This window comes from Pseudomonas sp. SED1 (genome assembly GCF_034044025.1).
Classification (GTDB): domain Bacteria; phylum Pseudomonadota; class Gammaproteobacteria; order Pseudomonadales; family Pseudomonadaceae; genus Aquipseudomonas.
Genome location: NZ_JAXCIS010000139.1, coordinates 1 through 49,757 on the forward strand (window position 1 = coordinate 1; position 49,757 = coordinate 49,757).

At 55.9% G+C, this 49,757-nt stretch carries 35 protein-coding genes and 5 pseudogenes; 13 read left to right on the forward strand and 27 right to left on the reverse strand.

The features are described 5' to 3' along the window. From SNL23_RS17360 to SNL23_RS17380, 5 genes are all read right to left on the reverse strand, one after another. A partial coding sequence (locus SNL23_RS17360; RefSeq protein WP_318302917.1) for an Ig-like domain-containing protein occupies positions 1 to 1,829 on the reverse strand: 1,829 nt, incomplete at its 3' end. A 250-nt stretch (positions 1,830 to 2,079) separates the two neighbouring features. Continuing rightward, entirely contained in the window at positions 2,080 to 2,775 is a 696-nt protein-coding gene (aqpZ, locus tag SNL23_RS17365; protein WP_318302919.1) for an aquaporin Z, read from the reverse strand. Between the two features lie 163 nt (positions 2,776 to 2,938). After that, a complete protein-coding gene (locus SNL23_RS17370) occupies positions 2,939 to 3,436 on the reverse strand; it encodes a hypothetical protein (protein WP_318302920.1) in 498 nt (165 codons plus the stop codon). Positions 3,437 to 3,553: 117 nt separating this feature from the next. Next, on the reverse strand, positions 3,554 to 4,609 hold the full coding sequence (locus tag SNL23_RS17375) for a hypothetical protein (RefSeq protein WP_318302921.1): 1,056 nt from the start codon (positions 4,607 to 4,609) through the stop codon (positions 3,554 to 3,556). Positions 4,610 to 4,751: 142 nt separating this feature from the next. Further along, complete coding sequence (locus SNL23_RS17380) at positions 4,752 to 6,194, reverse strand: catalase (protein WP_318302922.1); 1,443 nt, start codon at positions 6,192 to 6,194, stop codon at positions 4,752 to 4,754. Between the two features lie 224 nt (positions 6,195 to 6,418). Here SNL23_RS17380 and SNL23_RS17385 point away from each other — a divergent pair, with 224 nt between their 5' ends. Beyond that, positions 6,419 to 6,823: a cell wall hydrolase gene (locus SNL23_RS17385; RefSeq protein WP_318302924.1), complete on the forward strand. Its 405-nt coding sequence runs from the start codon at positions 6,419 to 6,421 to the stop codon at positions 6,821 to 6,823. On the opposite strand, the gene SNL23_RS17390 is transcribed toward SNL23_RS17385, so the two are convergent. Both SNL23_RS17390 and SNL23_RS17395 read right to left on the reverse strand, forming a co-directional pair. After that, positions 6,820 to 9,216, reverse strand: a complete 2,397-nt coding sequence (locus SNL23_RS17390; RefSeq protein WP_318302925.1) for an ATP-binding protein — start codon at positions 9,214 to 9,216, stop codon at positions 6,820 to 6,822. The two genes, SNL23_RS17385 and SNL23_RS17390, sit on opposite strands and share 4 nt — an antisense overlap. Beyond that, the gene (locus SNL23_RS17395) at positions 9,213 to 9,908 is read right to left on the reverse strand and encodes a response regulator transcription factor (RefSeq protein WP_318302926.1); all 696 of its coding nucleotides are present in this window, start codon (positions 9,906 to 9,908) and stop codon (positions 9,213 to 9,215) included. Before SNL23_RS17395 ends, SNL23_RS17390 begins: the two co-directional genes overlap by 4 nt. A gap of 502 nt (positions 9,909 to 10,410) precedes the next feature. Here SNL23_RS17395 and SNL23_RS17400 point away from each other — a divergent pair. Both SNL23_RS17400 and SNL23_RS17405 read left to right on the forward strand, forming a co-directional pair. After that, on the forward strand, positions 10,411 to 10,809 hold the full coding sequence (locus SNL23_RS17400; RefSeq protein ID WP_318302959.1) for a GlcG/HbpS family heme-binding protein: 399 nt from the start codon (positions 10,411 to 10,413) through the stop codon (positions 10,807 to 10,809). 227 nt (positions 10,810 to 11,036) lie between these two features. Beyond that, positions 11,037 to 11,986 (forward strand): annotated as a pseudogene (locus tag SNL23_RS17405) (TerC/Alx family metal homeostasis membrane protein). Between the two features lie 338 nt (positions 11,987 to 12,324). Here the strand turns inward: SNL23_RS17405 and SNL23_RS17410 are convergent. Beyond that, a complete protein-coding gene (locus SNL23_RS17410; RefSeq protein WP_318302928.1) occupies positions 12,325 to 12,822 on the reverse strand; it encodes a hypothetical protein in 498 nt (165 codons plus the stop codon). Positions 12,823 to 12,884: 62 nt separating this feature from the next. Beyond that, positions 12,885 to 13,208, reverse strand: coding sequence for a hypothetical protein (locus tag SNL23_RS17415; RefSeq protein WP_318302929.1), 324 nt, complete (start codon positions 13,206 to 13,208; stop codon positions 12,885 to 12,887). 84 nt (positions 13,209 to 13,292) lie between these two features. On the opposite strand from SNL23_RS17415, the gene SNL23_RS17420 reads away from it, so the two are divergent. Both SNL23_RS17420 and SNL23_RS17425 read left to right on the forward strand, forming a co-directional pair. After that, the gene (locus SNL23_RS17420; protein WP_318302931.1) at positions 13,293 to 13,478 is read left to right on the forward strand and encodes a hypothetical protein; all 186 of its coding nucleotides are present in this window, start codon (positions 13,293 to 13,295) and stop codon (positions 13,476 to 13,478) included. Positions 13,479 to 13,529: 51 nt separating this feature from the next. Then, a pseudogene (locus SNL23_RS17425) lies at positions 13,530 to 14,691 on the forward strand (IS3 family transposase). A gap of 3 nt (positions 14,692 to 14,694) precedes the next feature. Here SNL23_RS17425 and SNL23_RS17430 read toward each other — a convergent pair. After that, complete coding sequence (locus tag SNL23_RS17430) at positions 14,695 to 14,877, reverse strand: hypothetical protein (protein ID WP_318302932.1); 183 nt, start codon at positions 14,875 to 14,877, stop codon at positions 14,695 to 14,697. A 451-nt stretch (positions 14,878 to 15,328) separates the two neighbouring features. Between SNL23_RS17430 and SNL23_RS17435 the strand changes: the two genes are divergently transcribed. Both SNL23_RS17435 and SNL23_RS17440 read left to right on the forward strand, forming a co-directional pair. Further along, positions 15,329 to 16,015, forward strand: coding sequence for a GlcG/HbpS family heme-binding protein (locus tag SNL23_RS17435; protein ID WP_318302933.1), 687 nt, complete (start codon positions 15,329 to 15,331; stop codon positions 16,013 to 16,015). Between the two features lie 142 nt (positions 16,016 to 16,157). Beyond that, positions 16,158 to 17,192, forward strand: coding sequence for a TerC/Alx family metal homeostasis membrane protein (locus SNL23_RS17440; RefSeq protein ID WP_318302934.1), 1,035 nt, complete (start codon positions 16,158 to 16,160; stop codon positions 17,190 to 17,192). A 1,286-nt stretch (positions 17,193 to 18,478) separates the two neighbouring features. On the opposite strand, the gene SNL23_RS17450 is transcribed toward SNL23_RS17440, so the two are convergent. Beyond that, complete coding sequence (locus SNL23_RS17450; RefSeq protein ID WP_318302936.1) at positions 18,479 to 18,730, reverse strand: MbcA/ParS/Xre antitoxin family protein; 252 nt, start codon at positions 18,728 to 18,730, stop codon at positions 18,479 to 18,481. A gap of 1,283 nt (positions 18,731 to 20,013) precedes the next feature. On the opposite strand from SNL23_RS17450, the pseudogene SNL23_RS17455 reads away from it, so the two are divergent. Beyond that, positions 20,014 to 20,404, forward strand: a pseudogene (locus SNL23_RS17455) (IS66 family transposase); the annotation flags it as partial. 650 nt (positions 20,405 to 21,054) lie between these two features. Here SNL23_RS17455 and SNL23_RS17460 read toward each other — a convergent pair. Beyond that, positions 21,055 to 21,228, reverse strand: coding sequence for a cold-shock protein (locus SNL23_RS17460; RefSeq protein ID WP_412104232.1), 174 nt, complete (start codon positions 21,226 to 21,228; stop codon positions 21,055 to 21,057). Between the two features lie 200 nt (positions 21,229 to 21,428). On the opposite strand from SNL23_RS17460, the gene SNL23_RS17465 reads away from it, so the two are divergent. Beyond that, entirely contained in the window at positions 21,429 to 24,098 is a 2,670-nt protein-coding gene (locus SNL23_RS17465; protein ID WP_318302938.1) for an autotransporter family protein, read from the forward strand. Between the two features lie 319 nt (positions 24,099 to 24,417). After that, a pseudogene (locus SNL23_RS17470) lies at positions 24,418 to 24,570 on the forward strand (transposase domain-containing protein); the annotation flags it as partial. A 520-nt stretch (positions 24,571 to 25,090) separates the two neighbouring features. Here the strand turns inward: SNL23_RS17470 and SNL23_RS31590 are convergent. From SNL23_RS31590 to SNL23_RS17480, 3 genes are all read right to left on the reverse strand, one after another. Further along, entirely contained in the window at positions 25,091 to 25,402 is a 312-nt protein-coding gene (locus tag SNL23_RS31590; protein WP_412104233.1) for a carbonic anhydrase family protein, read from the reverse strand. After that, the gene (locus SNL23_RS17475) at positions 25,341 to 25,841 is read right to left on the reverse strand and encodes a carbonic anhydrase family protein (protein ID WP_318302940.1); all 501 of its coding nucleotides are present in this window, start codon (positions 25,839 to 25,841) and stop codon (positions 25,341 to 25,343) included. Before SNL23_RS17475 ends, SNL23_RS31590 begins: the two co-directional genes overlap by 62 nt. A gap of 1,325 nt (positions 25,842 to 27,166) precedes the next feature. Further along, a complete protein-coding gene (locus SNL23_RS17480; RefSeq protein WP_318302942.1) occupies positions 27,167 to 27,655 on the reverse strand; it encodes a hypothetical protein in 489 nt (162 codons plus the stop codon). Between the two features lie 233 nt (positions 27,656 to 27,888). Here SNL23_RS17480 and SNL23_RS17485 point away from each other — a divergent pair, with 233 nt between their 5' ends. Beyond that, positions 27,889 to 28,350, forward strand: coding sequence for a helix-turn-helix domain-containing protein (locus tag SNL23_RS17485; protein ID WP_318302943.1), 462 nt, complete (start codon positions 27,889 to 27,891; stop codon positions 28,348 to 28,350). Positions 28,351 to 28,577: 227 nt separating this feature from the next. On the opposite strand, the gene SNL23_RS17490 is transcribed toward SNL23_RS17485, so the two are convergent. From SNL23_RS17490 to SNL23_RS17505, 4 genes are read right to left on the reverse strand one after another with little or no spacing between them, the layout of a single operon-like run. Beyond that, positions 28,578 to 29,036: a hypothetical protein gene (locus tag SNL23_RS17490; protein WP_318302945.1), complete on the reverse strand. Its 459-nt coding sequence runs from the start codon at positions 29,034 to 29,036 to the stop codon at positions 28,578 to 28,580. Further along, positions 29,029 to 31,050 carry a hypothetical protein gene (locus SNL23_RS17495; protein WP_318302947.1) on the reverse strand — a complete coding sequence of 674 codons (2,022 nt, stop codon included), beginning with the start codon at positions 31,048 to 31,050 and terminating at the stop codon, positions 29,029 to 29,031. Before SNL23_RS17495 ends, SNL23_RS17490 begins: the two co-directional genes overlap by 8 nt. Next, positions 31,047 to 32,717, reverse strand: a complete 1,671-nt coding sequence (locus SNL23_RS17500) for a hypothetical protein (RefSeq protein ID WP_318302948.1) — start codon at positions 32,715 to 32,717, stop codon at positions 31,047 to 31,049. The genes SNL23_RS17495 and SNL23_RS17500 overlap by 4 nt, the downstream gene beginning before the upstream one ends. Positions 32,718 to 32,728: 11 nt before the next feature. Continuing rightward, positions 32,729 to 34,015 carry a site-specific integrase gene (locus tag SNL23_RS17505; RefSeq protein WP_318302950.1) on the reverse strand — a complete coding sequence of 429 codons (1,287 nt, stop codon included), beginning with the start codon at positions 34,013 to 34,015 and terminating at the stop codon, positions 32,729 to 32,731. Positions 34,016 to 34,087: 72 nt separating this feature from the next. On the opposite strand from SNL23_RS17505, the pseudogene SNL23_RS17510 reads away from it, so the two are divergent. Beyond that, positions 34,088 to 34,231, forward strand: a pseudogene (locus SNL23_RS17510) (cupin domain-containing protein); the annotation flags it as partial. A gap of 135 nt (positions 34,232 to 34,366) precedes the next feature. Here SNL23_RS17510 and mmsB read toward each other — a convergent pair. Both mmsB and SNL23_RS17520 read right to left on the reverse strand, forming a co-directional pair. Next, positions 34,367 to 35,254 carry a 3-hydroxyisobutyrate dehydrogenase gene (gene mmsB, locus SNL23_RS17515; protein WP_318302951.1) on the reverse strand — a complete coding sequence of 296 codons (888 nt, stop codon included), beginning with the start codon at positions 35,252 to 35,254 and terminating at the stop codon, positions 34,367 to 34,369. A gap of 14 nt (positions 35,255 to 35,268) precedes the next feature. Next, positions 35,269 to 36,786 (reverse strand): CoA-acylating methylmalonate-semialdehyde dehydrogenase, encoded by a 1,518-nt coding sequence (locus SNL23_RS17520; protein WP_088423592.1) that lies wholly within the window; start codon positions 36,784 to 36,786, stop codon positions 35,269 to 35,271. A gap of 131 nt (positions 36,787 to 36,917) precedes the next feature. On the opposite strand from SNL23_RS17520, the gene SNL23_RS17525 reads away from it, so the two are divergent. Next, entirely contained in the window at positions 36,918 to 37,865 is a 948-nt protein-coding gene (locus tag SNL23_RS17525; protein ID WP_076013825.1) for a LysR family transcriptional regulator, read from the forward strand. Between the two features lie 135 nt (positions 37,866 to 38,000). On the opposite strand, the gene SNL23_RS17530 is transcribed toward SNL23_RS17525, so the two are convergent. From SNL23_RS17530 to recC, 6 genes are all read right to left on the reverse strand, one after another. Beyond that, complete coding sequence (locus SNL23_RS17530; protein ID WP_076013826.1) at positions 38,001 to 38,492, reverse strand: OmpA family protein; 492 nt, start codon at positions 38,490 to 38,492, stop codon at positions 38,001 to 38,003. A 4-nt stretch (positions 38,493 to 38,496) separates the two neighbouring features. Then, positions 38,497 to 39,765, reverse strand: a complete 1,269-nt coding sequence (locus tag SNL23_RS17535) for a diguanylate cyclase domain-containing protein (protein ID WP_076013827.1) — start codon at positions 39,763 to 39,765, stop codon at positions 38,497 to 38,499. Next, positions 39,762 to 40,331: a YfiR family protein gene (locus SNL23_RS17540; RefSeq protein WP_167665277.1), complete on the reverse strand. Its 570-nt coding sequence runs from the start codon at positions 40,329 to 40,331 to the stop codon at positions 39,762 to 39,764. Before SNL23_RS17540 ends, SNL23_RS17535 begins: the two co-directional genes overlap by 4 nt. Before the next feature lie 161 nt (positions 40,332 to 40,492). Continuing rightward, positions 40,493 to 42,544, reverse strand: coding sequence for an exodeoxyribonuclease V subunit alpha (gene recD / locus SNL23_RS17545; RefSeq protein WP_318302953.1), 2,052 nt, complete (start codon positions 42,542 to 42,544; stop codon positions 40,493 to 40,495). Then, a complete protein-coding gene (gene recB, locus SNL23_RS17550) occupies positions 42,541 to 46,218 on the reverse strand; it encodes an exodeoxyribonuclease V subunit beta (RefSeq protein WP_318302955.1) in 3,678 nt (1,225 codons plus the stop codon). The genes recD and recB overlap by 4 nt, the downstream gene beginning before the upstream one ends. Next, on the reverse strand, positions 46,215 to 49,664 hold the full coding sequence (recC, locus tag SNL23_RS17555; RefSeq protein WP_318302957.1) for an exodeoxyribonuclease V subunit gamma: 3,450 nt from the start codon (positions 49,662 to 49,664) through the stop codon (positions 46,215 to 46,217). The genes recB and recC overlap by 4 nt, the downstream gene beginning before the upstream one ends. Positions 49,665 to 49,757: the final 93 nt, after the last annotated feature.

The window sequence follows — 49,757 nt, forward strand, 5'->3', positions numbered from 1 at the left end:
GCTGGAACACCGGGTACGCCACCGGCAATCAGATTGAAGTCAAATGGCGGAGCGGAGGCCGGGCTGAGGTTGCCAGCACTGTCGACAGCCTTGACGGTCAGCTCATGCGGACCATTAAGCAATGGCAGGCTTGGCTCAAACGTCCAGGTACCGTCGGGCAGTACATCGGCGCGGCCAATTTCCACACCGAAGTCATAAATGATCACTTCGCTCAACGGTTCAGCCGTACCGCTCAGGGTTGGGCGGGCGTCGTCAGTGGTGTCGCCTGGGTTGAGGAATTGTTGGTCAACACCCTGGTCGTCATAAACGCCACCGAGGATCGGTGCTTCCGGCGCGATAGTGTCGACGATAACGATCCAGGGATCAGAAGGCAGGCCAGAGTTGCCGGCCGGGTTGGTGATAACCACCACTGCTTCGTGGGAACCTTCCGGCAACGGAGTCGAGGGGGTCAGCGACCATTTGCCGTCCTCGTCAACGATGGTCTCGCCTTCTTCGTTTCCATCAATAATGATGACAACACGGTCGCCCGGCGTACCTACACCGGTGAACTCTGGAAGGGTGTCATCGGTGGTGCCGCCATTTCCAATCGCACCAGTCACACCACCCTGATCATCCAATACTTCGCCGATGACAGCTTGTTCCGGTGTGGTGGTGATGATGGTGATGGTGTGCGGCAGAGACGGCAGACCGGCGTTACCGGCAAGGTCAACCGCCACCGTGGTGAACACATAGGTGCCATCAACCAGCGGGGTGGACGGCGTGTAGGTCCACTCGCCGTTCGGGCCGGCAGTGGTTTCGTCGATTTTTACACCGTCGACCAGGATGTCAACGCGTGCACCGGCTTCAGCCGTGCCATTCAAGGTTGGCGTGGCATCGTCGGTGAAACCGTTATCGATGATATTGCCAACGGTATCGCCAAAGTCGTCGACGACGGAGCCGATGACCGGACGGCCCGGGGCAGTAATGTCTACTTCAAAATCAAACGGGTCGGTCGGCTCGCTGGTGTTGCCGTCAGGGTCTTTCTCGACGATGACGATGCTGTGATCACCTTCGGTCAACGGAGTACCTGGGATGAATTCCCAGTTGCCATCGCCGTCCACCGGCACTTCGCCGATGATGACGCCCTTGTCAATGATGACAATGGAGTTACCTGGCTCACCCGTACCTTTGAAGGTTGGTGTGCTGTCGTCAGTAACACCGCCGGATTCAATTTCGCCCTGGACAGCACCTGTGTCGTCATAGACGCCTTCCATGATCGGCTGTGCCGGGTCTGTAGCGCCTGGGCCAACGATACCGCCGGCGCCATTATTACCACCACCGTCTTTGTTGACGAGATGGGCAATGCCGACCGCCGCTGCTGCCAGTGCGGCAACCCCCAGCAATGCCGGCCACAGGCCGATACCCGCTGCGGCTACTAGGCCGCTACCGAAACCAGCCAGTGGGGCAGCGCCCAGCACCAGAGCCGACGAGTTGCCATCCAGCAGGAAAGCCGCCTCGTGGTCATTTTCGGCGTCGGAAGAAATGTAGTCGTAGTATTCGCCATCCTCAGCCATGCCGACCAGTTGGCTATCGCTACCGTAGAAATCGTCAATGATCAGCTGTGGCTGATCCAGATCGGAACCTTCTAGGCTAAGGTGCAGGTCCTTGCCAACCCGCTTGATGGTGACGTTCTCGGGCGCTACGCCCTTCTCGCCTTCAGCGAGCAGATAGTGCCCGCCCTTGACTGCTTTGATTCGTACCGGACTGCCGTCTTTTTCGGTGCGAAACTCGACCGTCTTGGTAATGATTTTGCCGTCGATTACGGCGATATTCACTGCACTAGGGTTCACGTTGATTACCTTCGTTTTTCAGGTTATTCGTCACACCGGCAACCGGCACGTCCGTTGAGTTTGCCAAGCCCGAACACTCAGAAGAGGCGGCCTTTGACATGAGGTAATCTTCTAATGGCAAGGCTCGGGTCGATATGAGACCTGTCCCAAATGGCAGAAGCGGATTACTCGTTGAGGTGTAAACGCAAGTAAAAAAACGCCCGACGGGAGATCCCCGGGGCGTTCATTTTTCGACGGTGAGGAGGCGTGATCAGTCCTGAGCAGGCTTTTCACCGATGCAACGTGCAACGACTGCACCCAGCACACCACCGACAATCGGCGCCAGCCAGAACAGCCAAAGCTGGGACAGGTACGCATCACCGGCAAAAAATGCCGGGCCGGTGCTGCGCGCCGGGTTGACCGAGGTGTTGGTTACGGGGATCAGTACCAGGTGAATCAACGTCAGCGCTAGGCCGATGGCAATCGGTGCAAACCCGGCGGCTGCGCCAGGTGCGGTGACCCGCATGATGATGAAGACGAAGAAGAACGTCGCAATCACTTCAGCCGCCAATGCCGCCTGCAGGCTGAATTGACCGGGGCTCAACTCGCCATAGCCGTTGGACGCGAACCCGCCCGGCTGATAATCGGGTTGGCCGCTGGCAATCAGGTACAACGCCGCCGCGGCGACAATGGCACCAATCACCTGGGCCATGATGTAGGGAATGACATCAGCGCCCCGAACGCGCCGACCGGCCCACAAACCGACTGTTACAGCTGGGTTGAAGTGACCGCCGCTGATGCCGCCGACGGCGTAGGCCATGGTCAGCACGGTCAAGCCAAACGCCAGCGCCACACCGGCAAAACCGATCCCCAGCTCAGGGAACGCTGCTGCCAAGATCGCACTGCCGCAACCGCCAAAGGTTAGCCAAAAGGTACCGAGAAACTCTGCTGCCAATTTCTTTTGCAAGGGAAATTCCGCCTGTTGTTTTTCGTACTCGTGCACGCCTGATTACCCAGGCCCGCAACGACTTTATCGGGCTCGCCACCGCGTGGGTGGCAGCCTCGAAGGCACGGTATCAACAACTGCGGAACGCTCGTATGAGACTTGTCTTGATTAGAATGGCGACGTGTCAGCGCGCTGTTTGACAGGCTACGACGACCGAGGCGCGCGACAGCATATGAAGCTGCTCGTTGGTGGAGGCGAGCTCGCGCTCGGCAACCGTGCGGGCCACCGGCTGCGGAATATTGTGTTCGCTGACCCGCAAAAAGTAGGTTTTACCAGCCTGCAAATCGGCCTGAAACACCTCGGAATGCTTGCCATTGTAAGCTGGCGCGTCATTGAGATAAGCGCCCAGGGAGTGGACGCCGGGTGTCAGGCAAAAAATTGAGTAGCCGCCCGGGAGCAAGGCCGTATGAAACTTGCGGTCGACATATAGAAGCGCCGAGCCATTGGCGAGCCCGGCACTGTCGGTGCGGTAATACACCACGCGGGACTGATCGGCCGCCGCCGCAGGCACTGGCTCGTACGCCCTCCCGAAGGTATTGTCCAGCAGAGCGTGTGCAGGCGGCAGCCAAAACAGCAGGGCACTGCCGAGCAGCGCAGCCGTATTCTTGGTCAAGATAGACATGGATAACTCCTATCGTGGCAGAGGCAGGCTCAACCAGGTTTTCGGTACATCAGACCTATCGTGGCAGGAGGTTTACTCGCCCCCAAAAAAGACCTTAAGTGTTTCGCAAAGAGCGCTTTATTCGAGGCCGTAGAACAGCGCGTCATCTACCGATGTGGACGGCTGGGCCAGCTCGTACACCGCACCGCTCGAACTGACATCACTCTGGATCGACCAGTTCTCGATCTCTTCATCGCTGATCAACGCTTGAGGATCAACCTCTTGGGCCCGGCAGGTCGACTGTGACGTCGCGTCGGCAGTCGTGTCAGTGACGAACAACTCACCGACTCCGTAGCTTAATACGTCCCCCAGGGACAGCGCGATAGCCCAGGGTTGGTCGGCGTTGCTTTGGGAATGGCTCAACTGAACGACAGCACTGTAGTCGAACATCGGCGTCCCCTCTGCGGACATCTGTACCGAGGCCTGGCCTTGATCTACCACGGCTTGATTTTCACCGGGTTGATCAGCGACCTCATTGCTTTTGCCATTCGGTGGCTGTCGGATGCCCTCTTCAGGCTCGATAGGTGCTTGCTTTTCAGGCACTTCACCCTGAGTGGGTATAGTCTCTGGCTGTGTCTGGGGTTCCAGAGCAGGCTCGGGCCGAGGCTGTGTTTCTGGAGCCACCTGACCACCACCACCACCACCACCACCACCAATGGCGGCAATCGCTCCTGCGACCCCAAGCGCACCCAGCCCCATTAGGGTCGGCGTCCAGAAGCTACCGCCCTCGCCGCCTGCACCGAAACCGGTCAACGGCGTTGCTCCCAACGCGAGCGCCGAAACGCCGCCCTCAGCCATGTCCTGCTCGGTAATGGCATCGGAGGCAACGTATTCATGGAAGGAGCCATCTTCGGCAAGCCCGACCAACTGGCCGTTGGTGCCGTAAAAATCTTCGATGATCAACTGCGGCTGCTCCAGCTCACCGCACTCAAGGCTCAGGTGCAGGTCGGTGCCAACTCGCTTGACGGTGACGTTTTGCGGCGCCAGCTTGTCCGCGCCCTCAGCCAACAGGTAGGCACCGCCCTTGATAGCTCGAATGCTCACGGTACCGCCGCGACCGACACTGCCCAACTCAACGGTTTTTGAAATGGTTTTGCCGTCTACTACGGCGACACTCACTGCATTGGGGTTCACGCACTGTTCCTCGGTGATGAGCAAGTTTCGCCAGGCAGACATGACGCTGCACGAGCGTCATCGCGCAGCGTGATCCTCAACGAGCGGCCATTCTGGTGAGCCCTTCCCGCCCCCTCTATAAGACCTGTCTCAAATACACCGATCAGCGCCCAGCCATCGCGCGTCGCACACCCGCCGCGTACTCCGTATCGACGCGCCGGAACAGCTCCAACTGAAGCGCACAAATAGGCTCGGGAACACCGTTCAACGATTCAGCAATGGCCTGGAACAAGCGATTTTTTTGCGCCTCATCAAACAGTTTGAACAGCGCGGCAGGCTGGCTGTAGTAGTCGTCATCCAGCCGATGGTCGAAGCGGTCGGCCATCTCCCCGGTACTCAGCGGCGGCTCATCGGCACGTAACCAATCCTGGGGATAGCGACCGTGAACATTCGGCTCATAGTTGGGCTCTGAACCACCATTTCGGTCGACCCGCATAGCGCCATCGCGGTGCAGGCTGTTGACCACCGCGCAGCGCGGCATGTTGACCGGAATTTGGTGATGATTGATCCCTAACCGGTAGCGCTGCGCATCACCATAGGAAAACAAGCGACCCTGTAAAAGGCGATCAGGAGAAAAGCCGATACCTGGAACGATGTTGGCCGGGCTCATAGCCACCTGCTCTACTTCGGCGAAGTAATTAGCGGGGTTGCGGTTAAGCTCTAACACCCCGACCTCCATCAGCGGATAGTCCTCATGGGGCCACACTTTGGTGACATCAAACGGGTTCAAATAGTCATTATGTGCATCGTATTCCGGCATGATTTGCACCATCAGTGTCCAGCTCGGGTAGTGACCACGCTCGATGCTGGAGACCAGATCGCGCTGTGCGCTCTCGCGGTCGTGGGCGATCACTTGAGCCGCTTCCGCGTTGGTCCAATGGGCCACGCCTTGACGCGACTTGAAATGAAACTTGACCCAGAAACGCTCACCCGCGCGGTTGTTGAACGAGAAGGTGTGAGAGCCGTAGCCGTGCATCTGCCGGTAATTCTTCGGCAGCCCCCGGTCGCTCATCAAAATAGTTATCTGGTGCAAGCTTTCGGGATGCCTGGACCAAAAATCCCAGGCCGCCGTGCTGTCGCGCAAGTTGGTAGCCGGGTGGCGTTTTTGGGTATGGATAAAATCAGGAAACTTCAGCGGGTCGCGGATAAAAAATACTGGAGTGTTGTTGCCTACGACGTCCCAATTACCTTCGTCAGTGTAGAACTTTACGGCAAACCCACGTACGTCGCGCTCGGCATCGGCCGCGCCGCGCTCCCCCGCCACCGTGGAAAAACGCAGGAACACCGGGGTTACTTTGCCGACTTCGGAAAACACTGCGGCCTTGGTGTAGTAACTGATATCGCGCGTTACGGTGAACGTCCCGTAAGCCGCCGACCCCTTGGCGTGCACCCGGCGCTCAGGGATTACTTCACGATCAAAATGCGCGAGTTTTTCCAGCAACCAAACGTCTTGCAGCAGTATGGGTCCGACTGTTCCGGCGGTTAAAGAATCCTGGTTGTCGGAAACTGGCGCGCCGGCCGCGGTGGTTAAATAGGGGTCGCTCATCCGATCTGTCCTCGATATCGCTTTTCGGTGCCTGGTCCGGCAAGATTTTGCCAAGACCGGGATACCCGTCCTTGAAATATAAGATGCCTGGCAACACCGCCAACGTAGTAGACATGCCTCCCCAGAAAAATCAGACCTGTCTCAATTCGCCTCCAACCGCACGTCGCCAGTTGGAAAATTGAGACAAGTCTCCTAGTCGAACACCCCGCGGATTTACACACTGCATGGCCTTGAGTTTGCTTTTCGAGAATTCGATGACAATGCAGAGTGCTTTGTTGTGCCTGGCCCTGAACATCTATCACGAGTCCCGCGGAGAGCCGATTGCAGGTCAGGTAGCAGTGGCAATGGTGACGATGAACCGCGCGCAGTGGGATACCCGGGAGGTATGCCCGGTGGTCTACGCAGAGCGGCAGTTTTCATGGACGCGCAAGGCCAACAAGCAGGCGCCGAAAGAAAGGGCAGCATGGGCGCGAGCACAGAAAATTGCCGATCGGGTGATCAAGGGAAAGCATGAGGATAAAACCAGGGGGGCGACGTATTTCCATGAGCGAACGGTGAAGCCGGTATGGCGTCACTCACTCAAACGCACAACGACGATTGGCCGCCATATATTTTATGCGGAGCGTTAAGGGCCAAGCTGGTGGGCCGCGTCGGCGAGCGCTCTCTGTAGATCTTCAACAGCAGCGCGAATGCCCGGGCCATCTGGGGAAGCCTTGGCAAGCGCTTCGAGGTCCCTGGCAGCTCTTACTACCACTGGCTGCACGAGCATCAGCGCAGCACCGGCAATGCGATGTGCCAACCTTGATACCTGGAGCCAATCGCTGCCGTCGGCGGCCTGTCGAATCTGCTGCAGATCCGACAGTGAGGTTTCAAAAAAAGCCTGCTTGAGCTCAGTAGCGACATCGGATTCCAGGTCCGACTCATCCGCAGGGAGGGTATCCACCTCGCACCATAGGTCTATGACTTCACGCAGTTGATCAAGTCGCAGCGGCTTGACCAACACCCCATCCATGCCGGCAATGAAACAGGCCTCGGCGTGTTCTGGACCGACCATCGCCGAAATAGCAATGATCGGCGTGTGAATACCCATGGGGTCCTCAACAGTGCGAATGCGCCTGGCAATGGTGTAGCCGTCAATATCAGGAAGATTACAGTCCAGCAAAATGATGTCGAACATCTGCTGCTTGAGCTGATCGAGACCGGCCTGACCGGTCAATGCCTGAAATGCTTCATGCCCCAGCACTTGCAACTGACGCGCGATTACAAATTGGTTTTCCGGGTGATCTTCCACCACCAACACGCTCAATTTAGGCGAGGTGCCGGGGGTTGACTCCACTGCCTGATGACGCGTCAAGCCAAGCAGTGCATCGTGCCCATCAGCGCCTTCCTGCGCCTCAACCACTCTGGCCGGTAGCAGTACTTCAGCCGTTGTGCCCTTGCCCGGCACGCTGCGCAACTCAACCGTCCCCCCCATCAACGACAATAGTCGGCGACAGATGGTCAGCCCCAGGCCTGTCCCGCCGAACTTGCGCGTGACCGATTCATCCGCCTGAGTAAAGGCCTGGAACAGTCGTTGCAACTCACGCTTGGACATGCCAATGCCGGTGTCTGTCACCACGATGCGCAAGGTGCCCTTTGTGGCGTCCAGGGGCTCGATGGCAAAGCTGGACGTGACCGTCACTTCGCCCACTTCAGTGAATTTGATCGCATTGGTCAGCAGGTTAAGCAGCACTTGCCGCAGGCGTAGCGCATCGACGCTTAGCCACAGCGGCGTCTCCCACCGCAGCTGAGTTTTTAACGGCAGGCTTTTTTCCTGAGCACGAAACTCAGCGATACTCACAGCCTCTTTGATCAACGCTCGGATGTCGGCAGGCTGGTACTGGATGACCAGCCTCTCGGCCTCCAGCTTGGAAAAGTCGAGTACGCCGTCGAGTAATTCCAGCAGGGTATTGGCGCTGGTCACCGCAACATTGGCAAGTTGCGTATCCTGCGGCGCGAGACCGGTTCTGGCCAACAATTCAACAGAGGAGAGTATCGCGTTCATCGGCGTGCGGATTTCATGGCTCATAACTGCCAGCAGCATCGCCTTGTCGCGCTCACTGTGCTCTGCGCGACGCCTGGCCTGGTAGGCACGAAAAAGTAATACGGCAACGGTGATGAGGAAGACGACAGTGCTAGTCAGCTCCCAAAAATAGTATCGGAGTATCGCCGTCCACGTCGGTGGGCCGTAGTTTTCCGCGCTGATCCACTTCGCCATCATGTCGTCGGTCTCGCGCGCATTCAGCGAGGCCAACGACTTGTCGATGATCGATATCAACAACGGCTCTTCGATACGCGCAGCAATGCTGACGACGGTAGGCATTTCGGCAATGGAGCCCGCCACGTGCAGGGTGTCGAAGTAGTGTTGTTGTAGGAGCGGAATAAAGGCTGCGTCCACATCGACTGCCGCGTACACCTCACCACTCCACACCAGCTGCAGAGCTTGAGAAGGACTTTTAACCGGCACCAGGCGAATATCCGGATACTTGAAGCGCATACGCCGCTCATATGCACCGCCGCCCTTGACGGCGACCTTTTTACCGCTTAATTGGTTCGGGTCAAACATCACAGGGGCGCTGGCCTGCGTGACAATCAGTGTCGAACCAACAAAATAAGGCGCACTGAAAGCGATACGCTTACGTAATTGCGGGGACGCAAGCGCTTCGGAAGCCGCGGGCAAAACATCGACGGTGCCGTCGAGAATACCCTGCCTGGCGGTGGCCCAGCTCATGCCTTTCATCCAGCGGAACTGCAAACCGGAGACCCTGGAAATGGCTTTCACATACTCGGCACTCAGGCCCTTGAAAACACCATCTTCAATATATTCCAAAGGCTGCCAGTCAGGATCAAAGCCGATATTGATCACTGGATGGGTCTCGATCCACGCCAGTTCCTGATCGGTGAACAAATGCGTCTCCTGACCCCAGGCCGCGGCATGCCAGCAGGCAGCGCAGAACGCCAGAGCACGCAAACGCTTGATCAATCTTCCAGCTCGCTACGGATCTTGAACAGCTCAATGTCGCTACTGATGCCAAGCTTGCGAAACGCCGACTGTTTCTGCCCGCTGATGGTTTTACGGCTGCGGGTAAACTTAATGGCAATCTGCGACACAGACATGCCCTGCAAACAGCACCGCAATACTTCTTGCTCACGCGGCGACAAGAGTGGGTTGCTGACGAGGACCGACCCGCTACCGTCGGCCTCATCAGCACCAACCTCTTCACCTTCATGGAAACCGGGCACGTGCCCCAGCTCTAGGGCCACCATCTTATCGAGATAAATACGCTCGTTAGCAACGGTGCGTACCGCAATCATCAACTCATCCAATTCCTGCGACTTGCCGATAAACCCACGCACCCCGGCCCGCAGGCTCAGGGAAATAGTCGCCGCGGACTCCGTGGCCGAATAAATCAGAATACGCACATCCGGAAAACGGATGCGTAACAAGCGGATCAGGTTCAAGCCGTCAAGTTCATCCTGTTGCAAGGTGTAGTCCAGCACCAGCACATCCACAGATTGATTGCGTAGACCCGTCAACAACTCACGGCTATTGCCGTACAACGCGACCACTTCGATATCACGCTCGGCGCTCAGTCGGCTGGAAAATCCACTGCGGATGATGGCGTGATCATCCAGAAGTGCGACACGCAAGCGTGCCAAGTTTGACCACTTCATTAAACGCATCCTTTCATGCTGAACCCTGGCGCTCCTGACGCAACTCACCGGGACTAGAAACTTCAATGGACCAGAGTATAAAGGGCGGACTGCAAACATTTCTAAGACTTTTCAACTATGGAACTCAGAAAAAAACTACTTTGAGACCGTTCTCGTACCAAGGAACTGCTCTGCCATCTAGATTATCGCGGGCAGCATTGCGCATGGTCCCCGCAGGCGATGCCTGTGCCAATGCCGTTTCTGCAAAGAGCTGACTACTTGTCCTCGGCTGGCAATCCCTCGCCAGAACGCAACATCAAACACTGTAGCGAATACATTGCCAAACAATACGGGAACGAAGAAAGCAAATGAAGCCCTGCTATGCGCTCATCGGTTGCCTGACCCACTTGAAGTGCGTCGACACCGCTGCTTGCGCAGTCGCCGATCACGGTAGACCCACCGGCGAGACCAGCGCAGATTGAGCCTGCCATTCTCTACTCGAAAACCGCTCGCAAAATCGCCGATGCAGCCGAGAAGGCCGCCCCGAAGGGCTGGTTTCAACATTGTCATCAGCATCATGGACAACCATGGCAATCTCAAATACTTCAATCGCATGGACAACACCAGCGTAGGTAGCATTGAGGTGGCGCATTTGAAGGCCTCGACCTCTGCTAAATCGCCTGTGCCCACCGAAGACTTGGCAACACGAAGTAGTTCGCTGCCGGGTAACCCCTACAGTGCAATACCGGAGATACCGCTATTGGGTGGAAGACTGACTATCATCAATAGATCCGGACAACACCTGGGCTCAATTGGCATAAGCGGTGCCCCCCCCCCCGAGCTTGACGAGCTCTTTGCCCAGGCAGGTCTTGAAGCGCAGCAACCACTCTCAACGTGTCTCAACGTGAGAGCTTCCACTTAAACTGAATAGCCCAGTTTGTTCGTTCTGTCGATTAGCCCTTTCAAGACGAGCCTCAACTAAATCGCGCGCTCTTTTGATTAGCATCTTGGTACCAAAAATTCGCGCCGGTACCCATCACGGGCTGCAGGCGCGAATTTAAGATTTTGAGGAACAAAACGTGGAAAGCGACTCACCTATGCTTCCCGCCCCTTACCATTGCCGTCTTCGCTAGTCTGGCTCTGGGCGTTATGGAGCTGGACAGGTTCACCCTCTGCGGCAATATGCCTGTGAGCCCGTTCCGAGAGTCGGCTTGGTCGATCTTCTGGGTTGCCATTTCTCTTTGCTTCGCCGGCTTCTCGTACGTCCAGCACGGCGCAGAAATTGACACCCTATTTGTCACTGGCTATGCACTGGAAAAAGTACTGAGCATAGACAACCTGTTCGTGTTCATGGCGATTTTCGCCTGGTTCAAACTACCTGACACCCTGCGTCACCGCGTCCTCTATTGGGGAATCATGGGAGCAATCGTTTTCCGCCTAATTTTCGTCGCAATCGGAAGCAGCTTGTTAGCGCTTGGTCCCTGGATGGAAGTAGCATTTGCGCTGATTGTCGGCTTGTCGGCTGGACGGCTGTGATGATGCTCAGATGCGGTGGCGGTTATGAGAAGGAAGAAGACTACTCATAGCACGCGGCATACTGCTTTGCAAAAAAACTCTTCCCGGTGTGGCCCAAGCTTCACGGAAAATATTTCTTTGTGCGTCGTAAGACGCTGGAACTGGAACTGTTCAAACCTGAGCACCGAGGCGTGACGCTCGCGGCTAAAGGCGGTTTATTCGCCACGCAGTTACTTCTATGCCTGGTCGTGATGAGGGTTTCTGACCTGCTGTTTGCGTTAGACTCTGTGCCTGCCGTTATCGCAGTGAGCCGTGACCCCTTGTTATCTATTCCGCGATGCTGACTGCGTACGTTGTACTTCGTATTAGAGGCGCTGAAACATTATCTAGTGCACTTGGGAAAAGCCGTGATCGCGTTGCTGTGCTTCATTGCGATCAAGCTGGGATTGAACGCTACCGGAGATATTTTTCATCATAATTACGGTATCTCGCCGAACACCAGCCTGTTGATTGTGATGGTTGTCTTGGCGATTGGCGTGCTAGCCAGCATGTTGTTTCCAGCAAAAGAACAAGCACCGCCATAACATCACTGACCATGAGAACTGCGACTTGGGACTTTTTCCGTGCCGACGAATCGTGTGACGCTCTTAGCGTTCAATGCTACGCCCGCCAGCGTCACAACAAAAAACGCCTCGTCAACGCCGAATTTACTGGAAAAATCGAAGGATCAACCGAAAGCCTTCAACGCGCATAGGACGAGCCGTCGGCCATGGTCGAATTTCACCTGCACACCCAGCGTCACTCCAATTGTGTGCGTGACTCCGTCGACTAGCCTGATTCGCGTGAGCGACTGTTGCGCCAGCGGCGGAGGTCCTCTCAGAACGTCCTTAAGTGGCGCAAGGCGGGCCTGGAACTGAAATCATTATTTGGCTTGGCGCAGCACAAGCTCCGAAAGACGGGTCTTAACTCGGAAGCAAAACTCACGAATTTGAAATTGATAACCCGGCATAACCATGTCGTTTATATCAGCACTGATTGAATCTTTGATTTGCATGTATTTACTGGTTTTGTTGGAAATAATCTGGTATTCAGCCTCGTACTTATCGTAAGACGCTTTGTTGTAAACCTTTAAAACATCGAGCTCTTTACGGCATTGCTCTACGCGCTGTCGGGTTGAGACCGCCTCTGACTCCGCCTCAGCCTTGTCCGTCGAAACAAGTGCTGGCGCGTTAGCACTGACGTTCGCAGAGACTGCTTCATATCGCACTTTCGGTTGAACTGGCGTCGGAGGCGCGACCTTGGGTGGCGCTGGCTGCACGACGGCTGGGCTAACGCTAACGATAGATTTTTCTGGCGTTTTCGTAGCGCAACCCGAGATTGCAAGCCCTACCAATATTACGCTGCCACACATTTTATTCATCGGTTTCACCAAAGACACATTATGGTTGGCTGAGTCGTTACGTTCTGGGCAAAAGCAAACAATCACTCAGTGATCGCGTGTAATTTTTTTACCCGTCTCAAGGCGCTCAGTCGTTCTTCCTTGAGTGCATAAGTGAACGATACTAGTAAAAAAAAAGCGAGATGACGAGTAAAAGCTACCACAAAAAAATCCCAATTTAAGGGACTAATCATTCTGGGAACAGCCTGCGCTTGAACGTTGATCTGCGCAGCGACAACACCTGCTGTATGGGCGCTGTTGACTTCAAGGTGCTGCCCGTAACGGCAAGTGACCGAAAAAATCGACCTAATCAACCCTCGCTCGGGTTGTGTGTCGTCTGGAAATTGAGGTGCATGGCGCATTTTCACGGGGGCGCAGCTTTGCGCCTGAAAGTGCCCTTAAAGATAGCCAACGCCCCGCTCGACTAAAATGCCTCGAATGAGTCGCCCACCATGGCAAGCGAATACTCATTGATGGACGTGCTTGAACGGTTTTATCAAAATCAACTGGCCCTGGAAGAGGCAGTGATGGAGCTGACTCTTTGGGCTGAGCAGCAAAACGCCTTAGAAATGGGTAATAATGTTCGGGGTGCACTTCACACAATTGGTGAAAGCGCGGGCCATATTGTAGTGGTCTAATGAAACCGGACACCCTTTTAGGCGAGAATACTCGCCAGATCGAGGTGTCAGATGACCAAACAACGCCGTACCTTTTCCGCAGAATTCAAACGCGAGGCTGCCGACCTCGTGCTCAAGCAAAACTACAGCTTCATCGAAGCCAGTCGTTCACTGAGTGTTGGTGAGTCGGCGCTGCGCCGCTGGGTCGACCAGCTTCAGCAAGAGCGCACCGGCGTCACACCCCAGAGCAAGGCCCTGACACCAGAGCAGCAAAAAATCCAGGAGTTGGAAGCTCGGATTGCTCGCCTCGAGCGCGAGAACTCAATATTAAAAAAGGCTACCGCGCTCTTGATGTCGGAAGATCTCGAGCGTACGCGCTGATCAATCAGCTAAGCGTCCATGAGCCTGTTGACTGCTTGTGCGAGGCGTTGAGGTCGCTCGTTCGGGGTACTACGCGCATCGTCTAAGGCGGCGAACACCAGATGTTGAGCGGCTCAGGCTGCGTAGCCGAGTGAGCGAGTTGTTCACCCAGGGCCGAAGTGCTCCCGGCAGTCGAAGCATCACGTTGATGATGCAAGAAGAAGGTGAGCAAATTGGACGGTTTAAGGTACGCAGGCTGATGCGTGAGCTGGAGTTGGTCAGAAAGCAGCCAATATCACACGCCTATAAAAAGGCGACAGTCGAGCGGCCGGATATCCCAAATATATTGAACCGAGAATTTGATGTCGAAGCGCCCAACCAGGTCTGGTGCGGCGACATCACCTACATCTGGGCACAGGGGAAATGGCACTACCTTGCGGTTGTCATGGATCTTTACGCTCGCCGAGTGGTGGGCTGGGCGTTATCAGAAAAGCCGGATGCAGACTTGGTGATCAAGGCGTTGGACGTGGCTTACGAGCAGCGCGGCAAGCCGCAAGGCCTGCTATTTCACTCAGACCAGGGATCGCAATATGGCAGCCGCAACTTTCGACAGCGGCTGTGGCGTTATCGCATGCGTCAGAGTATGAGCCGCCGAGGAAACTGCTGGGATAATGCGCCGATGGAGCGGGTTTTTCGCAGCTTGAAAACAGAGTGGATACCAACCACTGGCTACATGACCGGCCACCAGGCTCAGAGAGCCATTAGCCAGTACCTGATGCATCACTACAACTGGATCCGACCTCATCAATTTAAAGATGGATTGGCTCCAGCGAAAACGGAAGAAAAACTCAAAACCGTGTCCGGGATGAGTTGACCACTACAGAACCAGCACATCCACCGGCTTATCGCGCAAACCAGCCAGCAACTCGCGGCTTGTGCCGTAGAGCGCGACGACTTTCATGTCGCGCTCTGCACTCAACCGGTTGGAGAAACCACTACGGATGATCGCATGATCATCCAGCAACGCGACACGCAGGGGTGCCAGATTTGACCACTTCATCTATCGCGTCCTGTCATGCTGAACCCTGTTGCTCCTGAGGACATAGGCAGGGAGTTCGTAGTAACCCCGACCTTGAAACACTTCACGGTCCGAGTATAGAGGGCCAGCAATGAATGTTTCTAAGATTTTTCAATCGTAAAACTAAGAAAAGTACTGCACACATGTGACGCGGCTTTGCACAGTGGGCTGCCGGGTGCCCGCAGGACCTGGACCTGACTGCTGCGGCGCCCGATATTTACAGAATTGAAACAGGGACACCCTACCTCAACACGAAAGCACTTTATTTGTCCACACCGCTAGACTCAGCATTTGCATGCGCAGCTCCTCTCCACAGTACGGTTTGAGACAAGTCTTATTTTTGCCACTCTTTCCTGTTTGCACACTGCGCTTTCTGAAACTTAGCGTGTGCCATCTCCCGTGACGGGCGCTTGCCCCAACCTGGAGTGCTTTTTTGAGTAAGCTTTGCAAACAGTCACCAGAACATTCCATCAATCGCCGCCACAATGCCCTGCGCCAAATAGTGATCGGGGTAGGTGCGGCGGCATTGATGCTGACCACCGCCTTGCCAGCGCAATGGGAGCGGGCCGAAACAGAAGCCACGCCGTCCAAAGCCAATCAGCATTTGCGTGACAACCCTGCGTTCATTACCTCAGAAGCAGCGCAACAAATGGCCGATGCCGCAGAGCAAGCAGCCCAACAAGCAGGTTTCAACATTGCCATCAGCATCATGGACAACCATGGCAGCCTCAAATACTTCAAGCGCATGGACAACACCAGCGTTGGCAGCATTGAAGTGGCTCATCTAAAAGCCTCGACATCCGCCAAATTTCCCGTGTCCACCCAGAACCTGGCCACACGAAGCGCCAAGTTGCCGGGCAACCCCTACGCGGCCATTCCAGGAATGTTACTGCTGGGGGGCGGGGTTCCCATAATCAATAAAGCGGGAGAGCACCTGGGGGGCATTGGCATCAGCGGTGCAACACCTGAGCTGGATGCCCGTTTTGCCCATGCTGCCGTCGCACACTATCGCGCGCTTTCGCCCGGCGAGCCGCACCGGTCCTCCAGCTCCACCGATAATCCACGTGCTCGCGCTTTGTGCATTCAAGACAAATCCCAACTCAATCCGTTGCGCCTTTGATTAGCATGCCCCGACCTGATGCCTGTCGATACAGCGATGCGTCCAGTTATCCCGGGCAACACCTGAACGGTTAGCAACAAACCTTCTGGCCCGACCTACCATCGGGAGGGTTCCCGGTGATTGCACCTTGAGGAATCAACCTGTGGAAACAATAGAACTGGGCTTCCCTCCGTTAACCATCGCAGTCTTCGTCGGACTGGCCGTAGGCGCGATGGCTCTAGACATGTTTACCCATCGCGACAACAAGCCCGTCAGCCTGACTCGCGCCTCGCTGTGGTCGATATTCTGGATTGCCATTTCCCTTTGGTTCGCCGGTTTTCTATACGTGCAACATGGGTCGGAAATCGCCACGCTGTTCATCACCGGTTACGCGCTGGAAAAAGTTTTGAGCGTGGACAACCTATTTGTTTTCATGGCGGTATTTGCATGGTTCAAAGTACCAGACGTCCTGCGTCACCGCGTACTGTACTGGGGCATCATTGGGGCGATCGTGTTCCGGCTGATCTTCGTGGCTATCGGCAGTGGGCTGCTCGCGTTGGGGCCGTGGGTTGAGGTGGTCTTCGCGCTGATTGTTGCCTGGACGGCGGTGATGATGCTCAGAAGAGGGGGCGAAGAGGAAAAGGAAGAAGACTATTCGCAGCACAGCGCCTATCGTTTTGCGAAAAAACTATTCCCGGTGTGGCCAAAGCTTCACGGCCAGGCGTTTTTTGTTCGGCGCAAGACACTGGAGCTTGAAGTGATCAAGCCTGAGAACCGGGGCATCACCTTGGCGGCCAAGGGCGGTTTATTCGCCACGCCGTTGTTCTTGTGCTTGGTGATCGTGGAGGTTTCAGATGTGCTATTTGCCTTCGATTCGGTGCCGGCCGTTATCGCCGTCAGTCGCGAGCCACTGATCGTATATTCGGCAATGCTGTTCGCCATTCTCGGCTTACGTACACTTTACTTCGTGCTTGAGGCTCTGAAACGCTACCTGATTCACTTGGAAAAAGCTGTGATTGCCCTGCTGTTCTTCATTGCAATCAAACTTGGGTTGAACGCGACAGGCCATATTTTTGGGCATAACTACAGCATCGCGCCCAATATCAGCTTGATTATTGTGATGGTGGTACTTGCTCTGGGAGTTCTTGCCAGCGTTGTATTTCCAGAGAAGTCCACGGCAGAGTGCGAAGGTTCTTAGTTAACTTCCCAAGCAGGCGGCCCTGATGCAACGAAACCGCTGCATCAGGTTATACGAAGCAGGTACATGATCAACTGACTCTTGATCTTTGCTTTCTACATGTTACTGCTCCTATGAAGGATTACGGCACTGGAGATTAGCCTCATTAATTTGAGCCTGATCAATGACGTCTTACCCAGCTGAACGCTCGCTTGACGGCTTCGACCCTGATTTCTCCTTCGGCTGTACTGACCATCGCACGATGGAGCACATGCTCACTCTGGCACCGTTTCTGTCTTTGCCTTGCCACAGTTATGAACCCCAAAGCGCTACTTGGCTGGATCTCTACGATGACGCTCGGACTCGGATCTGAAACCTCTCCAACGACGATCGGAATGATCTTGACCGGCTGCGCGCTGCTTAGCTTCACGAGCTTATGCTGCTATGCAATATTGTTATCTACAGCTCCAATGATCCGGGTATATCGACGGGCGCGTTGATGGATAGAGGGTACGCTGGTCGTCGTTTTCGAAGCAACGGGCTCGAGGCTGATCATTTCTGAAACGTAGGGCGGATTGCTGTAGAGCTTTATCCCGGCTTAGAGGCTAAGAGTCGACACACCGGGACGTGCACCAACGTCAGCGATGGGTAGTTCCTTTTCAGTCACTTGATTGAACCGCTAGATTGTAGGTTCTTCGGGGTGATACGGATTGCTCATCGCACCTTCCGATCGACCTCATTCTAATTTAAAGAAGTGACCACGAGACCCGGGCGATTCACGTCATCGAGGTATTGGCAACGCGCAAAGATGCTCGGCGTATGGCTTTCTGATTTGGCTCATCCAGTTCCTACCTCGGTGGAAGGCAGCCGAAAGAGGTGATAAGAACTGACCTAGGCATTGTCTTGGATGCCGCGAGCGATGAAGTATGTGGCATTTTGCATGGGTGACCAGATCCGTATCAGCCAATAAATAATGCGTATATTGTGCAAGCACCGAGCGCAGAGTATGCATTTTCAAAGAAAGTCACCCATGGCGAGCGAAGCTGGCTACAGAGCCTACTTTAGCAGCAGGACCACAAGGAGACGCTGACGGGTCCACCGACTATCCAGCGTTGATTAACCCCTCATCCAGCCCCGAGGCAGCGGCTATCGTCCAGTTGCTGCTGTTCGCGTCCGTCGGCCTTCGGTCAAAAGCGCCCTGTCGATGGTGCTCAGGAACTGGGGACTACGTCAGTAGCTGCCCTTGCGGCTTATGAAGCTGAGATCGAGAAAGGCATGACCGAGATCGCCGGCATGGCTCCGCCTCATCAAGCCACCCCGCCGGCCTCCAGTGCATGCAGTACACGGCGGACTTCCTTCGCACCAATTTCGGTTACGCAGAACAGAATTGGTTCCTTGCCATCAAGGGCTTGGTTAGGCCTTAACATCCATTGTGCAGCAGCATTTCGGTCCTCAAAGACCTTTTCAGCCTGGTGAGAAACCGACGCTATGCGATCCATGCGTTCGGATGCAGCGCTACAAAGGGCTTGGATGTTGCGTAGAATTTCATTTTTGTCCATGTCGGCATGCCTCAACACGCAATCGTAAATCTGAATACAGGGCTAGGGCAGTGGAGCAGTAGAAACTTGACATTTCTGCACACTCGCTCCGTCGATGAAATACCGCGAGATAGCTCTTGCAAAAAAACTCCGGTCTGAATGACGGCTCTGGAACGTTCGTCTAGCATAGCCGTTTCGTCCCCCCGTTAATTACAGGGTAAAAACGGCTTTTGGCCGAAAGGAAGGCGTCATGGAGCTAGTCGCTACAAACATAGGATCTGTCTTGCATCCAACTCAATTAGACGGCACATTGAATGAGGCCTAGCGTCGAACTTCACTCCATATTAGCGAGGATTTCCGTGAAGACATCTAAAGGTAATCCAAAGCTTTCGCTTGCTGCTCAGTATCAAGCCGAACCCCGTCGCCTGGCTGGTTCAGAGAGTAGCGCGGAACGCCGATTCTTGTCGGTGAGCCTTGATAAGGGTAAGGAGCTTGAGCCCGTTGGCAGCATGACCAGTGTCAGGCGCCTGCATTTTGCAGATACAAAATAACCGCCCGTGCAGCACGACTCTCCGCTAACCAGTCGGAGTCGCCCTATCAAACGTGAATAGGTGCTGATATTTCTCTCATCTAAGGCGTAGGCGATTAGTTACATGGGAGCCACGTGCTCCCTTTCGCCCAGTAAAGGCCAAGAGGAACGGATTGTCGCGCGATTCGCAAGCCTGCGGGTCTATCAAAAGAGATAAAACGACATTACTCATCATAGCGGCCTAAACGCTAAGGTCGGTGGCAGGACATAGTATGGCCTCCACAGGACGATCTGTAGGGCCTACGCAGCGGATGACATTCTGACTCTAGTACTTTGCTGTCATAGAGCATGGAAAATCGGTACTTCGTGAGCCACCGCAAGCGAATTTTGATGGTTCTTAAGAGCACGCTAGGAACTCGGGAGCTTGCGAATATTTGCTTATTCGGCCAGCGTTAGGGAGAACCGTCATCGACCTTACAACGTGCAATCACCTTAATGGGATCTGCACCTCAGCCGAGAGTGGAGTAAACGTAAAATGAGTGAGGCCGTTAGGACGATTGTAAAATGCCAAGATCCTGGCGATTGTATCGGAGACGTCATCATCGATATTCCTCCCGATATCCTTGTAGCATTGAACGTCGGTCTCGGTGATTTACTGAGTATCGAATTGGTTGAAGGCTCAATAGTGATGAAGCCAATCCGTAATGCTGACACGAAACCCTAAAGCCGATTTCGGCCGATTCTGTTGAAACAGTCGTACTTGCTTATCCAAGGTGCCCGACGCAAATTCTTCGAGCTGCACGCTACCAATAAAAGCACGCTCGCCGAGCAAGCCCTGCGCTACATCCAGTTGCTGTACGAGATCGAAAGTGAAGTCCGTGATCTGGAACCGGATTTACGCCGCCGAATACGGCAAGAAAAAGCCGCGCCGGTAATGGATATGCTGCATGCCTGGATGCTCGCCCAGCGTGATCTGGTGCCCGAAGGCACGACCACTCGATTACAGCCTGAAACGCTGGGAAGCGCTGTCGCGCTACCTCAATGACGGGGCCGTCCCCATAGACAACAATTGGGCGGAAAGCCAAATTAGGCCATGGGCGCTTGGACGCAAAAACTGGCTCTTCGCAGGGTCATTGCACAGCGGAAAACGGGCTGCGGCAATCATGATGCGTAATTGCATGGACTTGACCACTCATTTGCATTGCCACTGACCAGCCATTTGCATCCGTGCTGACCAACCGTTTGCATTCGACTTGACCAGCACACGCCGTTGTGATGATCGGCAGAGAACGGCCATTAGCGGACGTTGACCCGGGGCTGCTTCCTGCCAAAATCCAGACACTCAGAACATTTAATAAACTGGGGTCACTTCAAAGTTTCATCGTGAACGCTAAAAAGCGAAAATCCTGTCGATTGTGTTGACGCAAGCAAAAACCCCAGCGCTGAGTTGGGCCAAGAGCTTCGACTGCGCGGTTTACGACAAAACCATCAACAATGGCCAAAGCTCTGACGCTCGACAGCGTGATTTCTCCATCGAGTCGAACAGCACGGCGGAGGCGGTCGCGCAGACACGTGTCGAATATAGCCAGTGGGAAGATGTTGTCCGGTATGAGGTTAACTGCCGCGAGGCTGAGGAGTAAGCACATCTACAGACTACCGAGGGTCGCATCCATGCAGCCCTCGGCACACCCTAACTTGCGGCGGGGCCTGTGGTTCACTCGCAAACAGTCCTCATGGATTTTCACCCGCCTAGCACAGGGCGAATAAGATCGGCGTGCAATCCCTTCGGGCCATGTGCAACTTGGAACTCAACTTTCTAACCCTCGTGCAATGTCCAAAAGCCATCACCTTGAATGTTTTTGAAATGCGCAAAAAGATCCTCGCCTCCATTATCAGGAGTAATGATCCCCGATCCATCCGCATCATTGAACAACTTCGCTGTTCCGGTCGCCATGATTATGCCATCTCTATTTCCGCGGTGTTTATTCATCGAAAATTGTCGAGTGTAGAGGAGATGCGGCGGCTCAAATGGTATTCCGTGGGCAAAAAGCCATGCGCAACGTGAATCGTGTCACCCGTCAATCCAAATACCCATTTACTTGTAGATATCGTGCCTATGGTCTAGACACAACTACAAAATCAATTTTTCGCACACTATTAGAATAACATTGCCGTTATGAGAGGGAACTTATGCACCTTGCGCTGCGTGTCGGAAAAAATGGACTCCTTCAAGTGGGAGCATTGTCGCTTTTGAGTCTTGCGCTACAACAGGCGCAAGCGGCTTGCGTACTCACTCCCGGCCCCGGCGTTGACTCTTACGTCTGCGGCAGCGGCACCAGCGCCACGGGGCTCACCGACTTGCTGGGCAACAATACGCTGACCTTCCCAGCCAGCGGCACCGGCACTATCAACGGTAACATCCTCACCGGGCCTGGCGCCGACGTCGTCGACATGAACTCCGGGCGCATTGTCGGTAACGTCACTCAAGGCGACGGCGCCGATCGCTTCCGTATCAGCGCCGGGACGGTCACGGGTGCGGTTTCCCAGGGCAACGGCATTGATGATTTTGTCATGACAGGAGGACAGATCCAGTCCCTTGCCCAAGGCGATGGCCGCGATACCTTCCTGATGACGGGCGGCACCATCGTCGGAGCCTTTGAAGACGGCGACGTGGCGCAGCAAACGGGTGGCACCATTGGCCGGGTCGACATGAAGCTGGATAACAACATCTACGACATGTCCGGCGGCTCGATCCTCGGCAACCTCGTCACCGGATTTGGCACCGACCGGATCATCGTCTCAGGTGGCACCATTGGCGGTAATATCAGCGTCAGCGGTGGTAATGACAGCATCACCGTCAGCGGCGGCGTGATCAACGGCGAGATCCGCGCCAGTGTCGGCAACGACACGCTCAATTGGCTCAATGGCGGCCAGATCAAATCCTCTGTGTTGATGGGCGACGGCAACGATACCGCGCTACTCAGTGGCCTGACCGAAAGCCTATTGAGCGCCACCCCATCCATCGACGGCGGCCTGGGCGATGATCAACTAACCTTCGACAACACCACTTCCAGTATGGCCTCTCGATACATTGGTTGGGAGACCGTCAACCTCAACAACAACTCACACTTCGACCTGGCCGGGGACTTTTTCCTCGGCGACAGCGCCAGTAATACCGGCACGTTTTCTATCGACAACACCAGTGTGCTGGCCGTGATCCAAGGCAGTATCCGGCCCTACACCGCCGGCCAGTTGGCCTCCCTCAACAACGCCGGCACCATCGACATGACCACCGGCAGCAACAGCGCCACCGACTCGCTGACGGTGCACGGCAACTACGTCGGTAACAACGGCCAGTTGTGGCTGCAAACCGTGCTTGGGGATGACTCCTCGGCCAGCGATAAACTGGTGGTCTCGGACGGCACCATCAGCGGCAACACCCAACTGGCGGTCACCAACCTTGGCGGACTTGGCGGCCTCACCCAAAACAACGGGATCGAAGTGGTGCAGGCGCTCAACGGTGCGGTCAGTACCACCGATGCCTTTGCCTTGAAAGGCTCGCTGTCTGCCGGCGCTTATCAGTACTACCTGTTCAAGGGCGGTGTCACCGCCGGGTCAGAAAACAATTGGTATCTGCGTTCTTCTGTGGTGGCTGTACAGCCACCGGCAGTGCCAACCCCTCCACCGGTACCGCCAGTGGTGGTGCCGGAGCCACCGATTCCACCCGTGCCGCCGGTAGTCGACCCGGATGAACCACCGGTTGAGCCGCCAACACCGCAACCTGTCGCGCCGGTCGTGCCCCCGGTCCCACCGCCAACCCAGGTGCCTGCCGAAGTATCGCCGGAACCTGCCGCCACCACACCGCCGCTGCCAACGGCTGTGGCAGGTGCCGACCCGATTCCGCTGTATCGCCTGGAAGTCCCGGTGTATTCGGTGGTCGTACCGGCGGCGCAGTTGATGACCCTGCAAGCGCTGGGTACTTTCCATGACCGCCAGGGCGAACAAAGCCTTCTAAGCGAAACCGGCGCCGTCCCGGCTGGCTGGGGCCGTGCGTATGGCAGTGATTTCAACAAGAGCTGGACCGGCACGGTGTCGCCGAGCTTCGACGGTACGGTCAAAGGCTATCAGGTGGGCCACGATCTCTACGCGTCTGAAACCAGCGGCGGGCAGATCCAGCGCTTCGGCTTGTTTGTCGGCCAGAGCCAACTGCGGGGCGACGTCAAAGGCTTTGCCGAAGGCTTCCAGGACCGTCGTTCGGGCCGAGTCAAACTCGACGGCGACAACTTCGGCGCCTACTGGACTCTCACCGATCCCAAAGTAGGCTGGTATGTGGACCTGGTAGCCATGGGCACGCTCCTGGACGGCAATAACAAATCCGACCGTGGCGTGAAGATGGACAGCAAGGGGCATGCATTGGCGTTGTCTGCCGAAGCTGGCTATCCGATTGCAATCTCCGAGCATTGGGTGGTGGAGCCGCAGGTGCAGATGATCAACCAGCAGATCAGCATGGACAGCCAGAACGACGGCATTTCCAAAGTGTCATTCGACTCCCAGGACTATTGGACTGGTCGCCTCGGCGCACGCCTGAAGGGGCGTTACCTGGTGCAGAACACGCCGATCGAACCGTACCTGCGGGCCAACGCCTGGCGGACCTTCGGCGGCAGCGACACGGTCACCTATGACAATGTTGACCGGATCAAGAGCGATCACAAGTCATTCTCCGCCGATCTGGGTGTAGGCGTGGTTGCCAAACTGTCATCTACGGTCAGCGTGTACCTGGCCGCAGACTACAATACCAACTTGGACGCCAATGAGCTGGAGGGCGTCACTGGGAACCTAGGACTGAGGATGGGTTGGTAAGCGGCTCTCCCCGTCCTCGGAGTAATGCAACTAAATAGAGAGGTGCCGTCGGGCACCTTTCTTTATTTAAAAAAACTACTCATCGTAGTTGCGCCAGCTCGGGAGCTCCTGAATGAACGCAATATCGCGACCAGAGTCCGCTTTTGGCCGATGACTGCCTGTCGCCAGCGGCAGCAATGGGCCGCTCACTACCTATCATGTTTACTAAGCGTGCTGGTCAAATCCGATGCAATCGGTGGTCTGATCGAATGCAAACGCCTGGTCAAGTGCAATGCAAACGAGTGGTCAGTACCGATGCAATCAGGTGGTCAAGTGGAGTGCAATTTCGCACATGAGCCTGATTCAGTCGGCACGCATGAACGGGCATGACCCGTATGGCTATCTCAAGGATGTGCTTACGCGGTTGCCGACACAGAGGGCCAGTGAAGTTGGACAGTTGCTGCCGCACCAGTGGGTAGCTCGATCGCATTGATCTAATGGGCGTAACCCACTAGATTTCCCACTTTTCCCCCTGTCGTTGGCTAGATTTTCTTAACCGCGCCAAGATTTTCTTAAAATGTGCGCCGAACACTCAGAAAATATTAACCGAAAATGGCCGCGCAACCACTATTTGGGATTTTCCGCTTATCGACGGTAAGCGTCCCGCAATCACACCTTGCCGCATTGCGCTTTCTGGACGACCTAGACTTTGAACGGTTTGGGATAAGAGCTATGTTGGCGCATGGAAATCCTAGCGATAAGGGTGATCGCGTTCGCTTAAAAATACGCGGACACCATCGCCCTTAATGCTGGAGTTCGGTAGGTGACTTGGCCGGACGATTACGTTCTGGTTTCCGTGGGCCGAAAGAAAGGCCCCCACACTTGGCTTGAGTGTGGGGGCCTGCTTTACATAAGTGGCATGCGTAACAGTGTATTGCGTGATCAGACCCAGTGCCCGTCAGATTTCAGCGTGTAAAACGACTTATACTCTGCCGCCTCAAAACCAGCACGCCTCAGTCCTCATCAACCTCACGATCATTGGTCCGCTGGGGTGGCCTATGATTTTCGGGAAACAACTGACGGAATTTATGAATTTGCGCTTTCGATAACTCTATGTGCTTTTCGAACAAGACCCACTGCACATCCTCTGTACATGGCGGCGTTGTCAGCGAGCCTTTGTAGAACAGGTGGTGGCTTGCACTGGGGAAAACGCGACCAAGATCCGGCGAGGTTTTGGCGTCCAATGCTATTTTTCCCCCTTCATTAGCAGGAAGCTGGCGCCAGAACTGTGAGAATGCCTTGTTGGTTTTTCCCTCTTTGAGCATCACGCCGATGCACTAGCAAGTGGCCTTCCTTGTCTTGGTTCACCCAATGCATTTCCATCGGATAAGACCGGTGATTGATCTGGTGCTCGCTAGGCGTATGGAAATGAAATTGCACCAGGCGGTACTCATTTCCCTTGAAGTCGACTGCGCCGCCGCCAATGACATTGGCCTGAATAGTGTGACCGTTGTTGACAAGCTCCAGCGGCGCCGTGCGGTAATTGATCTTTAAGTCTGATTCTCGCCCTTTGATCGGCTTCACTTGCTTCATTTCAACATTGATCGGGGATTGCTGGGTGCCCGATGCACACAGGTTATTGCCAAGCTCGCCCCAATGCGCGGGGCCGTTATTCTCGCCATATGACCAATGAGTCTCGGCGGTTGCCATCGGCGTGTGGATGGCAAAAGTGGCAAGCAGCAACGCAGGCATAGCCTTCAACATGTTTTATCTCTTACGTTTTAAATGAAATGCCAGCTGACCTGCATTCTGGGGGGCATAGATTAGCGATTTTATTCCTGTTAACCCCTAGGACCTGTCTCAAATGCTGCAGCGACAAATACATAAAGCCCTGTAACCGCCCCTCCCTCTGATAAATACGCTTGGAAAATTACTATTTAGTTTATTAAAATCAATTGGTCACGATCTAATTTTACAAGTTATAGCCGAAACCGATCCACTCAGCATAGAAGCCTGATTTTCACGCGCAAGAAAATGTGCAGCCGAAATCTTTCCTATTTCAGAGCATGAAAAAATCAAAGATCAAAAATGGCCCTGCAGGCGTACTGAAGAACAGATACCTGAAGCCCTTGTACGGCATATTCTCGTTTTCTGGTTTGGAAGTATTCGACATAATCCGGCGGGGCGGGATCAAACTCGTTTATTGCATCGAGTTTTCCTTCAAGCCGGGCCTGCTGATCGGGCAGTCGAAGGATCGAATACATAAGCTGTGTGGGTAAGAGCTTCCAGTCAATATTGATGTCTAACGGTCGAAACTCAGGTGGTTTCACAACTGGCGCATGTTCGCCGCGTTCCCCGGCCGGCCGTATTGAGTTCCATCGTCAAATGCGAAGTGTAAACAGCCAGCGGCGTACGTATCCAGGTGAGACACGACAATGACCCCGAGGGGGGTCGTATCTTGACCCTCTTCAGTACGCTTTGCGCGACGTTCCTTAGCAGCCACAAGAAAGTTGCCTAGCACAACATCACCTATGGCAGATAACGCTGAAATAATGGCCGACACATTGCCTGGATCCATGATGACCTCTCCGTAAATTTAAGGCTGTGATAGCTTATTGTAGGCACTACGATCTCTTACGCTGGCTGGCTATAAGACGCAACGAAGTAACCTCTGCCCCACACCACCATTTTTCGAACGTCGGAAACCAAAAAAACCTGATTTTCTCTCTGAACGTAAGGGGTGTTCTTTTTCAGAGTTGGATGCTGAAGATGGCGTCCACGCAGGGCAGATGACTTGACAAGGTACGTATACAGGTTCCGATCTATCTATCGGCTTCTGGGTAAGGATGCCAAGGGGGATTGCCCAGCAACACATGGCGAATTGGAAAAGCTTCACATCTATTTTTCGCACCCAGTCAACTTAATGGTCCCCTAAAAGGGTATCGTGAAATTTACTGGTCGGGTGGCAAATTGTATGGCTGAACCTGTTCCGGCATTACCTTCTAGCGCTAACTATGTCATGCGATGATGGAACGAGCGGGGTCTAATCGTGAAAACCGCTCTAGCGCGGCTCATGCTCCGTGACAGCCTCAACGGGGTTGCCGCATCGGACTCACGTACAACGGGGCATAGAGCTGCTGCCCACCAAGGTCTAAAACCCGGTCGGAGACTCGAGGGATATGCGAACTGAGACGTCGTTCTGAAAACCAAACATGACGCGTTTTTTTCCTGCGAAGGTCCAGATCTCCAAGCTTATAGGTGCCCTGCAAAGTCCGATAAACCACGGCGCTTTCATTCGTCTCAACGCCTTGAAAAAAGACGATCTGCACTAGATCCTCCAAGCTCCAAACGCCCCTGCCATTCACAGTTGGCGGGCACAGCATCTGCAGCCCCTCAATGACCACGTCCTCAGCACAATCCAGGAAGTACTGAAGCTCATAGGCACAATTGATCATTGCCGCACGGTCGCGTGCTCCCGTCCGGATTGAAGTGATAGTTGCAAGAAAGCATGGACCTTCAACTTCACAGTGCGACCTCGCATTAACTGCGCGGCCCTCGGAATCAAGCACGTAGATCACTGGTACACCATTGCGAGTTTTGCCAGCACCGACTGCAGCGGCCTAGGTTGGAAAAAATCGCCAGCACGAGGTTCGATAACCGCACCTCGTGAGTACCCGCGACATAGGGAAATTCGTCGAGAGAAGAGACAGAGACCTCGTCTCGATCTCACCATCAATACATGTTATAGCCCCACGATGCGGGGTGTCAAAGCGTGGCCTTATTATCTCTTTTGTGGCTACACGGAAGAGAGATGGAATATCTGGAGGCTCTGGGGCAGACACTGAGGGAAATACGAGTCGCTGCGGGGCTTAGTCGGGAAGATTGCTCCCGGGTGATGAATCGCGATTACCTTGCCAGCATCGAACGAGGTCAGCAGGCAATCTCCATTTTGAAATTCAAGTCGTTGTGCGAGTGTCTAGCCATCACACCTAGTCTGGTGCTTTTGACTGTAGAGGCCCGCCTAGTAGGTCAAGGCCTCGAAAGTTACCTGGCCAGCCAAGAGCCCCAGTTCAACGGCCATGTTATGGCGGATAAATTACACGGCGAAGCCAATGGTAGAGCGAGCCAAGGGGTAAGAGGCAAACGCGCTGAAGACAATCGCAAAGCCATCCAATCCCTGCGGTCCGAAGGGCTTACCAAGGCAGAGATCGTTCGTAAACTTGGCGTTGGACGCACGACGGTGGACCGATATTGGAACAAGGCCAACACTTAGCCTCTCCCACCAATATTGGCCCCTTGGCGTGTTCCCCTCGATCAATTGTGAATGAACTGGTCCAACAGGCCCTCCCCGGCGCACAACGCGCCGTCACGTCAGCTACGTGTGTATGGCATCGGAAAGCAATTTATCGGTTAGATTGTGTGTGGCTGCTCTTCAATTGCCTTGCAACGCCACTTTTTGAGTACTTCCCGCCGCTCTGACGCAGGCGGCTGGCTGATAAATTACTGGCAACCTTCACCGCTACGTGGAAGACGGGAATGCCGGCTGAGCTCAGCAATATTTGAAGGTGGAAGCTGAGCCTTTAGGGCTTCGTTTTCCTTCGTCAACTTGAGGATGGTTTCGTGTGCTTGCACCAACAGACTCTGCGCCAGGTCCCTATCCGACTCCAGCAATGCAACTCGCTCCTTGAGCTCTTTTTGAACGCGCTTAGCAACCGATAATCGATGCCCTGCCGATTCTGGCTTGAGAAACCCAGCCTCAGCCACGTATGCCTTGATTTCCTTGATCAGGTGGGGATACCTGTTCTTTTTTAGGGCCGATGGATCTCTGCTAGCTTCCTTCGCCACATTGTTCTGGGACACAGCTGTCCCTGGTGACAAAATAACGGGCACATTCGCTTTCAGCCGTTCGAAAGCAGCTTTGAAGAGTTTCTCCGCTTCGCCCATATCATGATCAACCAATTGTGATTACCTCTATAACGTTGGCAGCTACTCTATACTGAGCCTCGAGGCTTTCATACCTGGGACTCCCTTTGAGCTCATGCTCTAGTTCGAACGCGATAAGCTTAATAAACCGTTCAAGCTTCGCGAGATTCCCCTTATCGACGAGCCCTTCCTTGCAAGTATTACAATTTACGATATTATCGAACCCTCCATACTGGCAAGGTGAATTTGAAAAACACAAACCAAGCAAGTTTTTACGAAAACTGAAGCGACCCTCACTAACAAGTTTAATTAGTTTTTTTACGTCTTTATCATTCAAAAAACTCAAGACTGACTGCTTGTGTTTTTCAGAAAGCAACGAAACATAATTTTCACCATTCAACTCAAGAGCAGCGAAAGCTAACTGCTTATGTAACTCTCCTAAAAACTCCTCTTTAAAGCCATTATTTAACTCAATGCTTGAATAATTCCGCCCATAGTAGTTAGTCATACTTACGTACAACTGCTTAAGCTGCCATTGCCCAGAACGCTCCGTTACTAGACTTGACCGACAAGCATTGACATACAAGGTACGACGAAGTTGATGATAGGCAAAAGACCATGATTGGCCAACCCCATACCTTTCAACGTCAAGATTGGGCGTTGCAAGTAGCGCTTCGTTCAAGTCTTCGACAGTTATTTTTATTTGATTTTCTTCAAACAAACCGGGACATCGTTGCCGCCATTGACCATAGGTTAACCATGAGCGAACACCCATCGATCTTTCAGAAATAACTTTTTTCGAAGGCAGCCACGGTTCTAGCCCATAAACTTCAAGGTAGGGATTCTCGAGTAGTTCGGGAGGCGTATCGATCCGCGTATCCAATTTGGCAACTTTCATCCGCAACCTTGCAATTGAGGTCATTACACGGATGGCTTTCTCCGACATTGAGGATGTCACCCACAACGCATTATCATCTCTGATAGTTTTACTAGTTTCGCCTTTTAAGAAGCATACATTCTCGCTACCAATTATATCGCTGTAGAAAGCATCCGCACGCAACCCCGCAGCCTCTGACACGCGCATGCCACTATAATTGATGAGATAAATCTTCCCGATAAATGTCAATGCATTAAAGTAACGCCCAAACGGTTTAGCTCCAGCACATGGCGTTAGCTCGGCAGGTACCTGATCATAAATCAATTCGCTGATCACTTTATGTACACCCTTAGATTTGGCGTACTCCGAAAACGAACCAAGTCTAATTTTTGACTTTCCAATATCACTAGAAAATGGCGACTTTTTATTAATAGCTCCGGAACGAGTAGCGACCTCTATACTCCCACAATTATGCACATAGGCTTCAAGTATCTCCTGATACATCTTTTCGAAAATTTCTTGATGCTCTAAATATTTCCGAAGGAAATAATCCAAACGACTTAGTTGGTATTTCCAAATTCTAGAGGGAATATACGGAGTTTGAACAGTAGCATGCTCATCACTAATTAACTCCTCAAACGCTGCCAACTGGGCAGAGTCGAACACATTAAAATTTAATACTCGCCTTCCTTCATTGATAGTTTTGAATACAACAACACACCCCCTCACTTTTGACGGAGACGTTTCAATGAGCCACCTTATCAAGTCTATTTGAACGAATGGAAATTTATGCAGGCTTTGAAGATCTATAGATTTCGATTCACAGAAATATATTATTTTCCTCAAGAAATCCACCTTCATCGCCATGCTTCTAGGCGACATCATCCCTACATCGCCAAACTGCATATACGCGGAAAATTTTCTCAGTAAGTCTTGATTACTCGCGCCTATTGGGTAACGTTGATTCTTGCTGTTCGCTATCCTGACAATTAACGGCGTTCTATATATCAGCGAGTAATCATAATAATCAGCGTCATATCTGCTGATCACATTGCCTTGGGCATCACACACCATTGGGAAATCATCAGGCGGCGGAAAGCTATTTAACCTATAGCTAAGACTATCAACTACAACACTTTCGTGGGGCATATTGCTAAAGTACTCAACCTTCACGTCAATTCCATCAATTCGATATAACCCGACCATTTTGGATGATAATCATACTCAGCACAGCGAGACAATGCCTCTAAGTACAAAAGTTCACATGTATCATTCTCGACTCTAAAGCCTGCGACAATTTGATCAATTCTTTTCAGCACAGCTAGCAAAGACGACATGCCACTTCCAATATTTGAACTATCAAAGAAGCCCTCGTTATTTTTTATAACACGGTAGCTAAGCAGCGACCATATATAATCAAAACTTGCAACCCCACGGTACTGCTCACAAAACAAGCATCCCGCTGAGTTTTCGCAATTTGGCTCAGCACCTAAATGTTCCATTGCAAGCAACTTTATTGGCGTTAATGAACTACATTTACCGGGCGCTACCGAAACTAAACCTTGCTCAACAGCACCGAAAAACCTAGTCCACTCAACCGCCGCGACCTCTAAATTTGGAGCTATGTAGGACTTAATAAACGTGCTGACGCCGTGCTGACCAACACCCGCCGCGATCTTGTCACTTTTTGAATACTCGAATACATCATTCAGCAGGTACTTCCGCATCGCACTAGGAGATATGTACTGGCGATCCAACCGTTTCAGAAGCAGCCGTAACGGCCGGGCCTGGAATTCATCCGATTGATTCTCGTTATCCATTCTGATGAAAGGGAACAGCCTTGGTGAAGGACGCACCAAAACAACCATCGAACGAAACTCCAGGTAAGCTTCAAAATGCGGTACAAACCTTTCATATATTTTATATTTTACTTCGCCCCCTTTACGCTCTTTATAAACACGGTAACGCCTTCCATTTTCTTCCACCCAACCTTTAATAGATGCCAGTTCTAGCATCCAAGCGTCTATAAGATTTGCCCCAGTGAAGAAAATGAAATAATGGAACTCACACATCATACGAAGATTCATGAAGGCACGTTCGCTTTGAAAGTTTCCTACTTGGCAATTCAATTCCAGGCCTTGCTCGGCATTCTTATTGACCGTTAAGTTACGTCCATTACCACCACGATTGAAATCGACCTTTTCACTTAGCTTAGTAGTTAATCTGAGTGGCAACATTGACAACGAATCGCTGCCGGACAGATGCTCTATAAGGTCAAGCAAATCAGATGTAAACTCCTGCGTCTCCTCAAATTTTTTATGTTTCGCCGAGACGGAAAAACTGCTTCGACCGCTTTTTGTTTTTCCCAACCGTGTTTTTTTTATAAGAGCGGAAGACTTTGTGCTGAGAACATCTTCAAGAGATTTCGCGACCTTTGAAACCCAATAGGACGCAGTTGCTCTAGCAATATTATTTCTTTGTACGCGCTGTGAAACCTCATTGGCCCAAGCAATAAATATTACTTCAGCACTACCTATATCAATTGCAAGATCCTCATCATCAATGTAAGAGAACAACTCTTTCAGGCAACTGTAGTGTGCAGCAAATGTCCGCTTGGACCGCCCACCAGTGATGATGCTCGATAAGAAATCATGAAGGGCTTCAACAAGCGGTAATCTATTCATCAAGGGCGGATCAAGCAAACCTTCCGACAACCGACGATACGCATCTCGCTCTTTTAGCTTTGCTGCTCCGACATAAAGAAATATTTTAAGGTCATGGGGGACATGTAGGGCACTGTAACGCATCATCGGAAATGTTAAGTCAGGTATAATGCTCATTATTTATAATACTACCCAGCCAGCATATGTTTTTCAAAAAAAGCATTCGCCCAGTTTTTTAGTATCCCTTCTTCCAAAACAAAATTTACGTAAGCTAACGAAGTTTGCTCATCTTTATGCATCAAAAGCTTTCTAACCAAACCAATTATCATTGGCATTTTTTGCGGCCCATATATGGTTATACCTGTAGCCGCTACCTCACTGGCGAAGGTTGCTCTTGCTCGATGAAATTTAAAATCATCAAAGTTTGTGCCTAACGATCGCGCGCTTTTTTTCAGGCGCATGATTTCTACATTTATTACGCTGCTTTTATCCTTGCCTCCCCGCACATAAGGCCGACCGAACCGATTCAGAAAAATTAACTCTTTTACAGAATCATCAGATTTCATCTTTCTTTCAAGTCGCCTTACCGAAGACATATAGCTTTTAATAGCAAAAAGCACCTCCATCGGGATGATTACACTTCCTTCCTTATCAAATTTTGTTTTGACTGCGGCGCCTTTGACATTCGGCCCCAGATGCAAATACGCAAAAAGATCGCGCCGATCACAGGTATTTAACGCATTATCAATAGTTTTTTCTTTCAAGTCACATATTGACCCTAAACGCATACCTGTAGAAAAAGCTATGAGCAACATCATATGCAGCTCTACGCTCGCATGACTTTTAGCTACAAACAATATCCTATCTTTCACAGATTTAGCGACGGGCAATAGCCCATCTTCTAGACCATTACTATTTCTCACATCTGGAATAGACAAGCTGTTTACTTTAATAGTTAATGTTTTTTTGAACCCTGCGAAGAGATCCACTCGTTTGTACACCGATCTTTCTTCAAACGGCGCGAATTCTGGGTCAAGCAGACGTTTTTCTAAAATCCACTTGTAAAACACTAGAATATCGGCCATACGCCTTTTAGTTGTGGACGATGCCAGCTCGCCGCTCTGTCGTAGGCCAATCAAATAGCCGCGATACCGAAGAAGTATGTTTTCGTTCCACTGTTTCGGAAAGTGCCACCAATTGGCCTTCTCACGTTCCAAATAGGCCATATATAGCTTTAGAGAGGTTGCACATGCGTGCAACGTCGCAATGGCATTCATATGCAAATGGACAGCTCGACCCCGGTGGAGAAACCAAAGATTAGCCTCATGCCAAGGCGTGCCATCAATCCAATAGGCTTGGGGAACATTTTCAATAACTTCCATGCAATCAGAAATAACGGGGGTGACGAGCGGCAGCGATGTGCCGTTGGGATGGGGTCGGTGGAGGCTGAGCCTTATATATTCAATTCGTGCCATTCGCTATCTCCTGAGAATGTCCATAGGCTGACATGAAGTCAGGTGGTGTCAATGGTCTTCATGAAGCCGGTATTCCAGGAAGGCTACTGCGTGATCACCCCCGACGGCCTGGAGCCAATCCATTTGCGGGCTGGGGATATCTTTGTGGTGGAACCGGGGATGAAGGGAACGTGGGAAGTGGTGGAGACGGTGCGTAAGTATTTTGTGTTTGCCTGACAGCCATTGTGGCGAGGGGGCTTGCCCCCGTTGGACCGGGCTGGCGCTCCAGTGCGTAGCGCTCCCGCTTTTTTTGGGGCCGCTGCGCAGCCCGACGGGGGACAAGCCCCCTCGCCACAGTTCCCGGAAAATCCCCTATTGGGGCTTGCGATAGCTGTTGATGATCGCCGAGAAGTCCTTGCCCCCTTCCCCACGCTGGCTCATCGATTGATACAACTGCTGCGCCACTGCGCCGAGGATCACCGGCTGGTGCGCCTGGCGGGCGGCTTCAGTGGCCAGCCCAAGGTCCTTGAGCATCAGTTCCGCACCAAACCCGCCGGTATAACCCCGCGACGACGGCGCCGTTTCGATAATCCCGGGCCATGGGTTGTAGGTGTCCGAACTCCAGCAGCGCCCGGTGGAGCTGTTGATGATTCCCGCCAACACTTGAGTGTCGATGCCCAGCGCATCGCCCAGGGCCATGGCTTCGCTGACGCCGACCATGGTGATACCCAGCAGCAGGTTGTTGCAGATCTTGGCGATTTGCCCGGTGCCGACTTCACCGCAGTGAACGATGTTACGGCCCATCTGCGTCAGCACTGGCTGCAGGGTGGCGAACAGTTCCGGGGTGGCGCCGACCATGAAGGTCAACGTCCCGGCCTGGGCGCCGCCGGTACCGCCAGACACCGGGGCGTCGGCCATCACCACGCCTTGTTTCGCCGCCGCCGCCGCTACGTCGCGGGCGGTTTGCGGGTCGATGGTGCTGCAATCCACCGCCGGCACGCCTTTGCCAATGCCGGCCAGCACGCCATCTTCACCGAGCCATACGCTGCGCACATGGGCCGCGGCCGGGAGCATGGTCACCACCAGCTCGGCGCCTTCTGCTGCCGCACGCGGTGAGGCGCTGATGGTGCCGCCCAGTTCGGCCAGTTCCTTGAGCACGGTCTGGTTCAAATCGAACAGGTTCAGCGCGTGGCCAGCCTTGATCAGGTTGCGCGCCATCGGCGCGCCCATGTTGCCCAGGCCAATAAATGCAATCTTCATGGTCGTCTCCTCGATCAGCGCAGGTTGATGGTGGTGTTGACGCCATCGTTGACGCTGTCGTCGTCGAACCAGCGGCTGGTGACGGTCTTGGTCTGGGTGTAGAACTGCACCACTTGCTTGCCGTACGGGCCCAGATCGCCGAGTTTCGAACCGCGGGAACCGGTGAAGCTAAAGAACGGAACTGGCACGGGGATCGGGATGTTGATGCCGACCTGGCCGACGTCGATTTCGCTCTGGAATTTACGCGCTGCCGCGCCGCTCTGGGTGAACAGGCCGGTGCCGTTGCCGAACGGGTTGGCGTTGACCAGGGCGATGGCTTGGTCGAGGGTGTCGACTTCCAGCACCACCAGCACCGGACCGAAGATTTCCTGGGTGTAGATCTGCATGTCGGTGGTCACGCCGGAGAACAGGGTCGGGCCGACGAAGTTACCGTCTTCGAAACCTGGAACCTTGATGCCGCGGCCATCCAGCTCCAACTTGGCGCCTTCTTTCACGCCGCTTTCGATCAGGTCGAGAATGCGTGCTTTGGCGCGCTTGGAGATCACCGGGCCCACATCAGTACCGGCTTCACTGCCGGCATTCACCTTGAGTTTTTGCGCCAGGGCCTTGAGGTCCGGCAGCCATTGCTTGGCCGCGCCTACCAGCACCACCACGGAAGTTGCCATGCAACGCTGACCGGCCGCGCCGAATCCGGCACCTACCAGGGCGTTGAGGGTTTGCTCACGATTAGCGTCCGGCAGCACCACGGCGTGGTTCTTGGCGCCCATCATCGACTGCACGCGCTTGCCGTGTTTGCCGGCGAGGTCATAGACGTGAGTACCCACGGCGGTCGAGCCGACGAAGGACACAGCCTTGATGTCTTTGTGGGTGCACAGCGCATCCACCACATCCTTGCCGCCGTGAACCACGTTCAGCACACCGGCTGGCACACCGGCTTCGACTGCCAGCTCAACCAGCAGCACGGTCGACAGCGGGTCCTGCTCCGAAGGCTTGAGCACGAAGGTGTTACCGCAGGCGATGGCCATCGGGAACATCCACAGCGGAATCATTGCCGGGAAGTTGAACGGGGTGATGCCTGCGCAGACGCCGATCGGCTGGCGCAGGGTGTAGGTATCCACACCGCCGGCGACGTTTTCAGCGAATTCGCCCATCTGCAGGGTGCCGATGGAGCACGCATGTTCGACCACTTCCAGGCCACGGAAAATATCGCCTTCAGCATCGGCAATGGTCTTGCCCTGCTCGGCGCTGAGGACCACGGCGATGCGCTTGGAGTGCTCGCGGATCAAGGCTTGCAGCTTGAGCATGATGCGCATGCGCGCACCGATCGGCGTCAGCTTCCAGGTCTGGAAGGCGCGATGGGCGGCGTCGATGGCAGCGTTGACTTCTTCGGGGGTGGAGAAAGGCACACGGGCCAGTACTTGCTGGGTGGCGGGGTTGACGATGTCTTGCCATTCGGTGGTCTTGGACTCGACCCACTCGCCGTTGATCAGCAGCTTGACCTGTTGCACGGAAATATCGGCAGATGCGTTCATGTGGTCTCCAATTCTTGTAGGTATGCAGAGAACCAAGGCGTTGAATCGCCTTGAGGATGAGGCGTTCGGACTGTTTTTGGAGTATAGATGTGCAAACTTCTAATAAGAACGCACATAAAAGCCGGTCCAATATGCAAAAAAACATCACGTCACTAGGCTCCCTGAACTGGGATGACCTGAAGTTTTTCCTCGAAGTCGCCCGCACCCGCAAGGCCAGCGTCGCCGCCAAGCGCTTGGCGGTGGACTACACCACCGTGTCGCGGCGCATTACCTCCCTTGAAGGATCCTTGGGCACTCTGCTGTTTGAAAAGTCCCGGACCAACGGCTTCGTATTGACCACCGAAGGCCAGCGTTTGCTGGGTTACGCCGAGTCCATCGAAAGCACCTTGCACATGGCCTGCGAACAGGTTTCCGGCTCCGGCGTGGCGTTGTCCGGCCACGTACGCATGGGCTGCACCGAAGGGTTCGGCAGCTTCTTCGTCACCCCGCAACTGAGCCACTTCGTCGACACCTACCCGGCGATCTCTGTGGACATCCTGCCCCTGCCGCACTTCATCAGCCTGTCCAAGCGCGAGGCGGATATCGTCATCGCCCTGGAGCGGCCGGAGCATGGGCCGTACGTGTGCTGCAAGCTGTGCGACTACAAGCTGCAGCTGTACGCGACCCAGGAATACCTGGACCAGCACCCGCCCATCCGCCGGGCAGCGGATTTGGCCGAACACCCGTTTATCAGTTATGTGGATGATTTAGCGTTCAGTTCGGAGCTGCTGTACCTGGCGAACGTGGTGCCCGGCGCCAGCGCGAGCTTGCGCAGTACCAGCGTGATCGCGCAGTACGTGGCGGCGCAGCAAGGGCGCTCGCTGGCGATCCTGCCGTGCTTTTTGGCGGCGCAGGATCCGCGGTTGCTGCCGGTGCTTTCGAAGGAGATCAACATTACGCGGCAGTTCTGGATGTACTGCCGCGAGGATTTGAGGAAGTTGAAACGGATCACCCTGTTGTGGGATTACATCCGTGAGGTGACGGAGCAGAATCAGCCGTTGTTGATGGGGGAAACGCGGGAGATGAGGTTTGCGGATTAAATAAATGTGGGAGCCGGGCTTGCCAGCGATAGCAGTGTGTCAGTCGCCAAATACATCAACTGATCCACCGCCTTCGCGAGCAAGCCCGCTCCCACATTTTTGAACGCATTCCATAGAGCGAACGAGGGCGTCGGCTTAGTCTGCAATCACCACAATCGACACCCGGCGATTCTCGGTGCGCCCCGCCGCTGTCGTGTTGGACGCCACCGGCTCGCTGCTGCCCAGCCCGCGCAGTTGTACGTTTTCTTCTTTCATGCCAACGCCCACCAACACCTGTGCGACGCTTTTTGCCCGGCGCAGGGACAGTTGCTGGTTGTAGGTTTCCTTGCCCGAGGCGTCGGTGTGGCCGTCGACCCGTACGCGCTCAATGCCCACACCCAGCAGCGCCTTGCCGATGCGCTGGACGATCTCGGTGCTGGGGGCATTCAGGCTTTCGACGTCGCTGCCAAACAGGACCTTGCCCGAGAGGCCGAAGGCCCAGCCCTCGTCAGTCAGTTCGAAGCCTTGCTGTTTGAGCACCGCGATTTGCGCCGGTGTCAGGCCTTTGGGCGGCGGTGTCTGGCAGCCACTCAGGGCGAGCATGGCCACGAGCAAGGTGATGAATAAAAAGCGTGCGGTCGAGAACAAGGGATCAACTCCTGTGTTGAACGTTGGCGGCGGGAGACTCGGATTCCGCCGTTTGCTGGCCACCCTGGGAGAGCCGTTTGGCCTGGTACATCGCCGCGTCGGCGGCGTTGAGCAGGTTACCGGGGGTGGCACCATGATCAGGGTAGATGGCAATGCCAATACTGAGTGAGGTCAATACGTGGGTGTCGCCGGGCAGCGCAATGGGCGCGTCCATGCTGGCGATGATTTTTTCGGCAATGCGCTGGGCGTCCTCAAGCCTATGCAGGGGCGACAGCAAGATGGCGAATTCATCGCCGCCCAGGCGTGCCACCAGGTCCTGTTCGCGCAGTTGCGCACGAATGCGCGCAGCCACTGCCACCAATACCGCGTCGCCGGCGGCGTGGCCGTAGTTGTCGTTGATGTCTTTGAAGCGGTCGCTGTCGAGGAACAATACCGCGACCTTCTCGTTGAGTTTTGCGGCGCTGCGCAGGGCGCGGATCAGTCGACCTTCGAAGAACGCTCGGTTGGGCAGCCCGGTCAGGCTGTCGTGGCTGGCCTGGTGGGCGAGGGTTTCGTTTTCGCTTTGCAGGTGGGTCTGCCAGGCTTCCAGCTCGTCGAGCAAGGCATTGAAGTCGTTGCCCAGGCTGTCGAGTTCGGCGATTTGCGCCGGCGGTACGCGCCGGTCAAAGGCCCGCTCGCTGCGGGCGGCGTGGGCCACCGACGCCAGGCTGTGCAACGGCCCGGTGATGCCGCGTAACAGGCGCCGCGCCAGATACAGCGCAACCCAGGCGCTGAGGGCGGTGCACACCAAAATCCCGGCAAGGCCGCTGAGCAGGAAGCGCAACAGGCTGCCGCCATGGCCGGTCAGGTGCACGCTGCCGATGACCTGGCCCTGGTGCAGGATCGGCTGGGTGATGGGCTGTTCAAGCAGCGCATGCGCCAACTGCAGCTCAATCATCGACAGCATCCCGGTTTCCGGGCGCTCCCAATGTGCCAGTTGCTTGCCTTCAACGTTGAAGACTTCTGCCTCGGCCACCTCTTCTTCCGAGGCAATCACGGCCAATGCTTCAGTGGCTGCCGCGCTGTCGTTGAACACCACCGCCGCTTCCACGGTGTAGTTGATGGAGCGGGCGATCAGGTGCAGGTTGTGGTCGGCATACACCCGTAGCGCGAGTACGCCGAGCAGGGTCAGGGAGATACTGGCCATGCTGACGGCCATCAGCGCCAGGCTCAGGTGCCCACGCCCGATCACCGAACGCAAAGTAGGGCGCACTGGCGCCTTATCAACTCTCATGAGCCCGGCGCTCGACGGCGGGACAGTTGCAGTACGCTCGGATGAATGCGCACACCGCTGCGGGCAACGGAGTCCAGGTTGACCTCGAAGGAGACCTGTTCGTCGGCCACTCGCAGGCAGAACAGGCTACCCACGGTGCATTGGTCACCGCCTTCGCTGATGCTGAGCACCGGACGGCCGGCCAATGCGGTGAACAGGCGGCTGCGCTCCTCGCTGGTCAATTGGCCGATGTAGACGGCGTCGCATGCGCTGGCAATGTCGGGATGGTCAGCCAGCAAACGCTGGACCACTACCGGACGGCCGGTAGCCTGGGTGGTGCCTTTGACCAGGTCATCGGTGTATTGGGTCGGCCCGACGATGCACAGGCGCAATTGCGCGGGCTCTACCGGCCAGCGGGCATAACTGAGGATTCCGAGGACCACCTGCGTGACAGACTTGGCCCGGTGATCGGCCATGTCGGCGGGGGGCTGGGCAAAAGCGAGAGGCGTGAAGATCCACAGAAGCGCCAACAGCAGCATTCGTCTCCAGCTCAAACTTCGCTCTGTGGGCGAGACAGCCACGTTCATGCAGCGATTCTCTAAGATCTTCTCGGGATGATGCCGCAACGATAGCACAACAGCAGAAAACCCCCGAGGCGACACCCAGGAGGATTCCGACATTTTATTAAGAAAAATCACACATTTGGATCAGAAAATTTAGATGACCCGTTGGTCAGGTTCTTTAACGATCAAGTTCCCAGCTCCAGCATCAGCCCACTCAAGCGCTTCACCTTGCGACTCACCGCCTCTTCGAACACGCCACCTCGGGGTTCGATCAGGCTGAACCAGTCCTTGGCGCGGGTGATGCCGGTGTAGATCAACTCTTTGGTGAGCACCGGGTTCAGGGCATCCGGCAGAATCAGTGCGGTATGGGTGAATTCAGAGCCTTGGGATTTGTGCACCGTCATCGCATAAACGGTTTCGACGTCGTTGAGCCGGCTGGGCAGCACAAAGCGCACGCCGCCCTGGCCATCGTTGCGCGGGAATGCCACCCGCAGCACCTGCGGCCCGCCGGCGCTTTCGGGTAGTTTCAGGGCGATGCCAATGTCGCCGTTCATCAGGCCAAGGCCGTAGTCGTTGCGAGTCATCAACACCGGGCGGCCTTCGTACCACTGCTGATCGCTGTCGATCAGCCGGGACTTGAGCAGCGCCGCGGTGATGCGCAGGTTCAAGCCCTCGACACCCCACGGGCCCTTGCGGACGGCGCAGAGCAACTGGAACGCGTCGAAGGCTTTCAGCAGCTTTTGCGCCCAGAGCGTCCAGGCCTCGTCATCCCGTGGCGTCTCTACGGACGGGCGCGCGGCCTGCAGCAGCTTCAGGTAATAGCGATAACCGTGGGCTCCGTCACCATGGCCGTCCAGCACCAGGCGCTCCAGTGCATGGTCGTGCTCGCCCTTGAGGCTGACGCAAAACAGATCGGCATGGCTGCGGGCAGCCAGCAGTTTGCGGGCCTGTTCAGGATTTTGCTGATTGACCCAACGGGCCAGTTGGCCGATGCCGCTGCCTTCGCCAAAACGCCGCGAGTAACGCAGCATCACCACTTGTTGCGCCAATGGATGACTGCCGTCGAGGTCTTCCTGCAGGCCGCTGGCGCGGAGGTCTTCGCCGCTGACCTGTTGCAGCCACAGGCGGGTTTGCGGGCTGTAGAAACCGGCTTCGGCGTCGCGGCACAAATCACCCAACACCGCGCCGGCCTCGACCGAGGCCAACTGGTCCTTGTCACCCAGCAGCACCAGGCGGGCATGGGGTGGTAAGGCATCCAGCAGGTTGGCCATCATTTCCAGGTCAATCATTGAGGCTTCATCCACCACTAATACATCCAGGGGCAACGGATTGCCGATGTGATGCCGGAAGTGTCGGGTGCCAGGTCGGCTGCCCAGCAAACGGTGGACGGTGGTGACCTGAGTCGGGATTTTTTCCTTCACCGCATCCGGTACTTTCAGCGACAGCACTTGCTGGCTGATGGACTCGGTCAAGCGCGCGGCCGCCTTGCCGGTGGGTGCCGCCAGGCGGATGCGCAACGCGCTACCGCTCTCTACCGCTGGCGCCTGCAACAGCGCGAGCAAGCGCACCACCGTGGTGGTCTTACCGGTGCCCGGGCCGCCGGTGACGATGCTGAATGCACCGCGTGTGGCCAAGGCGCAGGCGAGTTTTTGCCAGTCGACGACACCGTCTGGCGGGGCTTGGTCGAACAGCCGATTCAAGCGTTCGGGCAGATCGTCGGCAACGCTTTCGGTGGTGGCGAGTCGCAGGCGCAAGGCGCTGTCGATGCGCCGTTCGTAAGTCCAATAGCGGCGCAAATACAGGCGTTTGCCCGACAGCACCAGTGGCCGGCTTTGCGCGTCCGCGCTGCCGTCGACGGCCAGTGCCACCAGGCGGCTGGCGGCCAGGACGTTGCACCAGTGAGCGCCATCCAGGCCGTCGAGCAATTGCGATGGCAACAGCATGACGCCCGTTTGCGCATCACCTTCGGGCGGCAGCGACAGGGCGAAATCCGGAGCCTTGAGGGTTTCGAACAGGTCCAGGCACACATGGCCATGGCCCAGTTGGTGACTGGTCAGGGCGGCGGCCAGCAACACCAGGGGGTCAGCCTGGGGATCAAGCTCGTGGAGGAAGCCGACGAAGGCTTTATCCAATGCGCGCAACCAGCCGCGCTGCACCCAAAGGTCGAGCAATTGCACCAGGTCGGCGGCGCGGCTGATGGGCGTCAGCGCCTCGAGCGGTAACGGCGACAGGCTCATAGCAGCTCTCCTTGTTCCCAGGCGGGCTCGGCTTTGGGTGGTAGCGGTTTACCCTGGAACAGCAGGTCCAGGTTTTCGATCAATGCCCGAGGCGGACGGGTGAAATACGCACCCTGGCTCGCGGAATGAGTGCCCCGCAGGAACAGGTACAACGCACCGCCGACATGGCGGTCGTAGTCGTAATCCGGCAGACGAGCCTTGAGCTGGCGATGCAGGGCCAGTAGGTAAAGCACGTATTGCAGGTCGTAACGATGATCGAGGATCGACAGTTCCATGGCCTGTTGTGTGTAGGCCGAATCGTCGGGACCGAGCCAGTTGGATTTGTAGTCAGCCACGTAGTAACGGCCTTCGTGCTCGAACGTCAGGTCGATAAAGCCCTTGAACATGCCGTTGAGCAGCACAGGTTCAGCCGACACGCGGGATACGCCCTTGTGAGTGTGCTGGCACACCAGTTTGTCGAGCGCCAGGACGTCGACTTTGTGACTGGCGAACCAGAATTCCATTTCGATCTGGTAGTGCTGCAACTCGCTAAGGGCCAACTGCCCGTTATCCAGCGGCAACCGGGCTTGCAACAGGTGCCCGAGCCAGCCGCTGAGGGTGCCGATCCAGCCTTCCCATCCACGCCGGTTACAGCGGCGAGCGACCGCATCTTCGATGGCCTCCGGGGTAACGTCGAAGCCTTCGCCGCCCGCCCATTCCAGCAGACCATGGAGGAAGGTGCCGGGGTTTGGCCCGCGTGGGAAACGGTGAATATCGCCGCCGGAAGCCGGTACTTCACGCGGTGCATCCGGGTCGAGGCGTTCGTCGTCAAACAGCTTCTGCGCTTGTGGGCTTTCCGGTGCTTCGAGGCTGGCGGCGCTCATGCTTTCGCCGATGCGCAGAGCACTGTAGGAAGCGATCCACCAGTTTTCTGCGGCCTTGCGTTTGGGCAACAGCGGCGCAAGCAAAGTGGCTTCGTTGCGCGGCGGGTGGAAGATGACCGCATCGGCTTCGGGTATCTCTGAGTAATGCAGCGCAGGGCAACCTTCCTGCAAGTCGAGCAGCCAGCGGGTCAGGCCGGCGGATTCACCCAGTGAAGCACCGCCGCCGAGCAAGTAGCCCAGGGCCGACAGGTGCAACACCGAGCTGTTGTTATTGCCGCGCTTCAGGTCAGCGATCCCCAGCCAGCAAGCGTGTTTGGCCCGGGTCAGCGCCACGTAAAACAGGCGCAGGTCTTCGGCCAGGCGCTCGTCGTCGGCTTGGGCGATCAACTCGGCGGTGGGCCTGAGGCTGACTTGGGATCTGCCGTTTGCATCGTGGTAATGCAACGGCAAGCGGCTGCCATCCACCGGTTTTGCCGAGCAAATGAACGGCAGGAAGACCAGGTCGTATTCCAGCCCCTTGGATTTGTGGATCGTCACCACTTTGACCAGTTGCTCATCACTCTCCAGACGCAGGATCTGCTCTTCGCCAGCCTGCCCGGAGAGCGCGAGATGTTCAGCCAGATGGCGAATCAATGCCTGTTCGCCGTCCAACTCCGCGGCCGCCTGTTGCAACAACTCCGAGAGGTGCAACAGGTTGGTCAGCACCCGTTCGCCATCACTACGAGTGATCAGGGTTTGTGGTAATTGGAAGTCGTGCAACAGACGACGCAGCATCGGCAGCACACCTTGGGTCCGCCAGATGGTGCGGTAGTCGCGGAACTGCATCACGCGTTTTTCCCACGCCAGTTCGTCCTGGTTCAGACGTTCCAATTCGGGTAGTGACAGGTTCAAGGTAACGCAGGCCAGGGCAGCGCGCAGTGGGCGCTCGACGTCCGGCTCGGCGCAGGCTTTGAGCCAGGCCAGCAGGTCGTGGGCTTCCTGGGCGGCAAACACCGAATCCTTGTCAGACAGGTAGACGCTGCGCACACCACGGGCGGCCAGTTCACCACGCACAGCTTGGGCTTCCTTGCCGTCGCGCACGAGGATGGCGATATCTGACGGCAGCACGCCTTTGAAGCTAGCGTCTTTGCTCAGGAATCCGGCAGTACCCTGCTGGCCGCCGTTGAGTAATGCGACGATTTGACTGGCACAGGTCGCGGCCAGCTGTTGGCGGTAGAGCACGCTGGAGATCGGCTGGTCGGTGGGCAGGTGCCAGAGGTTCAGCGCGGGCAACGTCTGACCGTTGACCTGCAGTTGTTCCTTGCGGCCTTGGGACAATACCGACTGGAACGGCACCGGATTCGTACCGTCGGGCTCACGGAACAGGAACGCGCCACGGCCTTTTTCTGCGCGCTGGAACACATGGTTTACCGCCTCGACCATGGCATGGCTCGAACGGAAGTTGGTGCCCAGAGTGTGATGGCGGCCGGTGGTGGATTGGCGCGCGCGCAGATAGGTGTAGATGTCGGCACCACGGAAGGCGTAGATCGCCTGCTTCGGGTCGCCGATCAGGAACAGGCCGCTGTCGAGGTGGTTTTCTTCGATGCGGTAGATGCTGTCGAAGATGCTGTATTGCACCGGGTCGGTGTCCTGGAATTCGTCGATCAAGGCGACCGGGAATTGCTCACGGATCACACTGGCCAGGCGTTCGCCGCCGTCGGCCTGCAGCGCGGCGTTGAGGCGGATCAGCATGTCGTCGAAGCCCATTTCGGCGCGCCGACGCTTTTCTTCTTCGAAGCGTTTTCCGACCCAGCCAGCGGCGTGTTGCAGCACGGCGGCATCCGGCGTTGGCAGGGCGTCGAGGCTGGCCTTGAGGCTGGCCATGGCGTCGATACCCGGATGGTGCGGTGGTTCGCCTTTCCAGGCTTCGGCCATACCGTCGGGCGTCAGGCGGGTGAAACCGGTGCCGATGTCCAGTTGCTCAAGGGATTCATCTGCCGCCCAGGCGCTGATCTTCTCAAACCAGGGCTCGAAGTAACGCGCTTGCATCTTGCGACCATCGACCGCTTTGGCAGCGACGGCGTGCAAGCAAATGTTGCGCAACTCTTCTGCCCATTGTTGCCAGGGTGCCTTGAGCGCGACGAGGGCTTGGCGGCGTTCCTGTAGGCATTCGTTGATCAGCTCGGCGGGGTCGCGAGTTTCATCCGTGGGCCGCTCGCTATTGAACAACGCGCGTACCCGTGGCATCAGGGCTGCCGGGCCGCCCCAATTGTTGCGCACCCAGTTCAATGCGTCGTCGTGCATCGGGTAGCAGAACAATCGCCAGTAGTCGCGTAGCACTTCGCCGAGCAGGTCGCTGTGGTCGGTTTCCAGGGTCTGGGTGAACAGGCTGCCGCTGTCGAAGGCGTGTTCGCGCAGCATGCGCTGGCACCAACTGTGGATGGTGGAGACGGCGGCTTCGTCCATCCATTGGGCAGCGATATCCAGGCGATTGGCGCAGCCGGGCCATTGTTCGGGGCTGTATTGGTCGCGCAGTTCGGCGATCAGTGCATCGGGTTCTTCGATTTCTTCGCGGAAAAAACGCGCGGCTTCGGCCAGGCGGATGCGGATACGTTCGCGCAGCTCTTTGGTGGCGGCATCGGTGAACGTCACGACGAGAATTTGCGGCGGCAGCAACTCGCGGCCGAAGCCCGATTCGTCACCGCCGTGGCCAAGTACCAGGCGCAGGTAAAGCGCCGAGATGGTGAACGTCTTGCCGGTGCCGGCGCTGGCTTCGATCAGTTGGCTACCCTTGAGCGGGAACGCCAGGGCCAGGGGTTTTGTGCCGCTCATGCGCTGGCCTCCGCGCTGGTGAGTGATCGCCAGGGGGCGTTGATCAACGGTCGATAGAGGGTTTCGCACCAGCCTTCGAATTCTTCGCTGGCCAGCAGGGCAGCGTAGTCGGGGAACTGCCGGGTAAGCGCAGGGCTTTCGCGGCGCTCGCCGTCGGTGGTTTGGCCGTCGCCTTCATAGGCTTTGCTGGCGGCGGCTTGCGCTTTGGCCGGGTCGGTTTGACCGAGCCAGGCGAACGCTGTTTTAACGGCGATCGGCAGTGGTTCGCTCATTCCGGTTTTCCACGCGAGCAGCAGGTTACCGAGGAGTTCCTGGGCGGTGGCTTGCTCCAGCGGGGCCAATAGCAGGGTGTCGTCGCTCGCAACCAGGCCGGTGCTTAATGGCAGCCCGCAGGCGCAGGCCACCAGGTGGTTCACCCACGGGCGAATCAGGCGATGCCACTTGCGGGTTTTGATCGAGCCGATGCTGTTAGGAATGGCGGTGACACTTAAAAAGCTGCCGTCGCTGCGTTGGTGCAGGCCGCTGATCCAACCTTCCAGCTGGATGCCCTGATGCTCAAAACTGATCGGTTCGGCGCTGGTGTGCGGTGTTGGCCAGAGAGCCAGGAGTTGCTGATAACGTTGCAGCAGATCCGGCAAGGGCTCAATCAGTTCTTTGCGCAGGCATTCGCCGAAACCGACCATGGGCAACAAGCCGCTGCCTTGCAACCGCAGGGCTTGGGCGTTAAGGGCTCCGTCGAGGTTGTCGGGGCTCGTGAGTGCCGCCGTGAGCAAGCTGTCGCTCAAGCTATAGCGCTGCAGTGCATCAAGGACGAAGGGTTCTTCATCTTCCAGCGGAACTTCGGCGGCTTCGAAAAACACTTTCAGGCGCTGGCTGAAGAAGTGTTTGACCGGGTTGCGCAGGAAGTCTTGCAGTTGGCCGAGGATCAGCGGCTCTTCCTGAATGTACGGCGCCAGGCTGCCAGTATCTGGAAGATTTTCCGCGGCCGCATGGAGCAACTGCCATTCGCGGGCGTAGCTGAACAGCTCATCACCTTCGTGGAAGTAGCGGGCGCTGAAGGGTTGGAGCGGGTGTTCCTGGGTGGTGGCTTCCAGCAGTGGTTCGCCGCTGGTGGTGTGCCAGCCGCTGGCGATGTGGTCGCGCAATTGGCCAATCAGGACGGATGCCGGGCGGTCGCTGTTGTCGCGGATGCTGCGGCCAACCCAACTGATGTAGAGCTGGTCGCGGGCCGATAGCAGGGCTTCGAGCAACAGGTAGCGATCGTCTTCACGGCGTGAGCGGTCGCCAGGGCGGTAGTCGCTGCCCATCAGGTCGAAGTCCAGCGGCGGTTGCGCGCGCGGGTAGTCGCCGTCGTTCATGCCCAGCAGACACACCAGCTTGAACGGGATCGCACGCATCGGCATCAGGGTGCAAAAATTGACAGCCCCGGCGAGGAAGCGTTGGGACAGGCGGCCCTGGTCGAGCCCAGCCAGCCAGGCCTCACGGACTACGGTCAGGGGTAACTCGTCGTGCAAGCCGACGGACTCGCAGGTCTCGAGCCAGGTTTCTCTCAGTTGCTCAAGCTGCCCCAAGAGGTAGTCATCGTGCTCGTTGCTCGGAAGGAAGAACAACTGCATCAGGTTCTGCAGGCGCTCGCCCCACTCTCTCGGCGCGGCGGGTTGTGACAGTGCCTGGTGGGCGTCGTGCAGTGCGTCGAGCAGTGCGACCAGCGGGCCGATCAGTGCGGCGTCGAGGCCACCGATTTCATCGTAAGGCTCGATGCCATCGCAGGCCGAACCCGTACCGACGGCGTAGCCCAGGAGCATGCGGCGCAGGCCGAAACGCCAGCTGTTTTGCTCCAGCTCCTGAGGCAAGCCGAGACCGGCGCGCTGTTCGGCGTTGAGGCCCCAGCGGATGCCTGCGCCTTCGATCCAGCGGTGCAGGGTCGGCAGGTCGCGCTCCTTGATGGCGAAGCGTTCACGCAGGGCGGGGACGTCGAGCAGGTCGAGGATTTCGCTGACCGGGAAGCGGCTGTCGGGGAGCTTGAGCAAGTGTTCGACGGCGATCAGCAATGGGTCGCGGCCGCGCTGGCCTTGATCTGTCAGGGTGAACGGAATAAAGCGTAGGTCGCTTCTTTCAAGCTGGCCGAATACGGCGCGAATGTGCGGCGCGTAGCTGTCGACGTCGGGGACCATGACGATGATATCCCGTGGACGTAGCGTGGGGTCGGCGCTGAAACGCTGGAGTAACTGGTCGTGGAGAATTTCTACTTCGCGTTGGGCGCTGTGGGCGATGTGGAAGCGGATGGACGTGTCACGCTGCAGATCGACGCCAGGCCAGAGTTCGCGGGTTTCGTTGAGCGGTCGCAGTTCGAGGATGTCGTCCTGGAGCTGGTTGAGCAAGGTGGTGGGCTCGCTCTCGCTGAACAGGTCGATGCGGCCGTCACGGAATGCCGAGCGGTAACTGTTGGGGTCGTCGTAGCTGCCCAACAGGTTGATGTAGTCGCGACCTTGCTTGCCCCAGGCAGCGAGCAGCGGGTGGGCGTGCTGGTGCAGGGTTTGCGGGTCGATGGTGACCGGCATTCCGGCTTTGCGCGCCTGGCGTTTGTATTCGTTTCGGAGCAGGTCTTTGTCGGCGACGATGTCGGACCAGTGGTGGCGACAAGGGTTGTGCACGCACAGCAGCACTTGGCTGAAACGGGCGAGGCCGGCGAGCGCTTCCAGGGCTTGGGCTGGCAGGGAAGAAATGCCGAAAACGATCACGCGGGAGGGCAGGCCAACCGGGGCTTTTTCGAGGGTGTTGATGCGCTCGATAAAGCGCTGGTGAACGCCGGCGCGACTCTGGGCCATGCCCTCCTCTCCGACATCCAGCAGCAGGGCACGCCATAGTTCGGCTTGCCAGCAGTTGGCTGGGCTCAGGGGTTTGGATTCGCCTCGGCCATTGCGTAGTTGATGCCGACCCGCAGCCCAATCTTCCAGCCAGTCGGCACGGTAGACCTGGTATTGGTCGAACAGGTCGGCGAGGCGTTCTGCCAGTTGGTAGCGTTTGCGCAGATCCGTGTCGTGGGTCAGGAAGCGTTGCAGGGGCTCGAAGTGGGGCTGGTCGATCAGTTCGGGGAGCAGGCGCATGAGGCGCCAGGTCAGTGGGGCTTTGTCGAGCAGGGACTTGGGCGGGATCTCGTCTTTGCCCAGGACCATGCGATAGAGCTGCCACATGAAGCTGCCGGGAAGTTGTACGTCGATAGCCGCAGCGATGCCGCAGCCGCCCATGTCTTCGTCTTCAGGGTCTTCGGCCAGTGCCAGTTTGAGCCATTGGGCAATGCCGTTGCTTTGTACCAGGGCGATTTCGTTTTCCAGGGGAGCCAGTGGGTAACGGCGCATCCAGCTGACAACCAGGCTGCGCAGCTCATCCAGGCGGTTGCCGTGAACCACCATGAATCCAGCACTGAGGGACGTCGCATCCGGCATAACGGCTTCCTTGGGAAAAGCAAAATCGAGGGATGGACTTTAGCATTGAAGGCAGTCGTAGGCTGCAAGTGAGGAACACTTGAGGACGCTCGC

Bases quoted from the DNA above. Each gene is read 5' to 3' on its own strand.
- SNL23_RS17505 (WP_318302950.1), bottom strand. From the start codon at position 34,015: ATGGCACGAATTGAATATATAAGGCTCAGCCTCCACCGACCCCATCCC.
- SNL23_RS17525 (WP_076013825.1), top strand. From the start codon at position 36,918: ATGCAAAAAAACATCACGTCACTAGGCTCCCTGAACTGGGATGACCTG.
- SNL23_RS17475 (WP_318302940.1), bottom strand. From the start codon at position 25,841: ATGTTGAAGGCTATGCCTGCGTTGCTGCTTGCCACTTTTGCCATCCAC.
- SNL23_RS17380 (WP_318302922.1), bottom strand. From the start codon at position 6,194: ATGAGCGACCCCTATTTAACCACCGCGGCCGGCGCGCCAGTTTCCGAC.
- SNL23_RS17465 (WP_318302938.1), top strand. From the start codon at position 21,429: ATGCACCTTGCGCTGCGTGTCGGAAAAAATGGACTCCTTCAAGTGGGA.
- SNL23_RS17420 (WP_318302931.1), top strand. From the start codon at position 13,293: ATGGCAAGCGAATACTCATTGATGGACGTGCTTGAACGGTTTTATCAA.
- mmsB (WP_318302951.1), bottom strand. From the start codon at position 35,254: ATGAAGATTGCATTTATTGGCCTGGGCAACATGGGCGCGCCGATGGCG.
- recD (WP_318302953.1), bottom strand. From the start codon at position 42,544: ATGAGCCTGTCGCCGTTACCGCTCGAGGCGCTGACGCCCATCAGCCGC.
- recC (WP_318302957.1), bottom strand. From the start codon at position 49,664: ATGCCGGATGCGACGTCCCTCAGTGCTGGATTCATGGTGGTTCACGGC.
- SNL23_RS17460 (WP_412104232.1), bottom strand. From the start codon at position 21,228: ATGAATAAACACCGCGGAAATAGAGATGGCATAATCATGGCGACCGGA.
- SNL23_RS17450 (WP_318302936.1), bottom strand. From the start codon at position 18,730: ATGGACAAAAATGAAATTCTACGCAACATCCAAGCCCTTTGTAGCGCT.
- SNL23_RS17430 (WP_318302932.1), bottom strand. From the start codon at position 14,877: ATGAAGTGGTCAAATCTGGCACCCCTGCGTGTCGCGTTGCTGGATGAT.
- SNL23_RS17500 (WP_318302948.1), bottom strand. From the start codon at position 32,717: ATGAGCATTATACCTGACTTAACATTTCCGATGATGCGTTACAGTGCC.
- recB (WP_318302955.1), bottom strand. From the start codon at position 46,218: ATGAGCGGCACAAAACCCCTGGCCCTGGCGTTCCCGCTCAAGGGTAGC.
- SNL23_RS17535 (WP_076013827.1), bottom strand. From the start codon at position 39,765: ATGAGAGTTGATAAGGCGCCAGTGCGCCCTACTTTGCGTTCGGTGATC.
- SNL23_RS31590 (WP_412104233.1), bottom strand. From the start codon at position 25,402: ATGCTCAAAGAGGGAAAAACCAACAAGGCATTCTCACAGTTCTGGCGC.
- SNL23_RS17385 (WP_318302924.1), top strand. From the start codon at position 6,419: ATGGCCTTGAGTTTGCTTTTCGAGAATTCGATGACAATGCAGAGTGCT.
- SNL23_RS17540 (WP_167665277.1), bottom strand. From the start codon at position 40,331: ATGAACGTGGCTGTCTCGCCCACAGAGCGAAGTTTGAGCTGGAGACGA.
- SNL23_RS17400 (WP_318302959.1), top strand. From the start codon at position 10,411: ATGCAGCCGAGAAGGCCGCCCCGAAGGGCTGGTTTCAACATTGTCATC.
- SNL23_RS17395 (WP_318302926.1), bottom strand. From the start codon at position 9,908: ATGAAGTGGTCAAACTTGGCACGCTTGCGTGTCGCACTTCTGGATGAT.
- SNL23_RS17410 (WP_318302928.1), bottom strand. From the start codon at position 12,822: ATGAATAAAATGTGTGGCAGCGTAATATTGGTAGGGCTTGCAATCTCG.
- SNL23_RS17520 (WP_088423592.1), bottom strand. From the start codon at position 36,786: ATGAACGCATCTGCCGATATTTCCGTGCAACAGGTCAAGCTGCTGATC.
- SNL23_RS17370 (WP_318302920.1), bottom strand. From the start codon at position 3,436: ATGTCTATCTTGACCAAGAATACGGCTGCGCTGCTCGGCAGTGCCCTG.
- SNL23_RS17485 (WP_318302943.1), top strand. From the start codon at position 27,889: ATGGAATATCTGGAGGCTCTGGGGCAGACACTGAGGGAAATACGAGTC.